Below are 57,671 nucleotides of genomic sequence, written 5' to 3'. Positions count from 1 at the left end.
TATGAAATTAAATTACTGATATAAATATAGAACTTTTATAAAATAACCATCGTATAACAAGGGAATGGATCAATGTACAACTTAGCTAAAGTTATTCACTCTCTTTTTCCATTAATGGCTTTAGTACTTTTAATTATTGGAATCAAAAGAAAAGCAATCTATTATGTTATTTCTGCATTATGGTTAAGTCTTATCGCATTAGTAATTCATTTCCAAAGTTCTGGCGGAGAAATTCTAGGCACTTATTTTAATTATGTGAATGCTGCAATCTATTCTGCCAATTTAATCATCCTTTTTGTTTCCTTAGTTAAGGTAATTGATCATTTAAGCAGCGATAGCTCCCTGTTCCGATACGTTAGTACGCTTATTCAATCAGTTATTGTTATTGGAAGCCTCCTGCTCATAACGAATCTTTGGATTAATGCTTATTTTATTGAAAATAGAATGACAGGTACTCCTGTCATGCAGGTTGCTTTGCTACAAAAGCCTGAGTATTGTTCCTATAGATACATATTTTATAAGGTTGCAGCTGATGGTTCAGTGCTTTATCTATGTCCTAATCATTATGGATTAGTACCTTCCATAGGACGTTTGGAAATAAGTCCTGATTTTATTACGACACAATTATCTGTACCGAGTAAAAAGCAAATGTTATTGTTACAAAAAAAAAGAGTAGAAACGAATTAGAGAATTAATTTTGCAAATTGTTCTTAAGATTATTATTTGATACTATGCCTATAATTTACGAATCCAGTACTTACATGAGACGTTTGATTTTTATAGTTTTTATATTCCTATCCCTAAGCGCCTATTCAATGGCGCCAAAGTTGAATTGGGATGAAGCTATAGATCATGCAATAAAACGTTATGGATTGAGAGCAGAACCCCAGTTGATTTCATTTTTTTCCAAAGCGGGAGTTAGCTATCCTCCACGCGAGATAGCATTGCTTGCATTCAAATCTGAACGTAAGGTAGAGCTGTGGGCAAAAAATCCAAATCAGGACTGGACACACATACATAACTATCCTTTAACTGGATTTAGTGGTCGTTTAGGTCCTAAATTGCGCGAAAATGATAAGCAAATTCCTGAAGGCGTTTATAAACTGGTTAATTTCAACCCATTCAGCAGCATGCATTTATCTATGATGATTAATTATCCTAATAGTTTTGATCGTGAAAAGGGATATTTGGATGGTCGCAGGGAATTAGGGAATAATATTTTTATCCATGGACGTAATTTATCCGTAGGCTGTCTGGCAATAGGTGATCTGGCTATTGATCAGTTGTTTATATTGGCCAGACGTGTTGGATTAAATAATATACAACTCATTATCGCTCCAAACGATTTGCGCCATCAAAAACCATCAACTTCTACATTTGCTCAACCAAGATGGTTGCCTGAACTCTATAAACAGATATCTGAATCGTTAAAGCCTTTTAACAAACCTAAATATACTGTTTGAGTTTAAAAATCACAATTTATTTGATTTAAGTATATACTTATTTAAAACAATAAATTATGGATACTATGACAACTCCACGAAGGCAATCATGGTCTCACGTTGATCTTGGCGACACTGCCGAAAACGATCCGCTTTTAGCATGCCTTGTTTTACTTACAAGGTATTATCAAAACCCATTCTCTCCACTCTCCCTTGTGGCACGTCTACCCTTGGTTGATAATAAACTAACCGTTGAGTTGTTTCCAAGATCTGCTGGACGAGCCTCACTTGATGCTGAATTAAAAACAATTAAACCTGACGATATTGATGACGAAGATGTTCCACTTGTATTGCTTAAAAATGATGGTGGTGCTGTTTTATTGATATTGGATGACGAAGGAAAGAAAACAGTTCTTGATCCAAAGACTCCAGATACTCGTGTTGAACTTAACGATGTTGCGCCGGAGCTAAGTGGGCAGGTTATTTTGGTGTCCCAACAATTTAAGCATTCACACCGATCTCAGGAAACATTAAAAAAAGAGTCTAAAAACTGGTTTTGGAGTGTAATGATTAAATCATGGCCACTTTATTCTGAAGTGTTGCTTGCTTCTTTGTTAGTTAACATTTTCGCTTTAGTTATTCCCTTATTCACCATGAATGTGTACGACCGGGTTGTACCTAATCATGCAATTGATACGATGTGGGTTTTAGCCAGTGGTGTTGCTGTTGTCTTTATTTTCGATATGCTACTAAAAACCTTACGATCTTATTTCATTGATGTAGCAAATAAACACAGTGATCTCGAGTTATCGGCTGTTATTTTTCAGCAGGTTCTTGGATTAAGTATGTCTAACAGGCCACGTTCTGTTGGTTCATTGGCAAACACGGTGCAATCGTTTGAGATGTTCCGAGATTTCATCACGTCAAGCACAATGACCATCTTGGTCGATCTTCCTTTCGTATGTATCTTTTTATTTGTTGTTTATTTGATTGGCGGCAGTCTATTTTGGATACCCTTTCTTGTAATACCCATAATTTTAATTATTGGCCTCCTTCTTCAATGGCCATTGATTCGGTTAACAAGAAAGGCTTATCAATATGCCTCTGAAAAACAAGCTACCTTATTTGAATCCTTATCAACAATAGAAACTGTTAAAACAACGGGTGCTGAATCCATTCTCCAATCCCGATGGGAGAGAATTGTTAATGAGGCTTCGAAAAATGCTATGCGTCTAAGACTTGTATCGAATACGAGTATCAGTATCACCAATCTTGCTACGCAAGTAGCTACTATAGCAATTGTTATTGCTGGTGTGTATATGATTTCAAATAATGAGTTAACCACAGGGGGCTTAATTGCTTGTACCATATTAACAGGTCGCGCCTTGGCGCCTATGGCGCAGGTTTCAACTCTATTCACACGCTATTTCCAATCAATGAACGCTTTGGAATCATTAAATAATATCATGCAGCTGGAGACTGATATTAGTGAGGATGCTCGTTTTCTTCACCGACCAGCACTAAAAGGCGACATCGAATTTAAACATGTTTCATTTCATTACAAAGATGACGATGTGAATGTCCTTGAAAACATTAATTTTAAAATAAAAACTGGAGAGCGCGTTGCAATAATAGGACGTGTTGGCTCTGGTAAATCAACATTAGGTAAATTATTGTTAAAATTATACACACCTACAGAAGGTACCATTCTTATGGATGGTACAGACTATAAACAAATTAATCCGGATGATTTGCGTCAACAAATTGGTTATGTGCCTCAGGATGTTATTTTATTTTACGGAAGCATTAGAGATAATATATGTGTTGGTGCGCCCTTTATACATGATAGCGCCCTTTTAAACGCAGCTGACATTGCCGGAGTTACCCAATTTACTAACAATCATCCGAAAGGCTTTGATCGACCTGTCGGTGAAAAAGGCTCCGAATTATCTGGAGGCCAAAGGCAATCCATTGCTGTTGCCCGGTCCTTAATTATGGGTCCAAATATTTTGCTTTTGGATGAGCCTACTTCTGCCATGGATGATAATAATGAACGGCAAATTAAAAAAAGGTTACATGAGTATCTCGATGATAATCATACTCTAATTTTAATTACCCATAAATTGTCCATGCTTGAGTTGGTCAATAGAATAATAGTCCTAGAAAATGGTAAAGTAATTGCTGATGGATCTAAAGAAGCAGTACTCAATGCCCTTAAAGCCGGCGTGACTATAAGGAAACAATAACATGAGTAAAACTCACAAGTCTCGAGCTTTTGCCCATATTATTTTATGGACATCAGCAGTATTCATTTTAGTTGCTATAATATGGGCTAATTACGCAATACTTGATGAGGTGACGACTGGTGAAGGCAAGGTCATACCATCCAGTGAGATACAGGTTATCCAAAATCTTGAAGGGGGTATCATACAGAAGATCTTTGTTAAAGAAGGGGAAATAGTTAAGAAAGATCAAATATTGATGCAAATTGACAATACTCGATTTATGTCAAGTTATGCAGAAGCAGAGAAAAAAATTGATGCTCTGAAATTGGAAATTATAAGGATTAATGCGGAAATAAGTCAGACTGAACCTGCCTTTCCGGAGGATCTTAAAAAGAGTTATCCTAGCCTTGTTAAAGACCAGCAATCACTCTACGAATCACGAATGAGAGAATTAGTGCAACTGATAAAGTCTCTTGAATTAGCACAAAAAGAATTAGATATGACTCGTCCTTTATTAAAAAATGGCTCTGTTTCTGAAGTTGAAGTAATCCGTCTGGATAGGACTGTAAACGAAATAAAAGGAAACATTGATAAATTTAAATCCGATGAGTTGGATAAATTAAATAAAGCCCGAGGCGACCTATCGGCCTTAATTGAAGCGAATAAAGCAGATAAGGATCGTTTAACTCGCACTACAGTAAGATCCCCGGTTTACGGGATTATAAAGCAAATTAAAACAACCACTATCGGCGGTGTGGTTCAACCCGGAAGTGATATTATTGAAGTCGTCCCCCTTGATGATACACTCCTGATAGAGGCTAAAATAAGACCAGCTGATATTGGGTTTATCCATCCAGGGCAAAAAGCAGTTGTAAAGATTACAGCTTATGATTTTTCAATCTATGGTGGACTAGAAGGTGAAGTAGAGCAAATTAGTGCTGATACTATTATTGATGAAAATGATAAAAAAAATGAAAGTTATTACGTAATACGGGTTCGTACTTATAAAAATCACTTGGGAACGGCTCAAAAACCATTGCCCATCATTCCAGGTATGCTCGCTACAGTTGATATACTCACGGGTAAGAAATCAGTTTTAGAGTACATACTTAAACCCATAATAAAAGCCAAACATTCCGCCCTGCGTGAACGTTAAGCCAGTTGATAACTCTGACGAAACAAGGGAAAGATATTGAGCAATTTATTCTCAATCAAGTCAATTAAATTGACTATTTGTTTCAGATCTACTTTTAATTAAATCATGATGCTACTGACTCTCGAGTATGCAATATCGTCCTGTGAAAGAGGTCTATTATTAAGCAAGTTGGAGCTGAACTTTTCCTGAAAACTGCACACTGTCGTACTTTTCTCGAATAGCGTTCATTCAATAGTTACCTAAAGAACGCAAATTTTTCGTGTTATCCGTCTTAAACTATCAGCACTCCTTTTAGGCCGATATGGGGTAAAACCCTTGCTTTTATAACCGAGGGATATTGCTTTCACTAGGAAAAGAAGTGGTTTCATGATTACCTGGAAAAGTCTCTCCGGAAAAAAACATAAAAGGTAAAAGTTTGTTTGCTTTCATTTTATGGATAAGACCAGTTGAAAATATTTTAGGCATTTCCTTTTCAACTTCATAGGGTATAGCGAAGGTGACATTTTTGGAAATCTTGTAAGTGAAACTTGGTCGATACATCGATACATTTTCAACCAGAAAACATAAACCAACTTGGAAATATAAGTTCGTATCTGGATTAACTTTATCCTTAATTAATTCATTATTTTGAACCTTGAATAATTGGCGGCGGATATTGGCGATAATTATTCCAATATTTTTATTTATGCTGTCAAGTGCAACTGTTATTTTTCTATTATTAATATCATCCGTGACATTATCCAGTTTAGTAGCCCCCGCCACGTCACCTTGATCTATAAGTAGAGTTTTTAGTTTATTTTCTACGATAATTAATTCTTCAACTAACTTGCCAAATTCATTTACTGGGAATCTTTGAGATTTAAACACGGGTTGCTTGCAAATCAGTTCAGCACGAGCTGCATTTAAAGCAAATAGAACATGGAAATACTTTAGGACAATAGTGGAGGTAAGAAGTTTATCCACTTCATTTTGACATTGCTTGCAACTTTCAAAAACCATATCAAGATTGATCGGGGTTTGATTTCTAATTGGAATGATTGCTTTTAGCAGATGATATATTGCTTTGCTCAAATACAACCAATCAATTACGTGTGAACGGTAGTTTGAAAGTAAATCATCTTTGATGGAAAACCATTCGTTCACTACTATTTCTACATAGGTGGCTTTAAGATCATCTATTTGCTTGTCATCTGCAAAAAGCAACTCTTTAGGCATGTTGTTGAGATAATTTGCAATGCTGGAAATTACACCATTAATAGAGGTCACCGTATTCCCTTCTGTCGAAGAATTTTGTAGCAGTGGCTCGACTAGTTTTTCTTGGATTGCTGCATCTAAAGCCATAACATCAGCACAAATATTATCATGACATTGTCGTACGTCGGATTTTAATTGTTCAAAAAATTCATCGGGGTTGGAAAGAATCGTATTTTCCTCTACACCCAGTGCTGGCAAAATTCGCTCCTTCAATTGATAATATTTAAGACGGGCGATAAATTCATCAGCTGAAAGTTGCATTAACTCGAGGAGGGAGTCTCCCACGAAGAGACCATCTTCTTTTAATTGAATGATTCTTTTAATGTGTTTATTGGCCACTCTTTTTGTTCCTCTTTCTATTCTTCGACTAGGGATTCAAAATGCAAACTTCAGAAATTTTTGTTTGTTCGGTTTCGATCCATTCCTCGGTTGGCCGATGTTTTTAGATTTTGGCAAAAAGAGCCTAATCCGGGTTTTCCATATATCCAGCCCAAACTGACAATGATTGAATAAATGTATTAACTATCAGTGCCTTACACTATATTTTAGCAAATTAAGTCCCCAATTTAAAACCAGTATCCTTCACAATCCCTTTCTATCTTTTAGTGTCACTAGATACCCAAACCCACACATGACATATTTCGATAATTAAACCCAATCCACTAATTTGATTCAAGGCATTTGCTACATGACCATAGCGAAACATCTTCTCTAAGAGCTTTTGGAATAAAGGGTTGAAGGCTTGGATGAGATGTGCTGCTAAATTACCGGATTGGAACAAATGCCACAAACTGCCTCAATATTCATTTCAAATTTTATAATATCCTCTTCCTTATTTAATTTGAAAAAACGATTTGGGTCTTTTTCACGGTCATTTACTAAACCGATGAAAAAATTAGCTATTAGTTTTGCAAGCTGTGAAAAATAATTATACCAGCTCGGCTCTTCTTTAAAGAGAGGCTGGATACTTTTGATTGCACCAGTAGCGAGATCTTTAAAAGCATTTCTATCGAGTTGGGCTGTTTTAAGTGTTTCTAAATGTGGCCTTAGTTGTTCCCTCAACCCAGATATCGCTGAAATCTGCTCAGCAGATCCTTCATTTTGGATTTCTTGTGATAATTTATCAAGCAATAATGAAACCTGATTAGCACAGACTGTGTTTTCTTTGATTATTTGAAGTTTTAATTTGTCTTTTTCTTCAATTTTTTCAAGCTCTAACTGGGCTGTTCCTTGTTGTAAATTTAAAGTTTGAAGAAATTTTTGCACATTTTTAGGTTGTTCTAATAGTGCCTCTAATAATTGCGATAAAGTGCGAGCTATCTGACTGTCCTGCGTAACAAGCCATTCATAAACTCTCTGGGTTTCTGGCAAACTACAAAGAAAGTCAGCTAGAGTATCCAGGTCTTGGGTAGTTAAATCACATATCCCCTGTTTCTTTAATGAATCCTTATAATCACCCAGATTTTTATGTTTTAAACCTGCATTCAAAGCAATACTTTGTAAACAGCTGTTAATTGCAATTTGAGCAATCATTTCTTGTAAACACGCAAAAACCATCCCTACTGTTTCATCAAGATTTAAGTTGAAGCTCTGCTGCCATAGGGTTTTATCTTTAATGCCCGGCCAGAGGGAACTTGCAAGGGTTTGTTCATGGTGGCTTAATTGTTTTAACCAATTCTTTGTTTGATAGTCTTCAAAGTCCGTGGCCCTTTGTGGACAAACCCGATTGAGCTTTTCCATCATGATTTTCATCATGATGAATGCGTCAAAAACGACATCATTATTCGTATTTAAAATGAGTGCCTCATTTAATAATGCCTTATCTATATTTATTGTTTCGTTTAAACCTAAAAAAGAACTAATTAAGAGATTTAAGTCTTCTCTATTAGTTTGTATTATTTGATTATAAAAACGTGGTTTAAGGATGAACCATGCCCCATTATTCCAAATTGATAAATCAGCTTCCAGATTTATTAGATGGACATTTTGAAAAGATGGATTATTGCGCCTGTAAATGATTGGAGTAATCTTCTGTTCATTAAAAGTAAGTTCATTATAATCATTCATCCCTCTTAAAAGGGTATTCTCTAGTGCACAATAACCTGCTGATTTTTTGAGTAATGCCATGAAAGTATCTCTATAGAGCCCTTAATTGAATTAAATTATACTGGTTTCGTATTAACATAATATTAAGGCAGATGTGATTTTGATGGCGCATCCTAATCCTTATCCTTACCTCCCCTTTTTCGGTAACCCGATTATTTTTAGTGTGTACATATCCATCAAACATTTATTAATAAATGCCTTATTGATAACTGGTAGATCGGAACCTGAGTGCAGTTTTACCAAGTTATAAAATTGTGAATTATCTAGTTTTATTTCCTGCTCAATCTCACCGGGTTTTTCCCATTTGTATATGATATGCAATGGTGAGTATTTTTTTTGTATTTTTGTTAATCGTTTTAAGCGTTTGGTAAATTCATGATACCATTCTTCATAATGTTCAATTTTATCTAATTTATAGCCTAATTGTTCTATCCAATTTATGATGACATCAAAGTTGACTGTACTATTTCCTGTTGGATTAGTAACAACGTAGGTAGCATGCCCCGTCGCTGCTATTAATGCATCATCTGCTATTGTGTCAGCTATAAAGTCGACTGGGAGGCCATCAAATGAGGGTTTGAAGCTGGTTTCATTGTCGACTCTATAAAATGATTTTGGCGCTATTCTTGTTTGTATTATTCCAGCAATTAATCGGGTAAAGAAATCCTCGGTATTTATTTCACCGGAATAGTTACTATGAGCGAGAATCATTCCACAACGAAATATATGTACAGGAAGATTAAATTCCTCACTGAAATTTTTTAGCAAAACCTCCCCTGCCCATTTGCTGGTTGCATAACCCTCTGCATAACCTTTGCCGTTATAACGAATTGGCCATTGTTCGCGAATATCTTCTGTTTCTAAAACAATAGAACGATGTTGTAATCCCCTCGAAACTGCTACAGTTGAAATAAAACTTATTGGTTTCAATTTATTTTTAAATGCAAAACGGATGACCTCCACAGTTCCCATTACATTAGTTTCAAATAATTGCTCATAGGAAAAAACATGATTTACAAGTGCTCCATTATGTAAAATCATATCAACCTCAGTTGCCAGTAAATTATAAATTTCATCGTTTAAACCAAAGTTAGGAGAGGTTAAATCTGCGGCATAGACAACAAGATGTTTTTGGGCTAGTTGAATAAAACGATCCTTAAGCGCTGATTCACTGTGTTGAAAACAATTTAACATTCGATTACGGGCCTGGGAGTTATTTTGTGCTCTAACGAAACATACTAATGTTCCATGATTAATCGATAATCTTTCTAATAAAGCCAATGCTAAAAATCTTCCCAGATAACCATTTGCTCCAGTTAATAATATTTTGGAACTTTTTTCCCCTTTTTTTACTTGAGCTAATGTTTTGGCATGTTCTATTTCATGGGTACTAAAAAATGTCGACAATTTTAAATCACTAGCAAACAGTTTAATTTCTTCTGGTGTGTTTGCTTTATATGGGTGTACATCTGTAAATGAAATAGCATGGGCTCTGATACGCTCTGTTTTGCCATGACGTTTATTGTTCACATCTTTGATTAAATTTCTTATGCTGTAAGTAGGATTTAAAATGAGACTAACGGGTATTGAAATCGAATAAATACTTTGAATCATATTCGTTAATCGTACGGCATCCAAAGAATCGCCACCTAAATCAACAAAACTGGAATTGCCAAACTCAACATTGGGTACTCCAAGAATGGCGCGGATTATATGCTCTGTACTTGGATCAGTATGTCCTAAGTTGGCGAGATCCCCGAGTTGTTTTTGTTCAATTTGTTCATACAGTTTTTCTAAGGATTGTTCATACTTCTTCTTTAAATTGTTTCGTGCTAATTTATTACTTTCAGTGACCAATTGATTTTCTTGTGAAAATGGCTCCATTTCAATGATAATGTCCAATGGAATTTCGTAAGATCGTAATTGTTCTGATTTTGCAATTGAATGAATCTCCTGAAGCAAGAGTTGTTTCACATGAATTGGATCTGTGGGCAAACCTTGTTCAGCTAGCTTCTCATTTATAAGGCTAATATTGGGAACTATGACAGATAAAAGATAGGAGCGCTGACTGCTTCCATAGAGGAAAATTTGTTTAATTAATCTGCTGCCACTTGAAAAAAGATGCTCTAACCGCAACAAAGTAACAAATTCGCCGCTTCCTAATTTAATAACATTCTTTACCCTATCAATCAAAAATAGTGTGTTTGGCGCGTGTTCCTCAACAATATCACCTGTTTTAATATATCCATCTGCATCAAATAAATCTGCAGTTGCACTCGGATCTTTATAGTAGCCAATAATTGCACGATTGGTTTTCATATATAATTCACCTCGGGGATAAGGTTTATCCGTAGTGAAATAATTGAGCTCAGGTATACTAACCAGCTTATAATCTATTACATTTTGTGGTGATGTTTGATTATTTAATAACAACACGCCGAGTTCCGTAGAACCATAGACATCAATCACGGGTATATTAAAACAACGTTTTAAAAAACTCATTACTTCAGGTGAGGTTGGTGCTGATGCTGTAATGGCATAAGAAAGTCGATCCCCTAAAGTTCTGTATTTCATTTCAGATATGATTTCATTTTCTATATCTGACCTTTTGGAATTTTTATTTGCTTGCAAACGATTCACTACAGCTATTTGAAAATTCTGGTAAATCAGTTCAGAAATTCGTGGGACGAGATATAAAACTGTAGGTCTTACAAGGAGAAAGTCTTCAAAAATAGTGGACAAATCTGATTCTAAAGCAAAGTAGGTAGTTCCACCCTGCATAAAAGAATTTATAACAATCATGCGTCCAAACATATGGCTTAACGGCATAAAGTTGAGTGTGATTAAAGGGGTATCCGGATCATGTTTATAATACCCGGGCTTACTCCATAATTCCCTCCATGCTTTTTCAGTGATCATAGCACCTTTGGGTAAACCGGTACTTCCTGAAGTGTAAACCAATGTTACAAGTTGATCAGATCCTTTTTGAGGAAGGATTTTTTCCAAAACTACATGTCGTTTTCCCAAACGCTCTAAATCCTCTAATGTCAGTAGGTCACAATTTATTTTTTTATGTCTAAACATCCCTCGCATGGTATTGAGCAGATCGGATTGTTCTTCATCTTCTAAATGACAGTCAATAACAATAATGCTTTTCACAGATGGGCAATGAGTCACTGCATTACAAATCAAATGTAATTGCTTTAAACTAGCAACTAAACATCTCATATTCGTATCTATAACAATTTTTGTCAGTTCTTGTTCTCTCATATTTGTTTGCAAGGGAACAGATATAGCACAGAGATAGAGGCAGGACAGTTCAACTAAAACAAACTCCGGACTGCCGAATCCGCAAATACCCACAAAATCATTTGGGCCCACAAAATTAGAATGATTCCATCCAGTAGCAATGGATGATATTCGTTGCCAGACTTGCTTATAATTTAGTGTTTCAAACTCAGGTAAATAGTGTATTTTATTTCTATGATTAAATTTTATGAGTTCTGTTTTACGAAAACCAAACGCAGGTTTTGATTCATAATTTATACAATATTGTTCAATAAGCTCAATACAACTTAGTGTAGTTTCCATTAGCCTACTCTATAAAAATTGGCTCTACGTGTCTTTGCGGTACATGCCTAAATTGAGTATAGTATCCTCGATTGAAAATTGAAAATGATACAAAAAACTACTCCTGAATTAATACTAGCATCCAATCCTGGGATCTTCTTGAGAGTCAGAATATCTTTTGGGTGACAATTTATTTACAATTTCATTCTTAATTGAACTCGATTCATTGATTAGATCAAAGGCCATCTGTGAGAAAAATGGAGCGAGTTTATTGCCATATCCTGCAAAGCCAGTGTACCAAAATAATCCTGCTTTGTTCGCATCAAAACCAATCAAGGGAAGTGAATCTTCAGTACTAGTTTTTATGCCGACCCAGGTCGATCTTAAGATAGGCATTGGAACTATGACTTGTTTCAGTACATCAAGCATGTGTTCGATAGCTTTATTATCAGGCACTGAAGAGGTGCTGAGATCGTTGATTGGCTTTTTTGTGATGTTGGAGGCCAAAATAAATTCATTGTTCTGGTGCAACTTGGGTTTTATGAAAAAACTCATCACATCGTCAGTGATGGCTGGGATAGTGTTGACTTCCTCAGGTAAAGCTTCAAAACCAATCAAAGCACAGTCTTCTCTTTGTAGATGAACATGCTGATTTTTAAACAATTGAGTGGTCCATGGTCCGGATGCATTGACCACTATGGGTGCTCTGTAGGTGGTTAATGCAGTTTTTATCTGCCAGAGATTGTGTTGCTTCTGAATGCTCAGGACGGTTTCAAATGGATGAAGTGCTATTTTTTTACAAGCCTGAAGAGCTGTTAAGAGTTCGTTTTTAATGCTCTCTATGTTCAGATCGAAATAGTTTTTTTCAAAATACAGGGTTTTGAATTGATTAAAATCAATTAAATGCTTTGTGGCTTCAATGGTTTCGGATGCAAAACCGTAGTTTGTTAGATCAGTAACTGAAGATAGAGTGATGAGGTCTTTGTAGCTAGGATCTTTCATGTGTCCGGCGGGTAACAAAGAGGAAATCAAGCGGCCACGTGCTTTGATGATGTTTGGATTTAAGTTAGTGTAGAAATTGATGCACTCTTGCAGATAGGGTGTAAAGAGTCCTGAAGAATAAGACGATGAAAACCCTGCTAGCGATTGCGAGGTTGTTCCGCTAAAAAAATCATTTTGTTCAATCAAAAGTACTTTGTGAGATTGCATGCATCGATAGGCTAATGAAAGCCCGGCTATACCCCCGCCAATGATAATGATATCGTGCATGGACTTCTCACCTATATAATCCATAAAAAATCAGTGTGAGCACCCTGTCGGGCATAGGTCCAACAAGTACCTAAGAGTTCATCCCAAAATCGGTTCGAAAGATCAGCGGCTTTAACCCTTGTTTGATCAAATAACTTTTAATATATTCAATTTTGTTTTGTAGCTCATGGTCTTGAAGGGATATATATACTCCAGCGCAAGAACCACTATGAGAACCAATTAATCCATAGACAATTTTGTCATCCATCAGTTGTTTTAATTGCTTCACATATCGATTTGGATTGCGTTTTTGATTCATTATGAAACTTGTGGTGGTGATAGAACCAAATAATTCCTCATCCCCATGCTCGCAGGAGTAGATAAAATCGTTCAATAAGTTGACATAGCGGTCTTGTTCACGTTTAGAATAATATACAGTCTTATTGTATTGAATTGTATCGACGATTTTGTCATCAAATACCCCCACAATCACCATGTCGGAAATAATGTTTTTAATAAAATAAATCGGTTCGGAAGTATAATGATTAAACACCAATAGTCCTTGGTATAATGTACTGTCAGAGGGTTCTATTTTCGATAAAATTTGTCCACATAGTTCATTCGAATACTGATTTCCAGCCATCAGATTTAAGGCACGAAATAAGGCAACCAGATCACAAGTAGAACTTCCGAGGCCAACACCGCGTGGTATTACACTTTCAAACATTATTTTATTGTCGATTGATGTGTGCGTCAGGTTATTAAATAACTCTAAAAATTGAGCTTTCTTGAATTCGAGATTTTGGTCTTGAACGAATATGTGTTTGAAAATACGACAAATACAGCGCACCGTGATTGGGCAAGACACTAAAAAGGGAGTATTGGAAGGCAACCAGCCTTGCACAAGCTCTCCGAAATGAGCGTAAGCTACACCTTCATAGTATTCGTCATTAGAGATCCTGTCCATGATATAATCCCCCAGTCAACATTGCGACACATCTATCGCCAGGTTGAATCCAGCCAGTGTTTTTTAATTTCTCATATGCAGCCACGGTAGCGGCAGAAGTATGACATGCATTGACGTATTTTTTTGCCAAAACATTAAAACTGTGCTCTATCTCGTCCTGGGTTACCATGCAAAAACACCCATTCGTTTCATCGACCACCTGTTTGACATAAGGATATGATTTTTTAGGATTGCTGCGTAAAATTGCTTTGGCAGAACCCACGGGATCTTCTGGAATATACGATTCAATGATCTCCGCCGCCCCTTCATTATAAGAGAGACACATAGGTTGGCAGGTATCTTGTTGCACACAGACAATTTTGGGGATTTTCTTTATAAAACCTTGTTTATAAAGCAATTTTACGAGACTGTGAAAGCCAATAATGCCCATACCACTCGATACCGCTTGAATAAACACATCCACATCCCAATCCATTCGTAATAAACTTTCAAGGTATGAGGTTTTTAAACCTTCACGTCTAAAGGGATTAAAGAACCCTCCTTCATAAAAGATATGTTCTTTTTTAGAAAATTCCATACAGGCTTCATCTGCAGCAGAGAGGCTATTTTCTGCTACATGGACTGTTGCATAGGGATTGGTAAAATAAAGTCTTTGTGCATGAAGCGTTGATGCAAAAATATGAACTCGTAAGGCCCCCTGAACTAGATTGGCCCAATACATGTAGCTTGAACCTGTGTTTCCCGAAGACACCAAAGCTACTTCTTTGCAACCCAGTGCAATTAAACTGGGAACAGACATAACACATTGCCTGTATTTGGTACTGATACTGGGCAATACTCCTTCGTTTTTCCCATACAAGATGCTCTCACCCTCTTCTAATGGAATCAAAGGAGTTTCTGTACAATCATAAAACGGATGAAATAAAATAGGTAAAATTTTATGAAAACGCCAGATCCCGGAATAGCGCATATCTATGGAAAATTCTGTGCCTGGATAGTCGCAGGCGATTAATCCACTGCACGCTTTACAATGAAAGTTGAGGCTTAAAGAATCCTCTTTGCCACATTTTAAACAAATAAATCGGCAGTCAGGGTTAAGTTGGACTTGTTTCATATCATTCATTGAACACCTCTTGATAAAAGGCACTAATCATGGATTTTTTGTACTAACACTGATCATTCAACACCTGTAATGTTTTGACTTATTTTTTTATTTCATTGATCCGTAATTCGTGTCATTTATTACTCTATAAGGAGCACCAAATTAGTCTCTCAAAGTGGATATTTGAATCCTCGAAAAACTATTAAACTACCCTAAGTGTTGACCATGTTGTGCTCTTTTTCAAGACACTAATCGACCTTAGATGCTCTTTTAATGATAATAAACAAATAAACTGATTATTTTTTTATCCAGTTTGGCCTGGCTTTAGGCCAACCCTATTTTTCGCCAATATTATCTCCCACTTCAATCCAGTAGTTGTCATTAAAGGGGGGCCATTTAATAACGCTATCTATTCAAGGTGTAAAATCAGCTGATCATCATTAAATAACTCTCCTCTGAGTTTTATCTATTATATCTATTTAAGCACTTCCTCATTGCTAGGCTCTGTATACAAACAATGCCCCCATTATTATCTTTTGTTTCTCTACTCAAACCTCGTGAGATTCTGTAGCTAACATGTTCGCTCAGACAGGAGTTAATATGATGTATGTGAGATTTTACAGACTATTGGTTTTGAGGTTTTTTATTAAGCAGGCGATTAAATGTATCCAGACAGACGGGTTTGTCATCTCTGGTTTGAAAATATCTGAGTGGTGTAAGTAGCGCTATATTCATATTTAAAGCCGGGCATAGTGTTACCCACTCTGCAAAACACTGTTCATTCATTTCATATTTACCATATCCAGTTTGTACATTACCCAGTTTGCAATAAGCAATAGATGCAATCGCATGTTCAAAGGTTGAGTTTTGATTGGCCCAAATATATTGTTTATCTACATGAAACAAAAATCGAGTACCACAATATAAAAGGGCCATCTTTAACCCATTTTGGTATCGTGAATTAAATTCAGCTTTGTAAATATCTTCTTGAGGAATACGTTCATCCTTTTGCGTTAATCGTCCTTGAGCAATATCCTGATAAAACCAAATCAAACGGCGAATGGCGATAGCAGTATTCAAAGTTACTCTGCCAGGAGTTGCATCACCATATTTCCCCTCTAGAAAATCCTTACTATGAGTCGCTCCATGAGCTAACTTGAAGGCAACAAACAACCGGTCTACTGACAGTTGAGTTAAGCCAAAGTTAGTTTGATAATTAAATCTAACTCCATTGTTCATTGTTATTTTTAACAAATTATACCAGCGTTGCAAATTAGTATCAGGTTTGCTTGTGGATATTGAGTGGCCATTCATGTCAGTGACATTGGTTGGATCACCGCTGCTTTCTTTCAGAATCATGGCTAGAATATGGGCATATTTTAAAGGCAAATTTTCATTGAAATAATGGTCTTGAGCATTGGCCATATGCTGATATATAACAAAGTTTTGAAAAACAAGCATCCTGAGGTTATAGTCTATCGCATTACATTTCTCGTCTTGCTCTTCTGCCATCACCTCAGCAACATGTTCGGTTAGGCGTTCAACCTGATCCTCATCAGGTAAACCAATAATATCTGGCAGCCAGCCATTTTCTTCAGGATCTATTACCTCTGGTAAAATGGATTGCTCCGCAGTCGTCTGTGGGACATCATCTCCATAAAGTGGAAAAGCCAACCCCATCAGTAAAGGCAAATAGACACCCAATGCTGTTCTATTGTACTGTTTTTTAAAGTTCATAAGCTGTACCCTTCTGTATTGAGTATAGCTCATAAGAGAATTGTGTCAGAAAAACATACCCTTGGCTTGATTCAGATCATATCGCATTATTGTTGAGTTAGTATGGGATGTGGTACTATTAGTTGAGCCATTAAGTTACCTAACTCATAATTTTTCGATTTTTTTATATAAACTTCCTTAATTGAAATCCCTGCGGTATCTCTTAAATAAAAAAAGCTCCTACACGCACTGAATGTACAAATAAACCTTTGATAATAATAGGTATAAGAAGCAAATATGATAACTAAACCATTAAAAAATACACGAATCCTGATTTCTGGCGCAAGCATTGCTGGGCCAGCACTTGCCTATTGGCTGCAACGCTATGGATTTACAGTTACTGTTATCGAACAGTCTCCGCAATTAAGAACGGGGGGATATAAAGTTGATACTCGAGGAACATGCATCGATGTTCTTAAATCGATGGGAATATATGAACAAGTCAAGAAATTTCATGTTCATACAAAATCCGCGATTTTCGTTGATGATGAAGGAAACACCGTTATGGAAATGCCCGCTACAGAATTAGGAATGAGAGAAAAAGAAGATATAGAACTTTTAAGAGGCGATTTATCAAATCTTCTTTATGAAGCATCTCGGGATAACTGTGACTATATTTTTGGCGACTCTATAAAATCCATAAGTCAAACTGGTGATGAAATTGAAGTTCAATTGGTACATGGACAACCCAGAACATTTGATCTGCTTGTCGGGGCTGATGGTATTCATTCAAATGTGCGCAGCCTAATTTTTGGTGATGAGCAGAATTTTTTATATGATCTCGGACACTATTATTATGGTATTTACAGTGTTGAAAATTATTTGAATTTCGCCAATGAAGAGGTTTTTTACTCGAAAAATAATAAGCAGATTAACCTGTCTTTTACTAATAAACATGATGCTTTTAAAGTAATTTATCTCTTTCAAGATACCCAATTAATGTTTAATTATCGAGATGTTGAACAGCACAAGGAAACGCTGATTAAACAGTACCAAAATGGTAAATGGGAGACTCCCGCTTTATTGAAAGCCATGGACAGCGCTTCTGATTTTTATTTTGACGCTGTGAGACAAGTGCGCATGCAGAGCTGGTCTAAAGGACGAGTCGTACTGGTCGGTGATGCAGCTTATAGCCCTGCTTTAACATCAGGCCAAGGAAGTAGTATTGCAATTGTAGGGGCCTATGTGTTGGCCGGAGAGTTGTTTGCAGCTGGTGGAAATTATGAAACCGCTTTTAGATCTTATGAACAACTCATGAGCAATTATGTGAAACTGAATCAGGCTTTAGGAGAAACCGTAATGCAGTTTATTCTTCCGAAAAACACTTCCCGAATTTCTGGATGGATAAATAAATTGAAATCCTGGGTATTGCCAAAAGATTATGCGATTAAAAAACTACGACAACAATTTCTTATGGCATCAAACGGAATTAAACTTAAAGACTATGTCATATAGGTTTTCCTTGAAAAAACTTAGTAAACAGTCAATTGTTTCAAATGAATTTTGGGGACGATTCTTTCGTCCCTATTGAATCAGCTGACTTTTCTAATCTGGATTGAAATTGCATAAGCCTGAATATACAGGACTTGATCGTATGCCTACCCAACACAAGTAGGGGTTCTTTGCAGGCAGGTACGAAATTTCCCAGAACACCCGGCCTTTGGGGAGCAATGGCTGTTATATCCTTTTCATCAGTGGAAAAACTAAAGTCCAAAGAGTTATGTAGATATCAAAACAACGCGCGATAGCGCGTGTTTTGATAGGAAGTTTCCCAGCTAAAAGCGTTTAATGCTAATTATCAAAATTTTTAGATGCAAGCAAGCCTTGCTCTAGCTCACTATCACCTAAGGTCACACTTGAAAATTCAGCTAAAGCTTTTGACTGCTTAGTTTGATGAAGCGTAAAAAAGGTATTTACAAATTTTTCACGATGCTCTGGTCTAACTAACCCTTGCCCCAACACAGAACCGAGAATCATACCAATGCCTGCAAACAAAACACCTATTGCTTTAATTAAAATTTCCACAGTACGATAAAGCCAGCCATGCCCCATAATTTTATCCGCAATTTTTACTTCATCGGCACACATTTTACGAAAATTATTTATTTCTCTTTCTATTTCATCTTTTTTAGAGGTTGGTTTTAAGTTTTTGAAAAATGTTTCTTGCTCCTTAGTTAACTGATCAAATAGCTTAACACCACGATCTTTAAGCTCCTCATCATTTTCATTAAGTGAATCAAGTGTAGTGTTCAAAGCATCTAAGGCTCTATTAAATTCATATTGAATCTTTTCTTTATTCTTATTAAATTCCAAAATACGAGAGTTGTCATGCTCAGACTCGCTACTCGATGAAATAGGAATTTTAGTTTCTATTGTTTCTTTGGGTAGTTCCATGAATTCTTTACGATCTTTGAATGCTTCAAAGATCATTGGTTTGGTGTAAATACCGTCAATAAATTGTTGTCGTAAACCATTGCATTGAAGAAGTTGTTCTGTATTGATTCTGCCGTAATAAAAGTCAAACAAGTTCTTTTCTATTTCGTTTAGAGCATCTTGAATAGTTGTCTTATTTACACAGGCATATTTAACAGCGGTTTTATCAACAAAACCCATTAATATTTCGCCATCTACTTCAAGTGATGAGGGCTTCGAGGGCGGTAGTGGTTGTGGCACCGATGCCACTGGCGCTGGCACCGGTGAAGATGGATTCTTCATAAAGTCAATAAGAATCTCATTAGTAGTAATATCAAGTTGGTCGGCAATTTGTTTATCTATGCCTAGATTGGATTTCGTGTCAAATGCTTTGATTATATTCTGAGTAACCATTCTTTTGACAGTAGTTCCTTGAGCATTACGAAATTGAAGAATTTCTTTCGTAGTAATACCAAGTTCTTTGGCAATTCTTGTATTGATGCTTACAAGATCCGCATCCTTTAAGTTGATTGCATCTACTATGTGCTGACAGAGTATAGTTCTTACGGAAAATCCTTGGCCATTCTCAATATCAATTGAAAGTTTATATTTTTTTAAAGTTCTAATACGCTGAAGAGTTCTATCCAAATTAATTTCTGGTGTGATCCCGTTAACGATATCATGTAGAATTGTTGTACGACCATTATGACCATTATAAAGAACATTCACATCAACAGCAGAGCCTTGAAAATTATAGGTTATAGCTCGATCAAATAGCGCTCCAGATAAAAACCCAATGGTTTTAGCAGGGTATGTACTGTATCTAGCATTTGCTCCAAACCCTCCAACTTTAATGTTAATTGGAAGCGTTTCTTTAAAAACAACCGGCTTGTGTTTTCCTACTTTTGCGAGCAGCCGATCTGCATGAGTAATTGTAGCTGTCGCATTAGCTTCCATTTCCTCAATTGTTTTAGAGCTAATAATGTGACTTGCGAGAACAGGAACATGTTCCTTCCTACTTCCTAATTGAACAATTAAGCCTTCTAAATGCTCTTTTCCTTTACCATAAGCATGATCTAAACAAATATCGAAGGCTTGAAGGACCATTTGTCCATTTGCTGATGTAATTCGAAGTGCATTTTTATATTGATTCACATCATTTAATGCTGCATAAGTACCTGCCAAAACTAAATTAGGATTACAAGATTGTCCGAGTTCATACAGTTTATCGCGGTCATATTGATCACCTGACAGTGGAATTAGAGATCCATTTCTAGCATATTGAAAATCTATATTTGAGGAGAGCACTTTAGACATATGGTGGACCAAGGGTTGTTCACCAATTTTTTTTGGCGCTTGGACATATAAACTACAATTTTGCATTACCTGATTCGGCCAGCAGACTGGAAAGGTAGCCAGTTGAAGATGCACATTTGGAGGTAATCTTCGCGCTAATTTATGTACTTCATTGATGAGATACTTATATTCATCGATAGTTAGTGGCGAATCTTGAGTATAAAAACTAAACTCATCTAATGAAATACGCGTAATTAATTCACTGTTATCGTGAAGTTTTTCATTTTCTTTTAAATTTGATATATGTTGTAATGCTGCGTTTTCCATCAAATTTGATATATACTGTAACATCCTGTTGGTCCGTTGAGGATCACTTATTCCCGCATAGACAATCACTGGACGTGTCTTAAAATTGCTCTTAGATGGGGAAAAATGAGTTTCTCCAGAATGTTCACTGGTAATGACAACTTCTTGGATTTTTAGCATATAAAAGCTACCTAAATACAAATGGCTTAAGGCATTTTAGCACAAAAATTGATCAATTCTCAACAATTAAACTAGATTTTGTAGGCTAATGAGGCTGAGCTATCTGCATCTCCTGAAGCTGGCTTGATGCCTGCTCCAGGAGATCATGATGAGTAATTTTCGAGATAATTGAGAAGTTACACGATGTGTAACGATTCTACACAATTAGCAGAACAGTACTTATTCGTGATCAGGATGCACAACAAAAATACCTGGGGCATTGCGTAGGTATTCATGGTAATCCATGCCATACCCAAAGATGTAATGATCTTCTACCTCAAGTCCTACAAAGTCAGCCTTTTGCAGACCGTTAGTCACTCTTTTGCGATATTTATCTACTAATACGGCACTGTAAACTTGTTTTGCACCCATGGACTTAATTTCATCAATAATTGCAGCCAGGGTAACTCCACCATCAAGTATGTCATCTACTATTAAAACAGTTCGACCTTCTAAATTAACAGACGGTTTAACCTTCCAATGAATTTCTCCTCCGGTGATATCTCCTCTATAGCGAGTTGCATGCACATAATCCACTTCTAAAGGAAAATCCAGACGATGCAGCAAGTTGCCTAAGGGAACCAATCCGCCAATCATGACACATAAAATGACCGGATTTTGATCCTGTAATTTTTCATGGATTTTAATGGCCATTCGATCAAGGGCTGCTTCTACTTCATTGGTAGTAAATAAACAGGTTGATTTTTCATAAACTTCCTTTATTTTATTAGGGATAGTCATTTAGTTTCCTTCGATATAGAGACTGATTTGTTATAGAACATGAATGGTGTAACTCAAAAATTAATTAATCTTTTATTTTGCCTGTTCCTGGAAATGGACTGACTTTGTTTCCATAACCCAGATTGTCCTTGACTTTAGCGGTACCTTGTTTTGTTACTTCATCAATTCGAAAGATTGAATGCATGGGTATATATGTACGCTTAACTCCATTAAATTCCATTTTCAGCTTTTCTTCAGAAGGATCTACAACTAAAGCGGTTTGTTCACCAAATACCAATTCCTCAACTTCAAGAAACCCAAACATTTCACTTTCTTTAATAGATCGTGCATATATCTCATAAATTGCTTCTTGATTAGCAAAAGTGATTTTAAACAATGTTTTTTTCGTCATGAATTTAACCTTTTCTTAAAGCAAACTGAAGTATACAAAAATATGAGTGCATTGTTCAAATAATTATACATTAATAATTAATTCGTTGCTGGTTGCAAGGGTGATTTATACTCTTTAACAAGAGGTTGCTCCACCGGTTGAGTTAATAAAGAGGGGCTTATGTATTCATATTTTTGGGCAATATAACAATAAAAGCCGGATGGGAATGGCCAAATCATCTTACCAACCTCATCAAAAAAGGTCAGTTTATTGAGAATGGATTTATTATTAATAGGAGGAATATAACCAAAATTGTTTAATGAGCATTGCCTATATCCTCTTTGCAAAAAAATTCTATTAAGATTAAAAGCAGTACGCATTTTAATTTTTCGATTATCATAACAATGTAATAATCCGCATTTCATAGCGGCACCCCATAAACTCCAGGGATTTATGTTTAATAATACGACAAGACCCATTGGTTTTAGAATTCGATCAATTTCATCGATTAGGGTATAACTGTTATCAAATGGTTCTAAAACCAAGGGCGCAATCACACAGTCAAGACTGTTTCTATTAAATGGTATTTGGCTAAATGAGCATTCCAGGCTGAATTTTTTATGAAGATCAAATGGAGAAGCTAACCATTTGTTGTTATAACGTAATGAATCCATCCAGGGATTATCACCACAATTACCCAGTTGTAACAGAGTATCCCCTTTCAAACAGTCTGTCAGAGGTTCTAATTGATTGGCAAACTCGTGCACAACAGACAAGCCAAGTGGTGATTGAAACCACAGGTTTAAGGCTTGATAATGTTTTAACTGCTGAGTAATCAACAAAATAGTACCTGTTTCTAATAGTTATATATTCATTGATCTACAATACAACGAGATTCAGATGCAAACAATTCATTTTGTAGATTTATATTAATCTCTATAAATTATTATTACAAAAGTTCATTAATGCATAATTTACTTCATGTTTAAGCCACTTCAATATCATTATTTCTCAATAAATACGGGTATTTCATCATTCGGAACTTAAGGAGCCGGCGTCACATGAGAGAACTGCACCATACGAATCTCTGTTTTGGATGACGTTTCCCAGGCTTTTGTGAACGATACCAATTATATAGGTTAACTATAGGATTAAATGTTAATTTGCGAGTAAAATTCGTGAAATTAAATGAGTTTTTAACTATAGTTAGAAATAATATACACTTTGAATATTAAATATGGTCCTAATAACGGATGAACAGAGACTGCAGGGAATCGGGCAACTTCTTGTCCTTGAAAAGCTATTAGAAAAATCTAAGGCAATTGAATATTATAAATCTGCGGCTTCTGAAAAAATTTCTTTAATCCAATATTTAGTAAAAAATAATATATTGAGTGCTGAACAAATTGCTTTAACTGCGGCACAAAATTTTGGTGTGCCAATGATTGATCTTAATTGTATTGATGTAGAGGCCATTCCAGCGAACTTAGTTAACGAAAAATTGATCCGACGCCATTCAATGATCCCTTTATTTACAAGGGGCAGTAATTTATACCTTGCAACGGATGACCCCAGTAAACAATCGTCACTTAAAGAAATACAGTTTCATACGGGATTGAATACTAATGCAATTGTTGTTGAAACCGATAAGTTGTCTGTATTGATTGAACGGTTACTGACAGCAAAAGAAAGTCAAGGTTTATCTGAATATGTTGATGACTCCAATGACCTGGAAGGCCTGGAAATCAGCGCTGATGATGAGGAACATGAAGGTGAAGTATCTACTTCGGTTACTGATGACGCCCCTATTGTAAAATTTGTTAATAAAATATTACTGGATGCCATTAAACAAGGTGCGTCTGATATCCATTTCGAACCCTATGAGCGCGAATATCGCATTCGTTACAGACAAGACGGTATTCTACATGAGGTAGCGACACCACCCGTTAGTTTGGCATCTCGCATCACGGCACGAATAAAGGTAATGTCCTGTCTTGATATTTCGGAACGAAGAATTCCACAAGATGGCGGCTTTAAAATGAAAATATCTAAAGCACGATCCATTGATTTCAGGGTCAGTACCTGCCCTACTTCGGGTGGAGAAAAGGTTGTCATGAGGATACTTGATCCTGGAACAGCCAAATTAGGGATTGAAGCTCTTGGCTTTAGCCCTATTCAACGATCACATTTCGTTAAAGCCATTGAGCGTCCTCAGGGCATGATTCTGGTAACAGGGCCTACTGGAAGTGGTAAGACAGTTACATTATATACGGCACTGAATATACTCAACACCATTGAAGTAAATATATCAACAGCTGAAGATCCCGTTGAAATTAAAGTTCCAGGGATTAATCAGGTTAATATTAATCCCAAAGCCGGTTTAACCTTCTCAGGAGCCCTACGCTCCTTTCTACGCCAAGATCCAGATATTATAATGGTTGGGGAGATTAGAGACTTTGAAACGGCTGAAATCGCAATTAAAGCCGCGCAAACAGGCCATTTAGTCCTATCAACCCTACATACAAATAGTGCTGCAGAAACCTTAAACCGATTAGTTAATATGGGCATCCCGACTTTTAATATTGCCAGTTCAGTGACGATTATAATAGCCCAACGTCTGGCAAGGAAATTATGTGAACATTGTAAAGTAGTTAGAGATGATTTCACCAATCAGGGTTTATTAGAGCTCGGTTTTAAAGAAAGTGATTTGTTGGATATTAAATTATATAAATCTGTGGGCTGCAATCAATGTACTAATGGTTATCGTGGACGTGTTGGACTGTTTGAAGTGCTTCCCATGACTAAAACAATAGGTCAACTCATTATGTCTGGAGGAAATTCTTTGGAAATTTTAAAAATAGCCCAATCAGAAGGTATGCTTACTATTTTTGAATCCGGTTTGGAAAAGGTGAGACAAGGAATTACCACCATAGAGGAGGTCAATCGGGTAACCGTTGATTAATTTCATGGATAAAAAAGCTAATCCGGTACTTACATTTCATTATGAAGGGATTAATAAATCGGGTCAAAAAATGATTGGCGAAATTGAGGCCAGAAGCTTGGCCATTGCTAAAGCTGACCTGAGAAAGCAAGGTATAGTCGCCAATAAGGTAGTAAAGAAAAGAAAACCATTTTTTGATAGAAAAAATAGAAAAATTAAACCCGGTGATATTACTGTATTCAGTCGTCAGTTAGCTACCATGATTGAGGCAGGAATTCCTCTGGTACAATCATTTGATATAGTAGCGAAGGGACAGTCCAATAAACGACTTAAGGATTTGATTGAAACGATAAAGCATGATGTTGAAACAGGTCTTACCTTATCTGAAGCTTTAGCCAAGCATCCTGCTTTTTTCAATGAATTATTTTGTAATCTTGTTGATGCGGGTGAAAAATCAGGTTCTTTGGATGTAATGTTGGATAAAGTAGCAACTTATAAAGAAAAAATTGAAACCATAAAAAAGAAAATTAAAAAAGCGCTCACCTATCCAATAGCTGTTATGGTTGTTGCCCTAATTGTAACAGCGGGATTATTGATCTTTGTTGTCCCACAATTTGAATCCTTATTTAAAGGTTTTGGGGCTGATTTACCTGCATTGACCGCCGCCGTAGTTAAAATGTCGAAATTTATGCAGGCTTATTGGTATTATGTATTCGGCACTTTGGGCGCTGTTATTTATGCTTTACTCTATGCAAAAAATCACTCGCCTAATTTCGCGCAAAATATGGATAGAATGTTATTAAAAGTTCCTGTAATCGGACCTATTCTTGAAAAAGCAGCTATAGCACGATTTACACGAACTTTATCCATTACTTTTGCTGCAGGACTACCACTGGTTGAAGCCTTAAAATCTGTTGCTGGAGCAACAGGTAATATCATATTTGCCAACGCCACGGAACAAATTCGCGAAGAAGTGTCTACCGGGCAACAAATGAATATCGCAATGGAAAATACTCATCTTTTTCCTAATATGGTCATTCAAATGGTTGCAATTGGTGAGGAATCGGGCGCATTAGAAAAGATGCTAGGGAAAGTAGCGGATTTTTATGAAGAAGATGTTGATAATGCAGTGGATGCTTTAAGTAGTTTATTGGAACCTATAATTATGTCAATATTGGGAATTCTGGTTGGCGGTCTAGTAGTTGCTATGTACCTGCCTATCTTTAAACTGGGATCCGCCGTCTAAACAAAAGAATGTTTCAGAACATAAAAGGACTTGAACTATAAATGATATACGAATTATTAAACTATAATCCTGCATTGATGTATCTGATCATCATCATTATTTCCCTGGCCATAGGAAGCTTGCTCAATGTAATCATCTACCGTCTGCCAATCATGTTACAGGCTGAATGGAGAGAACAATGCTGTGAGTTGTTGGATATTAAGGATAAAAAGAAACAGCCGACCCTCAATTTATTTTTGCCCAGATCTTTTTGTCCTGAATGTAAAACTCAGGTTAAGGCCTGGCAGAACATCCCTATTCTCAGTTATTTGTTATTAAGAGGCCGCTGTTTTTCCTGTAAGCATCCCATCTCTCTGCGTTATCCCTTCATAGAATTGCTAACGATGCTGTTGTCCTTATTTGCAAGTTGGCATTTTGGATTTACGTTACAATTGCTTTTTGTTTTATTAGGAATTTGGACGTTAATTTCATTAATCTTTATTGATCTGGATCATCAGTTATTACCAGACAGCCTGACGCTAGGTTTTTTATGGATTGGTCTTATCGCCAACACTCAGAATTTATTTGTACCGCTTCCCGTTGCTGTTTTGAGTTGTGCCGGGGCATATATCGGGCTTTGGCTGTTTATCCAGTTGTTCTATTTAATTACCGGTAAAATTGGGATGGGACATGGTGATTTTAAATTATTCGCAGCGTTTGGAGCCTGGTTCGGTTGGGTATATTTACCCTTAATTCTCTTGTTATCATCAATTAGTGGTGCAATTATTGGTATGATCTATTTGCATTTAAGTAAACAATCAAGAGATACAACGATACCTTTCGGCCCTTTTCTATGTGTCGCTGGCCTCGTTTCCATGTTTTGGGGACATGCAATTATTTCCTGGTATTTGCATTTTTGGCTTTAAGTCTATCAGCACCCTGCCGGTTTCAGGAGATCCCTCACTTCGTTCGGGATGACGTTCTTTTGAGAGTTTCGTCATCCTGAGTGCAGCGAAGGATCTCCTAATGCAGGCACAGTGCCACATTCAGGAGATCCCTCATTGCATTCGGGATGACGGTTGAGTTTCGTCATCCTGAACGCAGTGAAGGATCTCCCGATGCTAGCACTGTGCCGGATTTAAGGTATCGCTCACTCCGTTCGGGATGACGTTCTTTTGAGAGTTTCGTCATCCTGAGTGCAGCGAAGGATCTCCTAATGTAGGCACAGTGCCACATTCAGGCTTTTAATGAGATTCAATGTACTGATATGAATATTTTTTATAGTGTTTCGGTATCGGACTTACCATACATGGACCCTCCGCCTTCGCGGAGGGTGACGTAGATGGGATTCGGAGGGTGACGTAGATGGGATTCGGAGGGTGACGAGCATGGGATTCGGAGGGTTGACGGACACTCTTCGCTGTCTTCCGTCACCCTCCGCGAAGGCGGAGGGTCCATTCTTTATCATTGTGTTTGTGATTCACATAACCGCATTATTCGTGTGTACCCAGACCCTTTTAATGAGATTCAATGTACTGATATGAATATTTTTTATAGTGTTTCTGTATCGGACTTACCATACATGGACCCTCCGCCTTCGCGGAGGGTGACGTAGATGAGATGCAAAGGGTGGTGTAGATGGGACGCAGAGGGTGACGTAGATGGGATGCAAAGGGTGGCGTAGATGGGATGCAGAGGGTGGCGTAGATGGGATGCAGAGGGTGGAGGGGAATAGCGGAGGGTGATATATAAAAAATATAGATCGTCCAAGAACGTGTCGCGGGACGTCGAAATCGGAATGGTCAACACGCCCTACTTCCAGTACATTTTGATGGCATGATATAATGTGCCCATTTTGTGTACATGAGTAGATGCAAATCCAATGGGAATAAAAATCAATTCAGACCATCCGACTTTAGCGCTTAAAGCAAAAATAAACGAATTATGTGCTGACTTCCTAAAACGCAATGGACTTAATTATTTCCAATTTTTAAGATGTTATGATAACGGTTCTATAGGACTCTTAACCAATAATACCGGTCTTATTGAGCAGTTCCAGCATGTAGATAATGAACCAGTAGTTTTTTCTTCATTTGCAAATGAGCATCAATCCGCTTCATCATTTTGGTTTCTGTGGGATGAAGAGCTCCCTGAAATGCCCGTTCAATTCGCCAGAGAACAATTGAATATTCGCAATGGCATTACTCTGGTCAGAAGATCAAAAAACTATTACGACATGATCGCAGTAGCATCTCCTGTTGATCCTGAACATGCCGGGGCATTTTATCTCAACAAATTAAAACCCATTGAGCATTTTATAATTGACTTTGAAACAGCCAATAAAGAATTAATAGAGATAATGAATAAAAACCCTATCGCATTACCTGAACCATACAGAGATATTAATTATCAGAGTTTATGTCTCTCCCAAGGGACCCTATCTGTAATGGGTAAAACCGGACCCAGCCATATTACCGTCCAGGAATTAGCCTGTTTAAGATTATTGATTCAGGGTAAGTCGCACAAACAAATCGGACGCCTATTAGAGCTGTCTCCAAGAACTGTAGAAACCTATCTTCAACGAGTTAAACTGAGAACTGGGTTCGGTACCCTTCATGAAATGGAACACATGATTATGTTTTAAGTGGTTATTTGAAAGTCCAGTTTAATTCACTGTCCGTAACCAACCCGGACATACTTCTTAACTCAAATCGCTAAAATCTCCATAATATAATAACACTGGAGAAATCATGCACATCAAAAATCAGCCTCAATCAGCAACACACCTTTTAAAACAATTTTGTCTGGGCTATAACAAGCGCGACTTACCCCTGTTGTTGAATCTATTTACCGACAATGCAACGATGTGGGGTTCTGGAATGGATGAATATCGAGTTGGATTAACGGAAATACAACAACAACTAGAGCGTGACTGGAATCAATCGGAACAAGGCGAAATAGAAATTGTATCATTCATTCCCGGATCCAACGATTTACTATGGGCTGCCGCTCTGTGTAAAGCCCGTATAGTGATTGAAGGCACGCAACATGTATTCGAACAATTACGTGGTTCCATAGTGCTGTCAGAAGAAAATGGAACATGGAAAATCGCTCATATGCATGCCTCATTTCCAGATTACAGAAATGCCGAAAACAACTCCTTTCCAATAAAATGATTAAGTGTTTATGGAACTATAAAATAAAGTTGGCCAGGCTCTAAAATTCAGAAACAAAAACATGAGACCTCTTGCATTACCGGTGAATTTTGATTTAATGCAATGCAAAAAGTTTTGAAGAACGAAATTTACATCCGTAAATGAACACTCCAAAACCTTGCCTAAGGCGTTAATACAACAAAAGACGAACTCTTCAAGAGGTCTATTATCATTAAGGACTTGTACTATGATGCTACAGGATACACGTTCACGTTCTGAAGTTCTTGCCAATTTAAAACCCGATCTGCGTCAACATATTGCTGCGTTTCATCATGTTGAGCATCATTTTTTCTCTTTAATCAGTTGTAATCAGGTAAAATTGACGGATTTGACTCTTTTTGCCACTGGGGTTCAGGCCAGTGGTTTAAATCCGGCACTGGTGCAGCAAATCGATGCCTCTTTTTCAGCGAATCTGACTGATTGCCACTCATTTTACAAAGAACAGGAATTGCCCTGGGCATTAATTCTACCGGACTATTTTTATTCGGATCGCGTACAACTGTTTTTAGAACAGCATATGATGAGTTTATCTGATACGGGAGTTGCCATGGTTCGTTCAGCTAATGACATTCCTATCCCCACTCATCAATCATCATTAACAATACAAGAAATCAATGGAGATCTGGATACCTGGAGTATTCCTTTAATTCATGGCTTTGAGTCAACACCCGAAGTAACCGGTGTTTATACAGAACGCCATAAACTGGCAACCCAGCAAGGAGCAAAAATTCATCATTTATCCGGATTTATAGACAGTACAGTCGTCTGTTCTTTGACGATCTCAATATCAGCAGATTCAGCGCGAATTGATGATGTAGCGACCATGCCGGAATATCAAAATAGAGGTTATGCCACCCAAATTATCCATGCAGCCCTAAATTATTTGAAGCAATTAGATATTAATCACTGTTATCTGGAGGCTTCAAGTTCTGGCCTCTCCATATATCAACGTATCGGTTTTAAAGAGTTATTCAAGAATTATTACTATGAACCTCAATGAATGATAACCTCAGTAGCCTATATTAGGCGCAGCCGCACTACGGGACTTAGGGCTCTGAAATCCCCCGTATTACGGCTTCGCCTAATACGGGCTACGCAGTTTATTAGATCATCTATTATGCAAGTTGGGCTTTAAGAGGGATTATTTTCATGTATAGTTACTTTTGGCATGGATTTGGGTTTATATATCAATAAAACTGATTTAAATTTGAACTAATTCATGTTAACCTACCCTCTATTTTTTAAGCCTAAGCGACGCAATGAAATCAAACCAGTCCGTGAACCAAGATAACGCATTACCGCAATCATTCTCTCAATTACCTATACGAGAAGAATTGCTGAAAAGTATAGCGACCCTGAATTATGAAATCATGACCCCCATTCAGATGCACACTCTGCCCATCATGCTCAACAATGGAGACGTCATTGCACAGGCTAAGACCGGCAGTGGAAAGACAGCTGCTTTTGGATTGGCGCTGCTCAATAATTTAAAAATTGAATTTTTTGGCGCACAAGCACTTATTCTTTGTCCAACCCGTGAGCTGGCAGAGCAAGTAAGCCAGGCTTTAAGAAGAATTGCCTGTATGATGCCCAATGTAAAAATCATTAATCTATCCGGTGGAATCCCCATGAAACCCCAACTGGATTCCTTAAGGCATGGAGCTCATATTATTGTAGGTACACCCGGTCGAATTTTAAAACATTTAAACAAAGAATCGCTTAATCTATCAAAGATAAAAACATTGGTTTTAGACGAAGCCGATAGAATGCTTGATATGGGTTTCCTGGATGACATTAAAACCATCATTTCAGCCTGCCCAGGACATCGACAAACTCTGCTGTTCTCAGCAACATACCCTGAAGAAATCAAATTAATCTCAAAACAATTCATGCGAAATCCGCAAGAAGTACTGATTGAAACACCCCACGCTGAATTTGATATTGAGCAGCGATTTTATGAAGTAAGCAAACAAGCAAATAAATTCCCCTTATTAAAATCCATGCTGTTACATTACAAGCCAGGCTCTGCCTTGATTTTCTGTAATACCAAGCAACAAACCGCTGATGTAACCGATCAGCTCATTCAGGAAGGTTTTAGTGCTGTAGCCTTAAATGGTGATATGGAACAGGTAGATCGCGATCTGGCGGTCCTGCGCTTTGCGAATCAAAGTTGCTCCTTTTTAGTTGCTACAGATGTTGCTGCCCGTGGGCTTGATATAAAAGAATTACCGGCTGTAATAAATTTTGATCTGGCTTTTGATCATGATGTACATGTTCATCGTATAGGGCGAACTGGAAGAGCAGGAAATAAAGGTCTGGCGCTAAGTATTACCACTCCAGCAGATGCGCAACGTATTGGCGCTATAGAAGACCAATTAAACCATCCTTTAACCTGGGGCAACATCACTGAATTATTAAATAGTAAAGGAGCCATAATCGCTCCTGAAATGATCACCTTATGTATCGCTTCTGGAAAAAAAGATAAAATTCGGCCTGGGGATATTTTAGGAGCACTCACAAAAGATGCAGGGCTGGATGGCAGTACAGTAGGAAAAATTGATATTTCACTATTTAACTCGTACGTCGCAATTCATCGCAGTCAAGCAGATAAGGCGCTGGCATATTTAAAAAATGGTACATTAAAAGGACGCAGAATTTCTGCAAGAACCATCAAATAAAAAACCGGATTCTGTTTATTATTCAGGCCACTCTTTATCCCCAAACAAAGGACCAAAGACGGCAGGTTGATTCAAACTGAGACTCCAGAAGAAATTACCCATATCATAATGCCACCATTCATATTGATATGAGGTAAACCCCACCCCCTCCATTGCCAATCGAAGGATCCTTCGATTATCCCTGATTAATTTATCTTCAGGGGTTAACTCTTCCAACAGATCAAAATAGTCCCTGTGTGCTCTGTCAGAACATTCATCAAATGGGGTTCCCATGTCCAATGGCAGGCCGGTTTCCACATCAAATAAAGTCAGGTCTATTGCTCCCCCACTCAAATGAGGAGCACAATAATCATCACCCAGTGCAGACGGGAGAGCCACAAATTTGCGAGTTTCCGCAAAATTCTCTTCATCACTTAAGTGCGGCATTTTCTTCTTTATTTCTTCACGCATCCAATCAAAAAGTGCGGCCTGAGTGGCCCTTGACCTATAAACATCCCAGACAAGGATGCCATATCCTGAAGGCAAATGTTCAAGAACCTTAATGATGCTGCTGAGTACTATTGATCTGCCGTATATATAAGGTTGGGGACTAAATCCAGAGTTAAAATAGACTGGCTCCACTTTAAGACGAGGATGAAGTTGATTATGAAATTCAACCGATTCAAAATCATGTGTATCAAATTGATTCTTATTCATGTCGATTATTTAATTAAACAGTGTACTCAATATACATGATTATACGTCATAAACTGAGTGATTATCATTAAATACTTTAATGCAGGCATCTACTATTTCCTCAGAAAAAAGAATGCCTCGACCCTTTCGTAACTGTTCAAAAGCAACCTCAATCCCAAATGCAGGTCTATAGGGACGGTGAGATGTAACCGCCTCAACTACATCCGCTACAGCCAGAATTTTGGCCTCTAGAAGAATTTCATCTCCTTTTAACCCTCGAGGATAACCACTACCATCCAATCGCTCATGATGCTGTAAAATAATTTCTGCAATAGGCCAGGGGAAGTGTACATTTTTTAAAATCTCATACCCTACAGTACTGTGTGTTTTAACCAGTTCAAACTCAAGCTGAGTTAATTGACCAGGTTTATTAAGAATGGAAATCGGGATGCCCATTTTACCAATATCATGCATTTCTGCAGCAAGTCGAAGACCGTAGATCTGGTCTTCGGATAGACCTAATTCATGAGCTATCACAGCGGCCAGACAAGCAACCCGTCGTTGATGTTCTGCGGTATAAGGATCACTTTGTTTCATAGCAATGGTTAGAGCCACAGCCAATTCGCTGATACCTCGTAACATTTCTTGCGCATGATTTTTCCGCTCAATCTCAATTTTTTTGCGCTCAGTGATGTCTTCTCCAATAGATGCTGAACCAATAACGGCACCGGAGGGCGACATCAACAACGAATTATTCCAGTGAATTAATAAACGCTCGCCATTCCTGGTAAGAATTTCATTTTCATAATGAGATACAATTTCTTCATTTTTAATTAATTTATTAAATACTTCCAAAATAGACGTGGTTTGTTCTTTGGGAATGAACAAATCAAACCAGTTTTTGCCTATTATTTCGTCATACGACCATCCGGATAATTTTAATAAAAAATCATTACAATCCAAAATGGTAGCCTGACGATCCAATATTACTGAAATTAGCTCAACATTATGCAACATATGGGAAAATCGCCGCTCGCTTTCGCGCAATTGTTCCAATGCTTCATGCCTAATACTGATATCCTCTGCTACTCCAGAAGTACGAACCAACTGATTGGATTCATTAAAAATGGGAAACGTTCGCGCATGGATCCATTTTGTTTCACCATCCGGACGCACTATTCTAAAAACATCATCAAAATACCCTGTCTCTAACTGCTTGAAATACTTCAAGTAGATGCGTTCTTTATCCTCAGGATGCACTGATTTAATCCAGGCATCAGATGTGGTATACAGTTCAGATAAAGGTCGTCCCCAAATCTGTTCGTAAGCAGGACTAATATATAAATAATTCCCAGTGCTGTTTTCTATAAGAAAAAAGACATCATTAATAGATTCAGCCATCTGTCGAAAAAGAGCTTCGCTTTGACTCAATTTTTTTTGTGTTTTGTTTAATTCTCGAAGATCGGAGACCAAAGCCAAAATTGAATTGTTATCTGCAACCAAAAATTTTATATGTGCCTGAAAATACTTCCCATTTTTAGGTATTAAATGATATTCATAAATAATGTTATTATTTTTGGTGTATTTATGTTGATTTAGCTCTATCTGTTCTGCTTCTGAATCATGAAAGATATTTTTAATATTGAGTTTTTTTATCTCATCTTTCCTGTATTCAAGCATGCTGCATAAATTAGCATTAGCATACCTGACATTTCCCCTATCATCATAAATAAAGACACCATCAAACATTTGATCAAGCAGAAAGATGTAAGGATCGTTCATCCTGATTACTTCCTTTTAAAACAATTTACCTACCATTAACGCTAAAATTACGAATTTAATGCAAAAACCGAATATCATTATGTCCATATTTTGAACTATCTAATTATTATAGCTCATTTATAATTACAATTTGGAGTATTTCAGGGTGTGTTGATAATTCATCAATTTAGTCAAAACGTCCCGCGACTTTTTCTGAACGTTCTTCACTTTTTAAAATGCATAGTGATTCATCTGAATTGGCACTCCTTATCAAGTCGTCATCCTCGCGAATGCAGGGATCCATTCTCAAAATAAGCGCCATGCCACATTGTTGCAAGGATCCCCTCTTTCGCGAGGATGACGTTTAAAAAGTGAGGAGTATTCAGAGAAAAGTCTTAGAACATTGGCATCGGAATTGCCAACATCTCTGAAAACAGAACAATATATAGATACTCCTTAGTTTGAAAAGAAAGAATGCCTTTGAATCAGTTAGATGTTCTCCCTTTCAGTTCATGAACCAGAAATCCGCTAAAGGAGTATTTTTATAATGAGAGAGATAATGTGAAAAATAATGATGTGCTTTGTTCCTTTGTTTCGTATGCAGTAACGTCTGAAAATAAGTTTGCTTAAATAATTCTGCCTGAGCATCACTGCCTCCTAACTGCGAGGATTTGTCAATTACTGGCGTCAGAAGGAAATCAGCCTTATCATAGTCCTCTTCTGCAAAGGAATAAATACCCTGACATAGAGGTAAAATCACCTTGGCCCATAAAGCGTCATCAGTTGAATTAGCGTATTGCTCCATTTTTTTCAAAGAATCAATTGCTTTCATTTTTAGCCCGGATCGGACAAGACAATAAATAAAGCGCGCGTTGTTAAACCCGATATAATATTCTGTAGGATGGTTACCTAAATGTTCCGCGATTACATTTAATTTCCCATATTGAGGCAGACCTGCCATATCCATTTGCCATAACAAAGATACCGAATCAATTTGCTCAAGCACTGTATCAGGCATAGTACCTGATATACTCGGATACAGTTTGAGTATATCGCTCTCATTGCGATGAGCCAGATAAAATAAGGCCAAATGCCAGGTATTATGCCCCTTTAATAATGGATTAATAGTTTGCCAACTGTCTTGTAAACTGCTTAACCGCTTAATCCCACCATCAAAATCATGAGTCAACAATGCCACATGAGCCAAAGTATGATGTGCCCATGGAGTAATTAATTCCATATTGATTGCTGCTTCAGCCATTTCCCTGGCTCTTTCATAATGACCGCATAGCTCCAGAGCAAAAGAATGAATCGCCAAAAAATGTGACTCATCCTGATTCTCTGCAGCACACCTAGTGCATACACGTAAAAAATATTCAGCCTGATATGCTTGGCCCGTACAGTAAAAAAGCCACTCCATCAATTTCATGGCCAAGGTATCGCGAGGATAAAGTTGCATCACCTCTTCTAATATTCTGATCGCCTCATGGTGTTTTAAATTGGACCAGCGGAGCATTGCTTTATATAAGAGCTGTTCACGAGTATTTGCGCCTGATAAATACCGTTCTGCTGCCTGCAGGTAGGTTTTGGCAATCGCATTTGCCACATCCTCTTGCGCAAACAGATAATATGAAGCCGCATAAATTTGGATCAGCACATTCTCGGGATGTTTTTTTGCAGCATCAATGATTAAACCTGCATCAGTGCCTGCCCCCAGGATGTTTTGATGATAGGAGTTAATACAATCAATCACTTCACTGGACTGCGTTGTAACTGCCAACCCTCTGTGCGTATACATAACCGACCCGAAAATGTATAACCCCTTAGTCAAATGATAGCACAGGTAAGCCCAAGTAACCGGTAAGAGAACGAAGTGTGTCTTCGTTCTCTCTTACCTGAAAAAAACCAGCTAATTTAATTCAATCACCATTACTTTAATAGGATGATCACTCACATTTTCATCGTTGTGTAACTCACCGGGTACATCTTTGGTAAGGTAATAAGCCTTATTCTTTTTCAGTTTCAGATAGTGCACTGCGCCCTTATTATTCGTTATTTTTAGTACACCATCAGTCAGAGCTACAAGAACACGCTCATGATCGTGTCTGTGCATAGGGAGCACTTTGGCGGAGGTAGGATATATAATGGTTTGCCATACCTTAACTTTACTATTGGTGAATTGTTCGATTCTTTTTGTTGCTTGCACTTCTGCATACAGAACAGTGACCGGATTCATCAATAATCCGATCAAAACAGTCATAAAATATCTTTTCATTGGGATAGTTCCAGAAATTAAAGTATGGCCATTATAGCACCAGTTAAATTTGAATTTTACCTTTATTGATCCTGAAAAAAATTAAAAAGAAACATTGGGTTAATCAATAATATATTGGTAAAAGCACTATAATTAAAATAAGGAAGATGTTTAGGAGATTTATCATGACTACCCTGTTTTTGGCAACAGTGATTGGGTGGTATCTGGTCATCGTTAGCCTTTATTCTTTATTTCAATACGAACAGTTAAAAGCAAATGCTGCTGAAATTATGGGACAGCGTGGAGTGTTTTTCGTTCTAGCCATTATTACTTTAATTTTAGGTTTACTTATGGTTACAAGCCATAATATATGGGTCACGGGTTGGCCTGTAGTGATTACTGTCATTAGCTGGATGGTCTTAATCAGTGGTATAATTCGCATGTTCTGCCCTGATACAGCGAATAAAATGAGGCAATCCTTCATGGATAATCCAATAAAAATGAAAATTGCTGCTGTTGTATTCCTCTTGTTAGGCCTGTTCTTATTATTTCAAGTATATTACCCCCTAATTTAAGGACATTTGATTTAAGCCGTGATGATTCAAATCACGGCTTTATTCTATTCAAAATAGAACGGATCAAAATTAAAATGAATGACTTAATCCAGAGATAAGGTATTATAGCGTGTCGAAACAGGGGCGCTTTCAATAAATCAGGATCACTCATAATCGATTCAAAAGTTATGCATGGCCCGCTAATAACAAATATGGATTCAGGAATTCAGGATGTTCTTAACGAGTAATACACAAGATGACTTTGAATTCTCCAGTCTTCACCACCTCATGGACTGGTTTATCAAACTCGCTTTTCTAATCATCCTGCTTCTGGTCATCGTTCCTTTCTCCCCCAAAATGCCGGCACCTGGACTTGATGCATCCTGGGCCTTGGGACTAAACCAGGCTGTCGCCCAGGGACTTTCATTTGGTAAGGAAATTATTTTTACCTTAGGCCCTTATTCTTCGATATACACCAAATTTTATCACCCATCCACCGATCTGATGATGATGGGGGGAAGTATCTATCTGGCGCTGTCGTTCTGGCTCAGTATTATATTACTGATGCAAGGCATTAAATGGCGATGGTGTTTTGCTTTTGCTGTTCTTATTTTCGGGATGATCTATGCCAGAGATTCATTATTCTTCTCATATCCATTAATAATAAGTCTGGTTTGCTTCAAAAACCTGAGCTCTCGTACCATTAATTCTTATTCAGATAAAAACACATACGTTTTACTCAGCTTATTGTTTGCTCCACTAGGCTTATTAGCCTTAATCAAAGGCTCGCTGTTAATCATAAGCGGGGTTGTTTCAATTCTATGTTCCTTATTTTTTGCCCTGCATAAACAAAAAAACTTGTCTGTTATCTGCCTGCTTTCCCCACTGATTTCAGTTATTTTGTTCTGGACTATCGCAGGCCAATCGATTCTTCATCTCCCTTCCTACGTCCTTAATTCAATCCTTCTGGCCGCAGGTTTTACTGAAGCTATGGCTGTTGATGGAGATAATAAGGAAATAACGCTTTATTTGATTTCTTCCGTTCTCATTCTCTTCACTATTATTGGACAAAAACAAACATCTGCCCTTACCCGAATATTGTACTTCAGTATTTTTATTATTTTTCTTTTTCTATCATTTAAGGCCGGATTTACACGACATTTTGGTCACTCATTTATTACCGGTACATCTATTTTGATTGCAGCACTGCTTCTCCCCTTTTTATTTCATACAAAATGGGTTATTCCCGCACTTGTTTTCTCAATATATACAACCAGTTATATTGACGGTCAGCATACTAAAATTTCTCTGCTCAATAATTTTATCTCTACTTATTCGGCTTCATGGTATGGTCTGAAAAATCGGGTTAAAGATCCTCAATGGGTAAAAGAAAATTATCAAGTCAGCATGAGCTATCTGCATCATCAATTTCCTTTTCCTGCTTTAGAAGGCACTACAGACATTTATTCTTATGATCAAAGTTATTTATTTGCCTCAGAAACAAACTGGTCTCCGCGCCCTATATTTCAAAGCTATTCTGTTTTTACTCCACTCATGGCTGAAAAAAATAAAAATCACCTGTTAAATCAGCACAGTCCAGATAATATTATTTTTAAAATACAGGCAATAGACGAACGCATACCCTCCCTTGACGATGGCGCCAGTTGGCCTGAATTGTTGAACAATTATCATCCCGTTCAATTAATTAATGATTTTTTAATTCTAAAAAAGAATGGAACTAGTAGCATCACTGAACCACCCCAACTGGTGAACAAGGAGCAGCATGTTTTTGGAGATATTGTCCAGGTGCCTGAATCAAACCAACCCATATTTGCGGAGATAATTATAAGACCCACCCTGTGGGGAGTACTGGCGACCGCATTATTTAAACCACATCAACTTGAAGTCACTATTGAATTGAATAATGGCACTAAAAGACAATTCCGTATTATTGCCAATATGGCAAGATCCGGTTTCCTAATCTCACCGTTAATTGAGGAAACTGCTGAATTTGGATTGTTGTACAGCAGGAATCATTTTTTGGATAATAAAAAAGTTAAATCATTAACCCTGTCTTCCAGTCAAAAACATTCAAATCAATGGAATAACGAATATACTATCCTTTTTAAACGCCTTAATACCGTACCGCATCAGATTTAACTGTTCTAGCTTCTTAAGTACCTCTTCACAGAGGAACAGAGTACTTGTTAATTTTTTAATTTTCTTGCCATCACTTCATCAAATAATTTTTTCTTTTCTTCTGATAATTCCGAGCGCCGCAAGGTCATCATTTCCTGTACAGTGCCCTGCACACAATCAGGAGTCAATCGATCAATTATTAAAATTCCATTTAAATGATCGATTTCATGTTGCAAAACGCGAGCATAAAAATCGCTTTCAATCCGTTGGTGTTGTTGTCCCGTTTCATCAAAATAAGTCAGTTTAATGTGTTTATATCTCGGTACTTTTCCAGCTTTACTGGAAACTGAATAACACCCTTCAAAATCATAGATTACAGTGACGTCAGATGTGGGTTCATAAGAGGGGTTAATCATAATATGCATTGGATAAACCTGCACATTTTCACGTAAAAGGCCTGCTTCCTCAGGTATATAAAGGGCTATTATCTGCTTCGCATGATTCACTTGTGGCGCAGCTAAACCAACACCACCCAGAGCCTTTAATTTGATTTTCATGGCGTGGATCAACTTGGCGTCATCCTCACTTAACGGAAATTGAACCGTTGCTGCTTTAGATTTTAGTACCTGATAATGCTCTGCTTGCTCGATTGTAACAATGTCCATAGCCATAATTGATGTTAATCCCAACATAACTCCACATATGATGAATACTATACGAAAGATAAAATGAAACAACCGTTGCTGTCCTTATCTTAAAAAGATTGAATGATTCCAAATACTCATATTGATACTCCTTTATAAACTATTCAATACTCTTAAATTGATGCTATTTTTATAAAAAGACCACCTATTTGTTTAAAAATAGAAAAAAAAGATTTATTTAAGCAAATAATGTAGTAAAATAGAGCTTATGATTAATTCATTAACACAAGAATATTTTTTATGGCCAAAGATTTAAAACAGCAATCCAGGTTATCAGAAAAAATGCAGAGATTGAAAAATAATATTCTTGCTCTGCTTTTAGAAAGAAAATCACTTATGGAAAAGGTCTACGAAGGCAGCCGCTTTGCGACCATAATTACCACAGGGATCAGTAATGTATTTAATGTGATTGCTTCATTTCTAAGCTCGTTTCAATCGATACCTATTATTGGCGGTATATTTCAAGGCATCGCGGCAATTCCACAAGCAATTTCTTTCATTTCTGATCCAAAAATTACACTCGCTCAAAAAGCGATCAGTGGCTTACTACTTGCTGTGGTCGGCGGCATCGCCCTTACTGCGTTTCTTCTTGGGAGTGTAGCGACCCTGATATTTGGAACCGTGCTTTCCTCTGTCTTAACCCTTCTGGAGGGTTATTATTTTACCTACAGAGTCATTGATAAATTTCAAAAATCAAAACGTTATAATGAACGTAACGAATTCATGACTCTGATAGAAGAGCGCAGATATCCTGAAGATGATAAATACAATGATCAATTAGAAATTCGCGCTGTGGAGCTTAAACATGCTCTTGCGGGAAATGGATTGAGCAAGGATAAAAAAAGAAAAATAGAAGATGAACTAGGTTTCATCAATGGGGTTCTCAATAAAAAGGGAATAGTCATTGGAGAAAATCCAGAGAGTACAGCGTCTCAGCTTTCAGAATTGTATAAAATTCATAAGGAACAATTGCAAGAACTGACTGAAAAATTGTCATTAATTACTGAAGAAACCAAACTGGAAGGACACAACGAGATTCTTGACGAAATCCAGAAAATTCAAAAAGCGATTTTAACTACAGAAGAAGACATTGCTTATATTACTAAACCAATCAATGAACTTTTATTTGAAAATGAGATGGCAACCGACAAGCTTGGCTTATCCTTTAGCAACTTCGCATTATCAGCTGCCGCTGCTATTGTTTCTATTCTCGGGCTACTCGTGGGCGTAGGAGTCGTGGTAGCTCCTCCAACTCTGGTTCCAGTAATGCTTGGTATTGGCATAAGCCTGGCTGTTGTCGGTTTAGTGAAATGGATCGCTGAAAAAATAACGCAGCAGACAGAACGAAACTATCTAGCAAAAAAAGAAGAACATCAAAAAGTTACCATTCTGGAAGAATCCCTCTATGCCTATGAACACACTCGTTATAAGAATCATTCTGCTTCAATAGTAGATTCAAGTCACTCCAAGTACATGCAGGATTTACTGGAACAGAAAAATACCATCGAAACTGAAAAAGAACCGGCAGAAACGAGCTCCCTCAAACCAAATGAACAGCTTACGTTCTTTGGATCTAAAAAAGATGACTCCGCTAAGCATCCTGAAGACAGTCATCAGGTAGATGGTGTTCCCCTAGTTAATGAAAATATGACTCCATAGCGATCCTATACTGTATATGACAAAAAGTCGCTGTCCATTTATAATACATAAGATGTGTTTATCGAAAGAGAGTATCTATGAGCCTGAAACGATTTCATGAAGCCCAAAAAGGACAGCCAGGTTATAACCAAGCACATTCGGAAATTCAAAATGGAAGAAAAATCAACCATTGGATTTGGTATATTTTTCCACAACACCAATCTCTGGGATATAGCTCGCAAGCCAAACTTTATGGTATTACCGATTTTAAAGAAGCCTGTGATTATTTAAGAGATCCCGTACTTTTTAAACGTTACGATGAACTCGTTAAACTTGTTGAGAAGAAATTACAAACGATTCCCGTTGAAACACTTATGGGTGGCTCTGTTGATGCTCGTAAACTGGTCTCCAGCTTAACTCTGTTTCAAGCAGCAGCAGCTTTTCTGAGTACCGCAAACCACCGAACACAAAATGATTATGCGGTTCTTGAAAAAAGATGCGCCCAGATTTTTGATCTCATCTCAAACCAAGGTTATTTCCCATGCGAATCGACTCTTGCTGTTTTGAATAAACCTGGACAAAATATTAAATACAACAATACTCATGCATCTGTTGTACTGACACCGCATGAACCGAGTCGTCATGCAAAACCCAGGACATCTACCCTAAGTCATGAGTTGGCGGAATATAAAAATATCAGAAAAAATGAATGGGAATTTCATTATAATTTTTTAGGAATTATCTCTGTACTGTATTTTATCCAGGATAGTCTGTTTGGGACCGATCATTTCAATACCAAAAATCGGGAAATAAAAATAAGCGCGGCATCAAAACTGGAACAAATTCTTGATCCCGATCAACCTAAACCCGAACCATTAAATGCAGCTGAGATAAAAGCGCTGAAAGAAGGACGATTAGGGGATCTGGTCAGCCGTCATGGAAGTTTAGACTACATAATAACTCATGCTCCCATGAAACAGAATGATGATCCATCTTCAGAACATCGTTTACAACCGTAATGCATAGACCATCAATAGAAACTGATTGAGTGCGTCACTGTTCAATACCCCCTGAACGTTCATCATCCTGAACGCAAAGAAGCGTCTTCAAACAAAGTAAAGGTAGCCTGTATTAGACGAAGTCGTAATACAGGGTAGTTTGGACAAAGCCATGCTCCCCAATAATCAGCAATCGTTCTACGTGTAACCACGATATAGAGTACATTAACTGTACCAAACTTATATGATCTTGCGATTGTTGAAGAGGTTGATCCTGTATTACGACTTCGTCTAATACAGGCTACACCCACTGAGGCATGATGGTATTCCCTGGGAAGTTCATCATCCTTAACGCAAAGAAGCATCTCCAGACGCAGTCACAATGCTCGTATCAGGAGATCGTTTGAGCTTAAGACAATACTCTCTGTACCATATATTGAGGTACGGGCGTTTCGATTCCTGCGCGATCAAAGTGCTGTTTGATACGTTCCTGCAAAACATTCCGTGTTACTGATAATTCAGTCGTACTGACCCATACCATAAACTTGAGTTCTACAGCTGAATTGGCAAAGTTATTAATACTAACAACAGGTTCCGGATCTTTTAATACCTGTTCACAGTGTTGCGCTATATCCATTAACATTGATTTGACCAGACTAATATCGCAGTCATAAGCAACCGCTACGATAATATCAAGACGTCGAGTTGAGAAATAACTCAGATTGGTAATCTCGGATTTTATCATTGCTTCATTAGGTATTCTGACTAATTTATTATCCGATGTTTTCAGTTTCGTAGAAAGTAAATCTATTGAATCCACAACGCCTGTTATCCCCTTTACCTCAACGGTATCGCCCACTTTAAAAGGATGTTCAAATAATAAAAATATACCACTGATTAAATTCGAAGCTGCTGTTTGAGAAGCAAAACTGATAGCAACGGTAAAAACACCAGCGGCCCCCAGTAATACACTAAGCTTGAATCCAATATGTTGTAAACTCGTCACTGCAAAAATGGTGAAAACAGCATAAAAGACCACCCTTCTGATGAGCATGGTCTGATGACGGGAAAACCGCTTAATTAATGCTCGTTCAGCTAATATGCCTAATCGTTTTGCAAAAAAATAGCCAATAACAAATAAACATAATGCAAAGACAATATTGACCATCTTGTCTGGATGGACGAAATAGCTTAAATAACTTTTATGTATCCATTGTTCCACGAATAATCGACCTCATCCCATTTGTTGATTATAATTATGACAGGATTTTATTTTAAAACCATATCGTTACATTATAATTGTCTTAATTATATAGACATTGAAGTCACACGAAGTGCACTTTGATTTTTTTACGATTAATAAGGGCTCTATGAACAAAACAACCCCAATAAACCGTTGTGGCTGGGTAGGACTCAACAAACCTCATTATGAACACTATCATGATACCGAATGGGGTGTTCCAGTACATGATGATCAAAAGCATTTTGAAATGATTCTTCTTGAAGGAGCACAAGCTGGCCTGAACTGGGAAACCATATTAAAAAGACGTGAAGGTTATCGAGAAGCATTTAAACAATTCAATCCAGGCCATGTTGCTCAAATGACGGATGAAGAACTGGAGATTCAATTAACCAATCCCCAAATTATCCGCAACCGTCTTAAGATCTACTCAACGCGAAAAAATGCTCGTGTATTTTTAGCAATTCAACAAGAGTTCGGTTCCTTTGACGCTTATATATGGCGCTTCGTTGATGGCTCACCTAAAATCAATCGCCCAAAAAGTCTACAGGATATCCCAGCCAACACGGCTGAGTCTGATGCCTTATCCAAAGATCTCAAAAAAAGAGGAATGACCTTTGTAGGCTCAACTATTATGTACGCCTATATGCAGGCTGTTGGTCTGGTTAACGATCATACTGTTGATTGTTTTCGTGCCATGGATGCCTAAGCTAAATATAATGATCAAAGATACTGCTCAATCATTTCGATAAACGACAACCTGAGCGCAGTGAGAGATCTCCTGAAACAGGCATAGTACCTGCTTTCGAAGATCCTTCACAAGGTTCAGGATGACGAACTTTACGTAGTTATTGAGAAGGTACACCAATTCCTTATCTTCACAGCTATAGTGTGTTTGCCAAGCCTTGAACTCGTGCATTAATAAGATGAAGAGCCTAATGAATTCATATCACCATTGCAAAATAGGTAATTTTACTGACATGACAGATAAGTTCCTTTAGAGAATAATCGCCGCTCTCTTCAATGGTTTAATTATGGAACATCAGGATGTATTCTAAACAAATTCAACGAATGCAATTGCTGTCATACGTCAATGACAAGGCGGTTTTTCGCACCATTTTTGGATGGATCACCACGATCATCTGCACTCTTGTTATGCAGATACTAGTTCAAAATACTTTGTTAAATGCCACCTTCGCTCATTTTATAGTCATTTTTTCTGCAGCGTTGGGGATGTGGGTTTTTCGTCTTGTTCCCGAAAGTATCCCAGCTGTTTTTATTATTTTATCAACATTATTTTTTAATTTTAACCCGCAACATATTATTCTTTCTGGTTTTATGTCTGATAGTTTTTTTCTAACTCTAAGTTTATTCGGTATAAGCTGTGTGTTAATCAAATCTCAATTATTTTATAGATTTTCCTTATTTTTGCTGTACCGTCTGCCCCCCAGCCAATCTCTGTTACAAAAAACACTTTTTGCCATTGGAGCACTAATGACCCCTGTTATCAGTGTTCAAAGCGCTCGGGTTACTCTCATGGCGCCCTTACTCGATGATCTGGTGACCAGCAGCAAAATTAATCCGCGGAGTACTTCTGCGAATGCATTAGCTTGTGCCGGATTTAATGGGTGTATTTTATTATCAACAATTTTTCTTACTGGAAAATCAAGCAATTCAGTACTCTATGCCATGCTTTCCCAGCATCATATGAGGGACTTTAGTTGGTTTGATTGGTTTTTTGCTGCATCTTTTCCCGGAGCATTATTAACTGGATTATATTTTATCGTTCAATCCCGATTTTTTAAAATGAATCACTCAGTAAGTATCAATAAATTCAGACTCAAAAAAGAATTAATCTCTTTAGGTAAAATCACTATCGAAGAATGGGCGGCAATTATTGGAATATGCACCTTACTCATCGGACTCTTTTTAACATCATGGCATCACATTCCTGGCTTTTTGATCTGTAGTGCTGTTTTCTTTGTTCTTTTCCTTACTGGTGCTATAGAAATTCATGAGTTTAAAACAGGGATTAACTGGTCTTTTTTATTCTACCTCGGAGCGATCATTGGGATTATGCGCTACATTCAAAATATCGGTATTGATTTATGGCTCGGCAATAAATTGGGCTGGATCACGGATTTTGCTGATGGCAACATCGTTCTAATCATCGTCAGTATTTATTTGATAAGCTGGTTGTGCGGTTTAATACTGGGAACAATGACTGCTCCTGCCTTGTTGTTTACCGTGATCGTGCCAGTTACTCAAAAAGCAGGGATTAACAGTTGGCTTGTTGCCTTTATTATCCTGATGGCTACTGAAGCCTGGGTATTTCCCTATCAATCCAATTATTTTCTTTGCTTTGAAGAGTTACTCAACAAGAAAAAAAATTTCCAGCTTAAATCTCTTTTACGCTTTAATTCGTGTTTAGCACTTCTGAAACTAGGCATTTTGTTGTCGTCCATTCCTTTTTGGTATTGTTTTGAAATCATCTAATCCAGATATTAATCATGATACCTGGCACATTGTAATTGGATCATTGAACGCGGCACTGTGGATGCTCTGTCAATTCCAGCGATTCCAACTCGTCCCAACACTGAGCAAAATCCTCATTATCAGTAAAGCCATAACTTGCCAATTTAGCATAGACCAAATGAACGTTATCACTGCCTAGACGATAGCATACCGGTAATGCTTTATCAGAGGCTCCACCCGTCAGATAGCGATGATATTCTTGAGGAAGCTGAAAAAAAGGAGGCAGTGTTTTTGCGTTGACATCAGTACCTACTATCCGATGCTGGATTTTAATCCCCTTGGTTGCAAAAATACTGGTTACCAGATCTTCAGGTAAATGATTTTTAGGATAGAACGTCATACCCGGAGGAACATAACTCATTCCATAACCTGGAGGTATGGCTCTGAAAAATACAAAAACTTTTGCTTCAGGATTATTCTCAGCCAGACTTAGCGAAATTCTATGAAAATTCAGATCAGCAATACCAATTGGACTAAAGTTACAGGCCAGCTTTCCATGAAACAAAATTAAATCACCGAATTTGGGATGGGTAATGCGTTCCACATCAAAAGCAAAAAAATTCGTTATTGCATTGTCTTCTGACTTCCAAATATCCACATAGAACTGACGATCTGCATCCGTTTGTTGCGGCAATAACATGGCGCTGAAATAATCAGCCTGATTTCTGGCGTGTTCTCCGCCTAAAAACTTGAAAATATCCGGTTTTTTTATCAACTCAGCCAATTCTTCCTGAGTTAATAAATGAGCCGGCTTTATGAATGAACGATACTTTTGCCCTTCCAGGACAATCGGAGTTTCAATCACTGCACTATCAAATGAGAAAGTCGGTTTCGCGATAACTGTTTGCCCAACTCGCTTACGCTGCGCCCTGGCATCCAAACGCTTGTTATGGGCTGTGAATAAGGCTTCCATTTCCGATGTAACCACTGGATCAGTAGGCACTTCTGGAAATCGTTCTTTATCATAAGGACCATCAGGAACATGCCAGGTCCAATATTTTAAGAAGAACTCCAATATTCTCAAGTCATCGGGTTTGGCCCATTTGACGGCCAGATCAAAAGGTGTAAGACCTACTTTATTTTCTGGTAATGTTTTCAGATAAAACAAAATAATACGCACCATGGCAAAATCATTCATTCGTACTGCATCAGCCAAACGACTGTTCACCTCTTCTAGTGAGACACCTCGATAAAGGAGCATTTCCATTATTTCAGGAGTTTTAGCGTTATCAATAGGTCTGAAGTATAAGGAACCATTCCCATAATCATGGGAGTAGTTTTTCAAAGAAGCGCCCTGGCTTATTAAATACTCTGTAATGGCAACATGACCATTAGCCATAGCTAATAATAACGGAGTAAATCCAAAAGGATCTTTACTTTCTAGAAGAGTCGGATTTTTCTGCAACTCAGTCTGTACTAAATCCAAATTACCCTCAATACAGCTCCGATGCATTACTGTCCGAGGGTATTTCAGCGCCTGATCTACTTCGGTAAGATACTGTCCACGCAAGGCTTGAAAGTGAGCCATGGGATCATCAAGAACCTTCCTGGGGATACAAATAATCATGGAGTAACTGATCTGTCTTACTTGTTCTATCCACGGTAATTGTAAAATTCCATCACGCTCCGCAACATTTAAAATAAACTCATATTTTTTCTGTTGATTAAAATCCATCTTACCCGTCATCACGCCTTCATGTTGCCGAGCCTCAAAACAGAGTTTTTCAATACTTAATACACCAAGATGAGCTGCTAGTTCATGTGCTGCCATCCCTTTCGGATCTTTAAAATTCGCCAGATGGGGATCGTGCTCTAATAGACGACGTACTCGTACTTCATCAACGTTAAGAATTGCTTGATGTATTTCCGGAATGCAGTCAGGAACAACACGATCGTAACGATCGTCATACTGTTGAATTGCACCACCAAAAGCCAAAGCATTGAGCGATCCAAAATAAGGTCTGTCTTTGGTTTTATCACACTCAAGCTCATTTATTTTCTGCAGATTTTCTGGAGTTGGATGGAGCATTAATTCAAATAGAGACCGCTCCGATGCACTAAATGGAGCCAGACTATCAATAGTTTCTATAAATCGTCTTGCTTGCGCCTGTTCCTCAGGATGATTTAAATCTTTGGTAATTCCCAATCGCGGACTAGCATCAACACGCCGGTCAAAAAAAATAAAATGAGGTCCTTTACCTTTAAAATGGGTATATACCTGTCTTGAAACGAGCGGACGTGGATAAACTATAGAGGATAAATAACCTTCAGGATGATAAGCAAAGACCAATTCTTTTAATGGTGAGCGAAAAAGTAAATTATTAAAATGGATAATCCATGATGGTGTTCTTCTTAATTCCACTGCTTCATTATTTGGAAGTGCTATATTGTTTAAGTAATTTGTGGAATTTCTAAGTCGGCTATATTCCCAGATAGTGCGCTCACTTGCGGAACTACTACTGTAACGTACATTTTTAAACGAACTAATGAGTCCACGCAATAAACCACCAGGAACAGACATACTATTTGACTCCATTTCGAGGGCACTATAGAATCCCCCTAAAAAATGGACAAAATATTATCACTGATTCAATTTTCAATCAATTATCAACCTAACAACCTTTATTATAATGGATCTCAACTCGTTCTTAAAAAATCACCCTACCCTGATCTTTGCTGAAGACATGAGAACTATTTGCCAACCATTATTTAAATTAGGCATCGATTATTTCAGTCATGTTATGATTAATTCAAACAATGAAATGACAGCCAATGCAAGTAATCCCGAGTACTTTCGCTTTTATTTTGAACAAGGATTCCATCAATCCGATCTTCATACCGCAAAGTTTGACATACCGCAACGGTATGTCCTCTGGCATTTGGTCAAAAGAGAAGGAAAGGCTGAAGAACTCTACCAATCAGGGATAGAATATGGCCTGTTTTATATTTTCACCATAATTGAACGCTCCCTGACTGAACAGAATTATTATCATTTTGCCGCAAAATCACATAAAGATTATATGAATGATTTTTACTTCAGGCATATCGATTTATTAGAACAATTTATTGCCTACTACAAACACTCCATGCTCCTTAACGACGGGCTGAATCGGGCATATAAATTGCCTTATAAAATTAAGAACACTATCGGCTCACACATCATAAAGGTGGATTTTTCCAGTTCACTCACTCCAGTCACTATTAAAGACTACCTGGACAGTATTCAGATAAAGTCAAGTACAAATAAACCCGTTTCAGAATTATCACGACGTGAACTGCAATGTGCTTTATATTTACTTGAAGGCAAAACATCCATGGAGATAGCGCTTTTGCTGAACCTCTCACCCAGAACAGTGGAAGTCTATTTTAATCGACTGAAAAATCGATTTGGCAGCAAAAATAAAATTCAATTGGTTCGGCATTTAATAGAATCAGGTTTGCTCAGTCACACTACCGTTCCCATTGATTCATAACGTTTAATACATGTTCTCTCCAACCTGCCGGTACATCCTTATTCTGTGGAATCTCATGTTGAACTTAGGTGTTTTAGGCTAAGGGCTTCTTTATTTGCACCATAAGATCAAATAATGTACAATTGAGGGATTATTGACCTATGCTGAACCGATCAACACTATGCCAACCTTCTTTTCCGAATCATCAAAACTCTATGAAACCGAAGCCCTTTCAGCGATTAGAACCATTCGTGCATTGTTAAGCTGCGGCTCAAATCACATATCCGATCGGAATTACGTTGATTTCCAAAGAGGAAATGCAATACGTGCAGCAGTCCCAATAATTGCTTTGCAAAACGCGTTGTATGGAATTAACCCATCACATCACGTATTTTCCAGAATTTATTTACTCGCATTAAAAAAATACGGTTATGGGCATTGTGGCGAATTAGCTCAAGCTGTCTTTATCCACCTGATTGATAAGGGAATAGCTCCAGTTGATATGTGCTATACCACTGTCGGTCGTCATGCATTACTTGTTCTTGGTAGAAAATCTGACTCCGATCCAGCAGACATCTCCACCTGGGGCGATGAAGCTCTAATATGTGATCCCTGGGCGAACATGATCTACCCTGTTTCTCAATTCAGAGCAAAACAGACACTAAACCAATACAATCATTATAATCCTGAAATTTATAAAGAATTTGGCGAAGAGTTACCTCCTTTTTATCTTGCCGGTGACCTGTCGATTCGATATGGCGTAAAAAATCAATCTGAAGCGGAAGAGTTCAAAAACCGATCACAGATTGATCCTGAACTACTCCCCTTTTTCAAGATAAAAATCAATAACGATTCTGATTTATATGCGGATCTGAAGAGCATGAAAACCTTATTAGTTGCATTGATCAATTCACCACTAGGCAAGGATAAAGGGGCATTACCCGGTATTAAACAAGCCTGGGAATGTTTGACTGCCCTAAAGACAGGACTTGATAAACGATTGGTAGAATCCAATCAATTAGCCTCAGCTCCTGCGCTGTAACTAGAATACAGCTAAACACCGAAATATCAGAAGAACTCCAATGCAACATGACTTAGGAAAAACACTAATTAGTGCTTGATCATTTTTAAAGTTATAATCAATCAAGGGATGTCATAAACACTGATGAAGGAACCAGCTCACTCGTTCCTGGCATCAATTAGAATGAGATTAACCCATGGTATGATTAAGAAATGTAAACTATTCTCATGCATTTATTCACTACGACATGTTATTGCCATTGGAAGCATGTTATTGGGTATCTATTTTATCAAAAAGCTAACAATCCTATTATATCTAGGTTCTGTGAAGCAGCAATTCACTCTTTTATCCCTATGTCATTATCTGTGGCTCTCTAACGATATGTTTTTACGTTTTATCCTCATCATCAACTTTATTATTAAACCTCTTTTTATCTATTTTGGAATCATGTTGTGCTTCTTTTATTTAAATGAACAATTCAATCTGAAATCCAAAGCTTGATGTGTTTTGTTGTTACTCAAGAGGAAAAGGGTAAGAGAGTTAAATTTTTATCCAAATAAAATGATCTCCCCTCTCCACCTCGCACAGCGTGGGAGAGAGGGATCAAGGGTGAGGGGGTTATTTTTTATTCAAATAAAAATGATCACCCCTCTCCAACTCGCACAGCGTGGGGGAGAGGGATCAAGGGTGAGGGGGTTATTTTTTATTCAAATAAAAATGATAACCCCTCTCCACCGCGCGCAGCGTGGGGGAGAGGGGTGAACTTTGGGTTTTTATAAAATAAGTGGCGAATGGTTACTTTTCATTAAATTGATATGTTCCACAGCATCTGACAATCGCGGCTCTGTTCCTTGCATCTATTGAATTCTTTTAAATACACTCTCCGTGAACGAGTTTCATCCTTTTTCTTTTAACCAATAGAGGCTAAGATAAATTAACCCTATTATTCTTTGCAATCGGGATTACGCACCGGAGGAATTCCAGCAATGACTGCTAATTACTATGATCTTTATCAAAAAAATCCCGTTTTTTCGACTGAATTTTACAGCCAGTTTTTAAGAACCCTGGGGAAAACACATGCACAATGCGCAGATATTGGGGAATGTTTTGTTACTTTGCACCAGATAAAAAATAATGATTTTAACAGCTGGTACAAGGCATGGCATGATATGGCTGAAACAGTAGCTGATATGGGTAGTGAAAGTGAACACTCGGGGCATTTTTACAGTGCGGGCAAAGCCTTTCTCCGTGCCGCCGAATATCATCGTAACAGTGAGTTCTTTTTAAGAGCCAACCTGGAAGATCCTCGAATCATCGTTATCTATGATCAACTGCGATCATGTTATGAGCGTGCCCTACAATACCTACATCCCAACACGATAAAAGTAAAAGTCCCTTTTGAACAGCACAGTTTGGATGGCTATTACTTCACAACACCAATCGCACCTAAAGCCACTCTGATGATACCCGGAGGTTATGACAGTTCAGTTGAGGAACAATACCCCTTAGTCTATGCTGCCTTATCAAGGGGTTATGATGTTCTGACCTTTGACGGTCCTGGGCAAGGACAAGTCTTAAGAAGATATGGATTAACCATGCGCCCGGATTTTGAAAAAGCATGTTCCCCAATCCTGGACTGGATGGATAACAATGCCCGCAATCACCAATACATTGGTGTTGGACGCAGTTTTGGCGGTTATCTGGTACCTCGTGCTGCATGTAGCGACAGACGATTTTCTGGATTAATCTGCGATCCTGGTCAGATGAACCTGGGCGCCAATCTTCGAAAGATATTAAATCCTGAACTTCTTGAGTGGCTGAACGATGGCAATAAAGAGCGAATTGATCTCTTTTTTTCTGAACAATTCAGCAAAGATCCGATGAAATCATTCTACTTTTATTCACGAATGTCTGCTCATGGATTACATTCTGTCTTCGATTATCTGCACTGCCTTCACGAATATACTTTTGAGGATCGTATTGAAGGGATTCAATGCCCAACCCTTGTTTGCGATAATCCGCATGACAGCATTGCAAGTTCCAGTAAATCTTTTTATGAGGCTCTTTCCTGTGAAAAAACCTACGTTGTATTTTCAGCCAAAACAGGCGCAGGTTCTCATTGTGAGGTAGATGCCAGTGCTCAATTTGAACGAATTATTTTTGATTGGCTTGATGAGCATTGTGACATCTGAATCATAGTAGCAGGTATACATTAATTCCTACATTGTTTCGGTTTCTGATATCATTGAACTAAAGCCAATTGAATCGTTAAAGGATATAAACCCATTATGGAACTCATCAATGCATGATTTGATGTTAATTTTTTTAGCGTTCCTCCTGGTTCTGCTTAATGCGTTCTTTGTAGCTGCAGAATTTGGAATGGTAAAAATAAGAGCTACTAAAATACAGGCCATAAAAGATCGCTATGGGCTACGCGGACGCATTTTAGAACAAGTCCATAATCAATTAGATGCTTATTTATCTGCCTGTCAACTAGGGATAACCCTTGCCTCATTAGGGCTGGGTTGGATTGGGGAACCCGCGTTCGCTCAATTATTAGAACCTTTATTCCTGCTTGCAGGAATCACATCACCCAAAATCATTACCTTCACTTCATTCCTGGTTGCCTTTAGCATTATCTCTTTTCTGCATATTGTTGTTGGTGAATTAATGCCAAAATCACTTGCCATCAGACAATCAGTGATTATTTCAATCTGGACGGCAATTCCCTTATACGCATTTTACTGGATCATGTATCCAGCAATCTGGGCGTTAAACAGCTGTTCCAATTTATTTCTTTCAATTCTGGGATTGAACAGTTCGAGCCATCATGAAGGAATTTACTCGAGTGATGAGCTTAAATTAATCTTGAGCGGCAGTCACCTCCATGGCGAATTGGATAAAGATGAACGTGAAATCCTCGAACATACTCTGGATTTAGCGGAACTTAATGTAACAGAAGTCATGCGACCAGCCGATGAAATGATGGTGCTTAATCATGATGAGCCTTTTAAGATCATTTCCCAAAAAATTCTGAAAAACAGATTCAGCCGTTATCCTGTATATGACACGACAAAAAAGGAAATGGTCGGAGTAATCCATGTAAAAGATTTATTCGCAGATTTATTAATGCAAAAAGAAATAAACAATGTAACCCCTTATATACGACCCGTTTTAAAAGTATCACATAAACTGCCTGCCATGGATTTACTGCGTAAATTTCGAGCGGGTATGCCGCATTTTGCCCTGGTTTACAAAAATAAAACGACCTTACTCGGATTTGTAACTTTGGATAATCTGTTGCATGTAATGATTGGTCGTATTAAAGATGAGTTTCATAAAACACATGATGATTGGGTAAAAAATGCGGACGGCTCGATAAGCACCAAAGGAGATTGCTCGCTGTATTCGCTGGAAAGAGCCTTGGATTGCGATATCACCCTGTCTTCTGAAGAGGAGGAGCTGAATACCTTATATGGTCTTCTCATTACGCGTCATGGTAAATTGCCCAAAGAAGGAGAAATAATCCAGTTTCATGAATTCGACGCACTGGTTGAAAAAGTTCAGGATTCCTCAATAGTAAAAATTAAAATAATTCCCAAGTCGAAAGAATAAAAAAATACTGGACTAAAATAAACTATAGCGACATAACAGTTTTAAAGCACTTTGGTCATTATATTAAATCAAGAACAGAGATATCCACGCACTTATCAAAAATTACGAGATGATGAATCATGAACCAACATGAACAGGAGCAGAAACATCCAGAATCAGGTGGCCATACCTGCTGTCACCATAAGAATTCCAAAGTCCATTCACCTCCAATATCAGCTGGGGATCAGCAACCAGGGCAAATCTACACCTGCCCCATGCATCCAGAAATCCGCCAGACAAATCCAGGCAGTTGCCCCATTTGCGGTATGGCTCTAGAACCAGAAATGGTCTCCTTGGAACAAACCGAAAATCCTGAATATAAAGAAATGCGAAGACGATTCATTCTCGCATTAATTGCAACGGTGCCAGTATTTATTCTGGCCATGGGTTCTCATTATTTTTCTTCTATAATCTCATTAAAAGTATCGGCCTGGATTCAGGCTGTTCTGGCCACGCCAGTGGTCATTGGCTGTGGATGGCCCTTTTTTCAAAGAGCCTGGCAATCGCTCAAAACCCGTCGCTTGAATATGTTCACTTTGATTGCCATAGGCACTGGTGCTGCATGGGGATATAGTCTTTTTGGTCTTTTGTTTCCCTATGTATTTCCACCGCAACTTATTGAAGCATCGGGTTTACCTGGGCTTTACTTTGAGGCAGCCGCGGTAATCACTACATTGGTATTGCTCGGTCAAGTGTTGGAGCTTAAAGCACGTGAACAAACTGGAGGTGCTATCAGGGCATTATTAAATTTAAACCCCACTCGTGCTCATCGCCTGTTGGCTGATGGAGCTGAGGAAGAAATTTCTCTGGATAAGGTGCAACTGAATGATCTCTTGCGTGTTAAACCCGGTGAAAAAATCCCGGTAGATGGCACGATCACCAGCGGCCAAAGTTATGTTGATGAATCAATGATTACTGGCGAACCCATGCCTGTACATAAAGAACCCGGAAGTCAGGTCATCGGCGCTACAATAAACCAAACGGGCAGTTTTATAATGCAGGCTCATCATATAGGTCATGATACCCTATTAGCGCGCATCGTCCGTTCAGTAAGTGAAGCACAACGAAGCAGAGCCCCGATTCAACGCCTTGCAGATACCGTGTCGGGCTGGTTCGTTCCTTTGGTGATCCTTATCGCTATAATCTCATTTGTTTTCTGGTTGCTGGTTGGACCTGTCCCTGCATTTACCTACGGATTCGTTGCCGCGGTTTCAGTGCTGATTATAGCCTGCCCCTGCGCACTCGGTCTGGCTACCCCGGTTTCCATTACTGTTGGCATTGGCCAGGGAGCACGACACGGGGTACTTATTAAGAATGCAGAATCTCTTGAAATGATGGAACAAATAGATACTCTGGTTCTGGATAAAACCGGGACGTTAACAGAGGGTCATCCTGTGTTAACCAGAATTATAACCGCAAAAGGCTATAACGAAGAAGAACTATTGGCTCTGGCAGCGAGTATTGAAAGTAACAGTGAGCATCCTCTGGCTAAAGCCATCATGGCAGCAGCTAAGGGCGGAACAATAAAAATCGCTGCCGTCAAAGAATTTAAAGCCAGCATAGGACTGGGAGTAAGCGCCATCATTGGTTCACGTCATGTAGCGCTTGGGAATGCTCGTTTTTTAAAAGAATTAACCACAGATCATTCAGAACTGGCGGAAGAAGCTAATAATCAGCAAAATAAAGGTGCTACAGTTCTCTACATGGCTATAGACCGCAAATTGGCAGGTCTCTTAATCGTTGAAGATCCCATCAAAACAATGAGTCGATCTACTCTGGAAATTCTGGAAAAAAGGGGAATAAAAGTAGTGATGCTGACCGGCGACACAATAAAAACGGCTGAAGCAGTCGCAACACAATTGGGGATCACGAATTGTATTGCTGAAGTCCTCCCGGAAGATAAAAAACAAGTCATTATCGATTTGCAATCTCAAGGAGCAAAGGTGGCTATGGCCGGTGACGGGATTAATGACGCGATTGCATTAACTCAGGCGGATATTGGTATTGCGATGGGAACAGGCAGTGACGTTGCCATTGAAAGTGCGGGTATTACCCTGTTACGTGGGGATTTGAGTGGTATAATTACCGCATTGGATTTGTCAAAAGCCACTCTGAACAATATTCGCCAGAATTTATTTTTTGCTTTTATCTACAATGCCTTGGGTATCCCGATTGCCGCAGGTATTTTCTATCCATTTACCGGCCTGCTGCTTAACCCCATGATAGCAGCCGCGGCCATGTCGCTTAGTTCTGTCTCGGTCATCGTTAATGCACTAAGATTACGAATCAAGTAAAATGGACTCAGCTGTCCTTTACCTTTCGAGGCTGTGGGACAAATTAATTACAATAAAACAAATTAATTACAATAAAACAAATTAATTACAATAAAACAAATTAATTATAATAAAACACATTAATTGTAATAAAAAACTAATCGTTTCTAATTTTATCAAAATACCAAAGTTCTCCCCTCTCCCCCACGCGCAGCGTGGGGGAGAGGGATCAAGGGTGAGGGGGGTCAATTTATCGCGTAAGCGACTCCTTAAAATACAATTAAATATGTTTAATCTGGTCGGTACATTAAAATTGCGACAAAACTTGCATCGCTTTAAACGCAAGGTAATTCGTGGTGTAGAAAAATATTGAATTTTTCTTACAAATGATGGCCTATAATAGTTGCCCTGGGTAATGGAATGGAGTCGCTTACGCGACGAATTTAACCCCCTCACCCTTGATCCCTCTCCCCCACGCTGCGCGCGAGGGAGAGGGGAGAACGTTGGTATTTTGATAAAATTAG

The 57,671-nt window shown here is 37.9% G+C and carries 42 protein-coding genes; 23 read left to right on the top strand and 19 right to left on the bottom strand.

Annotated elements, in window-relative coordinates:
* Positions 1–72: 72 nt before the first annotated feature.
* The 4 genes from IZU94_RS04575 (at position 73) to IZU94_RS04560 (ending at position 4,823) form a co-directional block, all read left to right on the top strand.
* Positions 73–687 (top strand): type I secretion system protein LssZ, encoded by a 615-nt coding sequence (locus IZU94_RS04575; RefSeq protein WP_203108461.1) that lies wholly within the window; start codon positions 73–75, stop codon positions 685–687.
* A 44-nt stretch (positions 688–731) separates the two neighbouring features.
* Positions 732–1,463, top strand: a complete 732-nt coding sequence (locus tag IZU94_RS04570) for a L,D-transpeptidase family protein (RefSeq protein WP_238400680.1) — start codon at positions 732–734, stop codon at positions 1,461–1,463.
* 65 nt (positions 1,464–1,528) lie between these two features.
* Positions 1,529–3,688 (top strand): type I secretion system permease/ATPase, encoded by a 2,160-nt coding sequence (locus tag IZU94_RS04565; RefSeq protein WP_203108457.1) that lies wholly within the window; start codon positions 1,529–1,531, stop codon positions 3,686–3,688.
* Between the two features lies 1 nt (position 3,689).
* Complete coding sequence (locus tag IZU94_RS04560) at positions 3,690–4,823, top strand: HlyD family type I secretion periplasmic adaptor subunit (RefSeq protein ID WP_203108455.1); 1,134 nt, start codon at positions 3,690–3,692, stop codon at positions 4,821–4,823.
* 321 nt (positions 4,824–5,144) lie between these two features.
* Here IZU94_RS04560 and IZU94_RS04555 read toward each other — a convergent pair whose 3' ends face one another.
* The 7 genes from IZU94_RS04555 to IZU94_RS04525 all read right to left on the bottom strand — a co-directional run bounded on the left by IZU94_RS04555 (position 5,145) and on the right by IZU94_RS04525 (position 16,807).
* Positions 5,145–6,416, bottom strand: a complete 1,272-nt coding sequence (locus IZU94_RS04555; protein WP_203108453.1) for a hypothetical protein — start codon at positions 6,414–6,416, stop codon at positions 5,145–5,147.
* Positions 6,417–6,836: 420 nt separating this feature from the next.
* Entirely contained in the window at positions 6,837–8,204 is a 1,368-nt protein-coding gene (locus tag IZU94_RS04550) for a hypothetical protein (protein WP_203114029.1), read from the bottom strand.
* Positions 8,205–8,309: 105 nt separating this feature from the next.
* Complete coding sequence (locus tag IZU94_RS04545) at positions 8,310–11,774, bottom strand: thioester reductase domain-containing protein (protein ID WP_203108449.1); 3,465 nt, start codon at positions 11,772–11,774, stop codon at positions 8,310–8,312.
* Positions 11,775–11,888: 114 nt separating this feature from the next.
* A complete protein-coding gene (locus tag IZU94_RS04540; protein WP_203108447.1) occupies positions 11,889–13,022 on the bottom strand; it encodes an NAD(P)/FAD-dependent oxidoreductase in 1,134 nt (377 codons plus the stop codon).
* A 70-nt stretch (positions 13,023–13,092) separates the two neighbouring features.
* The gene (locus tag IZU94_RS04535; RefSeq protein WP_203108445.1) at positions 13,093–13,968 is read right to left on the bottom strand and encodes a GHMP family kinase ATP-binding protein; all 876 of its coding nucleotides are present in this window, start codon (positions 13,966–13,968) and stop codon (positions 13,093–13,095) included.
* The gene (locus IZU94_RS04530; protein WP_203108443.1) at positions 13,952–15,091 is read right to left on the bottom strand and encodes a pyridoxal-phosphate dependent enzyme; all 1,140 of its coding nucleotides are present in this window, start codon (positions 15,089–15,091) and stop codon (positions 13,952–13,954) included. The genes IZU94_RS04535 and IZU94_RS04530 overlap by 17 nt, the downstream gene beginning before the upstream one ends.
* A 603-nt stretch (positions 15,092–15,694) precedes the next feature.
* Positions 15,695–16,807 carry a hypothetical protein gene (locus IZU94_RS04525; protein WP_203108441.1) on the bottom strand — a complete coding sequence of 371 codons (1,113 nt, stop codon included), beginning with the start codon at positions 16,805–16,807 and terminating at the stop codon, positions 15,695–15,697.
* Between the two features lie 276 nt (positions 16,808–17,083).
* Between IZU94_RS04525 and IZU94_RS04520 the strand changes: the two genes are divergently transcribed.
* Positions 17,084–18,301 (top strand): FAD-dependent monooxygenase, encoded by a 1,218-nt coding sequence (locus IZU94_RS04520; protein ID WP_203108439.1) that lies wholly within the window; start codon positions 17,084–17,086, stop codon positions 18,299–18,301.
* 336 nt (positions 18,302–18,637) lie between these two features.
* On the opposite strand, the gene IZU94_RS04515 is transcribed toward IZU94_RS04520, so the two are convergent.
* The 4 genes from IZU94_RS04515 to IZU94_RS04500 all read right to left on the bottom strand — a co-directional run bounded on the left by IZU94_RS04515 (position 18,638) and on the right by IZU94_RS04500 (position 23,032).
* Positions 18,638–21,040 carry a hypothetical protein gene (locus IZU94_RS04515; RefSeq protein ID WP_203108437.1) on the bottom strand — a complete coding sequence of 801 codons (2,403 nt, stop codon included), beginning with the start codon at positions 21,038–21,040 and terminating at the stop codon, positions 18,638–18,640.
* A 219-nt stretch (positions 21,041–21,259) separates the two neighbouring features.
* Positions 21,260–21,820 (bottom strand): hypoxanthine-guanine phosphoribosyltransferase, encoded by a 561-nt coding sequence (locus IZU94_RS04510; protein ID WP_203108435.1) that lies wholly within the window; start codon positions 21,818–21,820, stop codon positions 21,260–21,262.
* Positions 21,821–21,884: 64 nt separating this feature from the next.
* A complete protein-coding gene (locus tag IZU94_RS04505; RefSeq protein WP_203108433.1) occupies positions 21,885–22,211 on the bottom strand; it encodes a DUF1820 family protein in 327 nt (108 codons plus the stop codon).
* 77 nt (positions 22,212–22,288) lie between these two features.
* Positions 22,289–23,032 (bottom strand): methyltransferase domain-containing protein, encoded by a 744-nt coding sequence (locus tag IZU94_RS04500; RefSeq protein ID WP_203108431.1) that lies wholly within the window; start codon positions 23,030–23,032, stop codon positions 22,289–22,291.
* Positions 23,033–23,427: 395 nt separating this feature from the next.
* Here IZU94_RS04500 and pilB point away from each other — a divergent pair, with 395 nt between their 5' ends.
* From pilB to dbpA, 7 genes are all read left to right on the top strand, one after another.
* A complete protein-coding gene (pilB, locus tag IZU94_RS04495) occupies positions 23,428–25,152 on the top strand; it encodes a type IV-A pilus assembly ATPase PilB (RefSeq protein WP_203108429.1) in 1,725 nt (574 codons plus the stop codon).
* A gap of 4 nt (positions 25,153–25,156) precedes the next feature.
* The gene (locus IZU94_RS04490) at positions 25,157–26,377 is read left to right on the top strand and encodes a type II secretion system F family protein (protein WP_203108427.1); all 1,221 of its coding nucleotides are present in this window, start codon (positions 25,157–25,159) and stop codon (positions 26,375–26,377) included.
* A gap of 41 nt (positions 26,378–26,418) precedes the next feature.
* Positions 26,419–27,282 (top strand): prepilin peptidase, encoded by an 864-nt coding sequence (locus IZU94_RS04485; RefSeq protein ID WP_203108425.1) that lies wholly within the window; start codon positions 26,419–26,421, stop codon positions 27,280–27,282.
* A gap of 956 nt (positions 27,283–28,238) precedes the next feature.
* On the top strand, positions 28,239–29,000 hold the full coding sequence (locus tag IZU94_RS04480; protein WP_203108423.1) for a helix-turn-helix transcriptional regulator: 762 nt from the start codon (positions 28,239–28,241) through the stop codon (positions 28,998–29,000).
* A gap of 106 nt (positions 29,001–29,106) precedes the next feature.
* Positions 29,107–29,532 (top strand): YybH family protein, encoded by a 426-nt coding sequence (locus tag IZU94_RS04475; protein ID WP_238400554.1) that lies wholly within the window; start codon positions 29,107–29,109, stop codon positions 29,530–29,532.
* A 226-nt stretch (positions 29,533–29,758) separates the two neighbouring features.
* Complete coding sequence (locus tag IZU94_RS04470) at positions 29,759–30,571, top strand: GNAT family N-acetyltransferase (RefSeq protein ID WP_203108421.1); 813 nt, start codon at positions 29,759–29,761, stop codon at positions 30,569–30,571.
* Between the two features lie 277 nt (positions 30,572–30,848).
* Positions 30,849–32,249 carry an ATP-dependent RNA helicase DbpA gene (gene dbpA / locus IZU94_RS04465; RefSeq protein ID WP_369410937.1) on the top strand — a complete coding sequence of 467 codons (1,401 nt, stop codon included), beginning with the start codon at positions 30,849–30,851 and terminating at the stop codon, positions 32,247–32,249.
* 18 nt (positions 32,250–32,267) lie between these two features.
* On the opposite strand, the gene IZU94_RS04460 is transcribed toward dbpA, so the two are convergent.
* From IZU94_RS04460 to IZU94_RS04445, 4 genes are all read right to left on the bottom strand, one after another.
* Positions 32,268–32,945, bottom strand: coding sequence for a M15 family metallopeptidase (locus IZU94_RS04460; protein ID WP_203108417.1), 678 nt, complete (start codon positions 32,943–32,945; stop codon positions 32,268–32,270).
* A 39-nt stretch (positions 32,946–32,984) separates the two neighbouring features.
* The gene (locus IZU94_RS04455) at positions 32,985–34,706 is read right to left on the bottom strand and encodes a PAS domain S-box protein (RefSeq protein ID WP_203108415.1); all 1,722 of its coding nucleotides are present in this window, start codon (positions 34,704–34,706) and stop codon (positions 32,985–32,987) included.
* 484 nt (positions 34,707–35,190) lie between these two features.
* Positions 35,191–36,483 (bottom strand): tetratricopeptide repeat protein, encoded by a 1,293-nt coding sequence (locus tag IZU94_RS04450; protein WP_203108413.1) that lies wholly within the window; start codon positions 36,481–36,483, stop codon positions 35,191–35,193.
* A gap of 111 nt (positions 36,484–36,594) precedes the next feature.
* The gene (locus IZU94_RS04445; protein ID WP_439649223.1) at positions 36,595–36,921 is read right to left on the bottom strand and encodes a cupin domain-containing protein; all 327 of its coding nucleotides are present in this window, start codon (positions 36,919–36,921) and stop codon (positions 36,595–36,597) included.
* 203 nt (positions 36,922–37,124) lie between these two features.
* On the opposite strand from IZU94_RS04445, the gene IZU94_RS04440 reads away from it, so the two are divergent.
* Together IZU94_RS04440 and IZU94_RS04435 are read left to right on the top strand one after the other, a co-directional pair.
* Positions 37,125–37,514, top strand: coding sequence for a DUF308 domain-containing protein (locus IZU94_RS04440; protein ID WP_203108409.1), 390 nt, complete (start codon positions 37,125–37,127; stop codon positions 37,512–37,514).
* A 267-nt stretch (positions 37,515–37,781) separates the two neighbouring features.
* Complete coding sequence (locus IZU94_RS04435) at positions 37,782–39,653, top strand: hypothetical protein (RefSeq protein ID WP_439649222.1); 1,872 nt, start codon at positions 37,782–37,784, stop codon at positions 39,651–39,653.
* Positions 39,654–39,700: 47 nt separating this feature from the next.
* Here IZU94_RS04435 and def read toward each other — a convergent pair whose 3' ends face one another.
* Positions 39,701–40,303 carry a peptide deformylase gene (gene def / locus IZU94_RS04430; protein WP_203108601.1) on the bottom strand — a complete coding sequence of 201 codons (603 nt, stop codon included), beginning with the start codon at positions 40,301–40,303 and terminating at the stop codon, positions 39,701–39,703.
* A 273-nt stretch (positions 40,304–40,576) separates the two neighbouring features.
* On the opposite strand from def, the gene IZU94_RS04425 reads away from it, so the two are divergent.
* Together IZU94_RS04425 and IZU94_RS04420 are read left to right on the top strand one after the other, a co-directional pair.
* Positions 40,577–41,995, top strand: coding sequence for a T4SS effector SidA family protein (locus IZU94_RS04425; protein WP_203108405.1), 1,419 nt, complete (start codon positions 40,577–40,579; stop codon positions 41,993–41,995).
* Between the two features lie 77 nt (positions 41,996–42,072).
* The gene (locus tag IZU94_RS04420) at positions 42,073–42,993 is read left to right on the top strand and encodes a DUF1810 family protein (RefSeq protein ID WP_203108402.1); all 921 of its coding nucleotides are present in this window, start codon (positions 42,073–42,075) and stop codon (positions 42,991–42,993) included.
* A gap of 62 nt (positions 42,994–43,055) precedes the next feature.
* Here IZU94_RS04420 and IZU94_RS04415 read toward each other — a convergent pair whose 3' ends face one another.
* Positions 43,056–43,337, bottom strand: a complete 282-nt coding sequence (locus tag IZU94_RS04415) for a hypothetical protein (protein WP_203108400.1) — start codon at positions 43,335–43,337, stop codon at positions 43,056–43,058.
* Between the two features lie 44 nt (positions 43,338–43,381).
* Positions 43,382–44,194: a mechanosensitive ion channel family protein gene (locus IZU94_RS04410; RefSeq protein ID WP_203108398.1), complete on the bottom strand. Its 813-nt coding sequence runs from the start codon at positions 44,192–44,194 to the stop codon at positions 43,382–43,384.
* A 148-nt stretch (positions 44,195–44,342) separates the two neighbouring features.
* On the opposite strand from IZU94_RS04410, the gene IZU94_RS04405 reads away from it, so the two are divergent.
* Entirely contained in the window at positions 44,343–44,921 is a 579-nt protein-coding gene (locus IZU94_RS04405) for a DNA-3-methyladenine glycosylase I (protein WP_203108396.1), read from the top strand.
* Between the two features lie 338 nt (positions 44,922–45,259).
* Complete coding sequence (locus tag IZU94_RS04400) at positions 45,260–46,708, top strand: SLC13 family permease (protein ID WP_203108394.1); 1,449 nt, start codon at positions 45,260–45,262, stop codon at positions 46,706–46,708.
* A 40-nt stretch (positions 46,709–46,748) separates the two neighbouring features.
* On the opposite strand, the gene IZU94_RS04395 is transcribed toward IZU94_RS04400, so the two are convergent.
* Positions 46,749–49,283: an ankyrin repeat domain-containing protein gene (locus tag IZU94_RS04395; RefSeq protein WP_203108392.1), complete on the bottom strand. Its 2,535-nt coding sequence runs from the start codon at positions 49,281–49,283 to the stop codon at positions 46,749–46,751.
* Positions 49,284–49,431: 148 nt separating this feature from the next.
* Here IZU94_RS04395 and IZU94_RS04390 point away from each other — a divergent pair, with 148 nt between their 5' ends.
* The 5 genes from IZU94_RS04390 to IZU94_RS04370 all read left to right on the top strand — a co-directional run bounded on the left by IZU94_RS04390 (position 49,432) and on the right by IZU94_RS04370 (position 57,168).
* A complete protein-coding gene (locus tag IZU94_RS04390; RefSeq protein ID WP_203108390.1) occupies positions 49,432–50,220 on the top strand; it encodes a helix-turn-helix transcriptional regulator in 789 nt (262 codons plus the stop codon).
* A 160-nt stretch (positions 50,221–50,380) separates the two neighbouring features.
* Positions 50,381–51,241 (top strand): hypothetical protein, encoded by an 861-nt coding sequence (locus tag IZU94_RS04385; RefSeq protein ID WP_203108388.1) that lies wholly within the window; start codon positions 50,381–50,383, stop codon positions 51,239–51,241.
* A gap of 965 nt (positions 51,242–52,206) precedes the next feature.
* The gene (locus IZU94_RS04380) at positions 52,207–53,412 is read left to right on the top strand and encodes an alpha/beta hydrolase family protein (RefSeq protein WP_203108386.1); all 1,206 of its coding nucleotides are present in this window, start codon (positions 52,207–52,209) and stop codon (positions 53,410–53,412) included.
* A 109-nt stretch (positions 53,413–53,521) separates the two neighbouring features.
* On the top strand, positions 53,522–54,835 hold the full coding sequence (locus IZU94_RS04375) for a hemolysin family protein (protein ID WP_203108384.1): 1,314 nt from the start codon (positions 53,522–53,524) through the stop codon (positions 54,833–54,835).
* 119 nt (positions 54,836–54,954) lie between these two features.
* Positions 54,955–57,168: a copper-transporting P-type ATPase gene (locus IZU94_RS04370; RefSeq protein WP_203108382.1), complete on the top strand. Its 2,214-nt coding sequence runs from the start codon at positions 54,955–54,957 to the stop codon at positions 57,166–57,168.
* Positions 57,169–57,671: the final 503 nt, after the last annotated feature.

Origin of the sequence: Legionella bononiensis, assembly GCF_016786215.1 — a bacterium.
Lineage (GTDB): Bacteria > Pseudomonadota > Gammaproteobacteria > Legionellales > Legionellaceae > Legionella > Legionella bononiensis.
Note: the sequence above shows the minus strand (reverse complement) of the source record. Positions and strands in the feature narration are given on the sequence as shown.

Excerpts from the sequence above, each read along its gene's own strand:
- IZU94_RS04455 (WP_203108415.1), bottom strand. The coding sequence starts at position 34,706 with ATGAACGATCCTTACATCTTTCTGCTTGATCAAATGTTTGATGGTGTC.
- IZU94_RS04505 (WP_203108433.1), bottom strand. The coding sequence starts at position 22,211 with ATGACGAAAAAAACATTGTTTAAAATCACTTTTGCTAATCAAGAAGCA.
- IZU94_RS04565 (WP_203108457.1), top strand. The coding sequence starts at position 1,529 with ATGACAACTCCACGAAGGCAATCATGGTCTCACGTTGATCTTGGCGAC.
- IZU94_RS04370 (WP_203108382.1), top strand. The coding sequence starts at position 54,955 with ATGAACCAACATGAACAGGAGCAGAAACATCCAGAATCAGGTGGCCAT.
- pilB (WP_203108429.1), top strand. The coding sequence starts at position 23,428 with ATGGTCCTAATAACGGATGAACAGAGACTGCAGGGAATCGGGCAACTT.
- IZU94_RS04395 (WP_203108392.1), bottom strand. The coding sequence starts at position 49,283 with ATGGAGTCAAATAGTATGTCTGTTCCTGGTGGTTTATTGCGTGGACTC.
- IZU94_RS04570 (WP_238400680.1), top strand. The coding sequence starts at position 732 with ATGCCTATAATTTACGAATCCAGTACTTACATGAGACGTTTGATTTTT.
- IZU94_RS04385 (WP_203108388.1), top strand. The coding sequence starts at position 50,381 with ATGCCAACCTTCTTTTCCGAATCATCAAAACTCTATGAAACCGAAGCC.
- IZU94_RS04540 (WP_203108447.1), bottom strand. The coding sequence starts at position 13,022 with ATGCACGATATCATTATCATTGGCGGGGGTATAGCCGGGCTTTCATTA.
- IZU94_RS04560 (WP_203108455.1), top strand. The coding sequence starts at position 3,690 with ATGAGTAAAACTCACAAGTCTCGAGCTTTTGCCCATATTATTTTATGG.
- IZU94_RS04490 (WP_203108427.1), top strand. The coding sequence starts at position 25,157 with ATGGATAAAAAAGCTAATCCGGTACTTACATTTCATTATGAAGGGATT.
- IZU94_RS04525 (WP_203108441.1), bottom strand. The coding sequence starts at position 16,807 with ATGAACTTTAAAAAACAGTACAATAGAACAGCATTGGGTGTCTATTTG.
- IZU94_RS04460 (WP_203108417.1), bottom strand. The coding sequence starts at position 32,945 with ATGAATAAGAATCAATTTGATACACATGATTTTGAATCGGTTGAATTT.
- IZU94_RS04470 (WP_203108421.1), top strand. The coding sequence starts at position 29,759 with ATGATGCTACAGGATACACGTTCACGTTCTGAAGTTCTTGCCAATTTA.
- IZU94_RS04535 (WP_203108445.1), bottom strand. The coding sequence starts at position 13,968 with ATGGACAGGATCTCTAATGACGAATACTATGAAGGTGTAGCTTACGCT.
- def (WP_203108601.1), bottom strand. The coding sequence starts at position 40,303 with ATGGCTATGGACATTGTTACAATCGAGCAAGCAGAGCATTATCAGGTA.
- IZU94_RS04415 (WP_203108400.1), bottom strand. The coding sequence starts at position 43,337 with ATGCTTCTTTGCGTTAAGGATGATGAACTTCCCAGGGAATACCATCAT.
- IZU94_RS04545 (WP_203108449.1), bottom strand. The coding sequence starts at position 11,774 with ATGGAAACTACACTAAGTTGTATTGAGCTTATTGAACAATATTGTATA.
- IZU94_RS04575 (WP_203108461.1), top strand. The coding sequence starts at position 73 with ATGTACAACTTAGCTAAAGTTATTCACTCTCTTTTTCCATTAATGGCT.
- IZU94_RS04530 (WP_203108443.1), bottom strand. The coding sequence starts at position 15,091 with ATGAATGATATGAAACAAGTCCAACTTAACCCTGACTGCCGATTTATT.
- IZU94_RS04375 (WP_203108384.1), top strand. The coding sequence starts at position 53,522 with ATGCATGATTTGATGTTAATTTTTTTAGCGTTCCTCCTGGTTCTGCTT.
- IZU94_RS04480 (WP_203108423.1), top strand. The coding sequence starts at position 28,239 with ATGGGAATAAAAATCAATTCAGACCATCCGACTTTAGCGCTTAAAGCA.
- IZU94_RS04510 (WP_203108435.1), bottom strand. The coding sequence starts at position 21,820 with ATGACTATCCCTAATAAAATAAAGGAAGTTTATGAAAAATCAACCTGT.
- IZU94_RS04520 (WP_203108439.1), top strand. The coding sequence starts at position 17,084 with ATGATAACTAAACCATTAAAAAATACACGAATCCTGATTTCTGGCGCA.
- IZU94_RS04380 (WP_203108386.1), top strand. The coding sequence starts at position 52,207 with ATGACTGCTAATTACTATGATCTTTATCAAAAAAATCCCGTTTTTTCG.
- IZU94_RS04515 (WP_203108437.1), bottom strand. The coding sequence starts at position 21,040 with ATGCTAAAAATCCAAGAAGTTGTCATTACCAGTGAACATTCTGGAGAA.
- IZU94_RS04440 (WP_203108409.1), top strand. The coding sequence starts at position 37,125 with ATGACTACCCTGTTTTTGGCAACAGTGATTGGGTGGTATCTGGTCATC.
- IZU94_RS04420 (WP_203108402.1), top strand. The coding sequence starts at position 42,073 with ATGAGCCTGAAACGATTTCATGAAGCCCAAAAAGGACAGCCAGGTTAT.
- IZU94_RS04550 (WP_203114029.1), bottom strand. The coding sequence starts at position 8,204 with ATGGCATTACTCAAAAAATCAGCAGGTTATTGTGCACTAGAGAATACC.
- IZU94_RS04405 (WP_203108396.1), top strand. The coding sequence starts at position 44,343 with ATGAACAAAACAACCCCAATAAACCGTTGTGGCTGGGTAGGACTCAAC.
- IZU94_RS04435 (WP_439649222.1), top strand. The coding sequence starts at position 37,782 with ATGGACTGGTTTATCAAACTCGCTTTTCTAATCATCCTGCTTCTGGTC.
- IZU94_RS04425 (WP_203108405.1), top strand. The coding sequence starts at position 40,577 with ATGGCCAAAGATTTAAAACAGCAATCCAGGTTATCAGAAAAAATGCAG.
- IZU94_RS04400 (WP_203108394.1), top strand. The coding sequence starts at position 45,260 with ATGTATTCTAAACAAATTCAACGAATGCAATTGCTGTCATACGTCAAT.
- IZU94_RS04475 (WP_238400554.1), top strand. The coding sequence starts at position 29,107 with ATGCACATCAAAAATCAGCCTCAATCAGCAACACACCTTTTAAAACAA.
- IZU94_RS04450 (WP_203108413.1), bottom strand. The coding sequence starts at position 36,483 with ATGTATACGCACAGAGGGTTGGCAGTTACAACGCAGTCCAGTGAAGTG.
- IZU94_RS04445 (WP_439649223.1), bottom strand. The coding sequence starts at position 36,921 with ATGAATCCGGTCACTGTTCTGTATGCAGAAGTGCAAGCAACAAAAAGA.
- IZU94_RS04390 (WP_203108390.1), top strand. The coding sequence starts at position 49,432 with ATGAGAACTATTTGCCAACCATTATTTAAATTAGGCATCGATTATTTC.
- IZU94_RS04485 (WP_203108425.1), top strand. The coding sequence starts at position 26,419 with ATGATATACGAATTATTAAACTATAATCCTGCATTGATGTATCTGATC.